The following is a 57671-nucleotide window of genomic DNA, read 5'->3' as shown; positions in this document are numbered from 1 at the left end:
AGTTCTCCGACGAGCTGAACATCCGGCTGGGGGCGCGCAGCCTGGAGGCGTTCGGCCGGTTCGCGGCGGAGGTCGGGCAGGACATCGGGCTGCACCGGGTCGGCTATCTGTTCCTCCTCTCCACGCCCGGACAGGTGGCCGCCTTCGAGGCGGGCGTGCGGCTCCAGAACTCCCTCGGGGTGCCCAGCCGCCTGCTCACCCCCGAGGAGGCCCGCCGCCTCTCCCCGCTGATCCGCACCGACGGCCTGCTGGCCGCCGCGTACTCCCCGGACGACGGCCACTGCACCCCGGAGGCCGTCGTCCACGGCTACGCGACCGCCGCCCGCGCCCACGGCGCCCGCGTCCTGCGCCACACCGAGGTCACCGGCATCGAACTGCGCGGCGACACCATCACCGCGGTCGGCACGACCCTCGGCCGGATCGAGACCGGCACGGTGATCTGCGCGGCCGGCGCCTGGTCCCGCGCGGTCGGCGCCATGGTGGGCGTGGAGCTGCCGGTACGGCCGCTGCGCCGGCAGATCGCCGTCACCGGACCGGTGCCGGGTCTGCCGCCCACGCTGCCCATGACCATCGACTTCACCACCAGCCTGTACTTCCACCGCGAGGGCCCCGGCCTGCTGCTCGGCATGTCCGACCCGGACGAGCGGCCCGGCTTCGCCACCGGTACCCACGACCGGTGGATCCCGCGGCTCGCCGAGGCGATGCGGCAGCGCGCCCCCGCCCTGCTCGACGCACCCCGCACGGGCGGCTGGGCGGGCCTGTACGAGAACACCCCCGACCACAACGCCCTGATCGGCGAGGCCCCGCAAGTGTCCCGGTTCCTGTACGCGACCGGCTTCTCCGGGCACGGCTTCCTCCAGGGCCCGGCCGTCGGCGAGGTGATCCGCGACCTGTACCTCGGCCGCGTACCCTTCCTGGACATCAGCCCCCTGAGCGCCGGCCGGTTCGCGGCCGGCGCCCCGCGCCCGGAGGCCAACCTGGTATGACCGAGCTCCACCTGTGGCTGCGCCACGAGCCCCGTACGACCGAACGGCGCACGCCCGTCGTCCCCGCCGACGCCCGCCGGCTGGTCGACAGCGGGGTCGCACTGACCGTCGAGGAGTCCCCGCAGCGGATCTTCCCCACCGAGGAGTACGAGGCGGCCGGCTGCCGCCGCGCCCCGGCGGGCTCCTGGGTGGCGGCACCGCGCGACACCGTGATCCTCGGCCTGAAGGAACTCCCCGACGAACCGGACGAGTTGATCCACCGGCACATCTTCTTCGGGCACGCCTACAAACAGCAGCCGGGCGCCGCCGGGCTGCTGTGCCGGTTCGCGGCCGGCGGCGGGGCGCTGCTGGACCTGGAGTACCTGGTGGACGACGCGGGCCGCCGGCTCGCCGCCTTCGGTTACTGGGCGGGATACCTGGGCGCCGCGCTCGCCGTGCTCCGGCACCGGGGCCGGCTGACGGCACCGCTGACCCCCACGACGAAGGACGACCTGGACGCCGTACTGCGCCCGGCGCCCGGGGACACCGAGTTCACGGCGCTGGTGATCGGCGCCCTCGGGCGCAGCGGGCGGGGCGCGTCGACGGCCTTTCGCACGGCGGGTGTCGACGCGACCCGCTGGGACCTGGCGGAGACCCGCGACCTGGACCGACGGGCCCTGCTCGGGCACGACGTGATGGTGAACGCGGTCCTCGCCACCACCCTCGTCCCGCCGTTCCTGCGCGAGGAGGACCTGCGCTCCCCGGCCCGCAGGCTGCGCACCCTGTGCGACGTCACCTGTGACGTCGGCTCCCCGTTCAACGTCCTGCCGGTCTACGACCGTACGACGGACTGGGCCGAGCCCGTGCGCCGGCTGCGCGAGGAGCCGCCGCTGGACCTGATCGCCATCGACAACCTGCCGTCGCTGCTGCCCCGGGAGTCCAGCACCGACTTCTCGGCGGCCCTGCTGCCGCAGCTGCTCGCCTTCGGCCCCGGCGGTGCCTGGGGCCGCTGTCTCGACCGGTTCCACCAGACCTGCCGTGAACTCGGCATCGAGGAGGGGGAGTCACGCTCATGACCGACCGTGTCCCGGCGAGCGGAACCGTCCACTGGATCGGCGCCGGACTGTCCACCGGCAGCGGGCTCGCCGGCCTGTGCCGTACGGCCGGCCGGGTCCTGCTGTGGCACCGCACCGAGGACCGCGCGGCCGAGGCGCTGGCCGGCCTCGGCCTGACCGGACGGGTCGAGCCCCGCGCCCTCGCCGCCCCGGCCGCCCTCGCCGCCGCGCTGGAGCCCGGCGACGTCGTGGTGTCGATGCTGCCGGCGCCGGAGCACGCCGGGCTGCTGGCCGTCTGCGTGCGGGCACGGGCGCACTTCGCCTGCTCCAGCTATGTGTCGTCGGAGCTGTCGGCGCACGCGGAGGCGGCGCGGGCGGCGGGCCTGGTCGTGCTCACCGAGACCGGCCTGGACCCGGGTGTCGACCACCTCTTCGCGCACAGCCTCATCGGCCGGGCCCGGGCGCGCGTCGGCGAGCACACCCCGGCCTCCTACCGGCTCACCTCGTACTGCGGCGGCGTCCCGGCCGTGCCGAACGACTTCCGCTACCGCTTCAGCTGGGCGCCGCTCGGCGTGCTGGGCGCCCTGCGCTCGCCCGCGCGGTACCTGGAGGACGGCGCCGAGGTCACGGCCGACCGGCCCTGGGAGGCGACCCGCCCGCTCGTCCTGGACGGCGAGACCTTCGAGGCCTACCCCAACCGCGACAGCGTCCCCTTCGTCGCCCAGTACGGCCTGCCCGCCGCCTGGACCCCGCGCACCTTCGTCCGGGGCACCCTCCGGCTGGACGGCTGGCTGAAGGCGTGGGAGCCGGTCTTCGAGGAGCTGACGACGGGCGACGACGAGCGGATCGCCGCGCTGGCACGGCGGTTGGCGGCGGCCCACCCGACCACGGACGCCGACCGCGACCGGGTGGTGCTCTCCGTCTCCCTCAAGGTCGACCCGGGCGAGGGCCGGCCCTGGACCGGCGCCTACCTGCTCGACCTGACCGGTGACGCCGAGGAGTCCGCGATGGCCCGGTGCGTCTCCCGCCCGCTCGCCCTCGGCGTCCGGCACATCCTGGGCGGCAGCCTGCGGGCCGGACTGCACCGGGCGGCGGGAACCGCCCAGCGCGCGGACCGCTGGCTGGCCGAACTCGCCGACGACGGGCTGGAGTTCGCCCTGACCCTGGGTCAGTAGCCGGCCGCCGGGTCAGTCCGTCACCGCCGCGTGCACCAGCCGCCGCAGCTCGGGGAAGACCTTCAGCTTCTTCGGGCGCACCTGGCTCATGAACTGCACGGTCAGGTCGTGGGCCGGGTCGACCCAGAACGCGGTGGTGGCCACGCCCGTCCAGCCGTACGTGCCCAGGTGGGACGGGGCCAGGGTGCGGGCCGGGTCGGTGACGACGGAGACGTTGAAGCCGAAGCCGAGGCCGTCCATGCTCGGTTCCTGGTGGACCGGGGCGCCGAAGGAGCGGATGGCGGCTCCGCCCGGCAGCTGGTTGCGGGTCATCAGGGCGAGCGTCTCGGGGGCCAGCAGCCGTACGCCGTCCAGCTCGCCGCCCCGGCGCAGCAGCTCCATGAACCGGTGGAAGTCGTACGCGGAGGAGACCAGGCCGCCGCTGCCGGACAGGAACCGCGGCCGGCCGCGCACCGGCAGGCCCGGCACCGGTTCGATCCCGCCCTCGTCGGTCTCGCCGTACAACTCGGCGAGCCGGTCCGCCTGTTCGGGCGAGATGTGGAAGCCGGTGTCGGTCATGCCGAGCGGGCCGAGGATCCGCTCGGCGAAGAACGCGTCCAGCGGCTGCCCCGAGACCACCTCGATCACCCGGCCCAGCACGTTGGAGGCGACCGAGTAGTTCCACTGGGTGCCCGGGTCGAACTGCAACGGCATGCGCGCGTAGACCTCGACGGTCTCCGCGAGGTCCTTGCCCGGCGGCACCGAGTGCTCCAGGCCCGCCTCGCGGTAGAGCGCGTCCACCGGATGGCGGTAGTAGAAGCCGAAGGTCAGGCCCGCGGTGTGGGTGAGCAGATGCCGGATCAGGATCGGACCGGCGGCCGGGCGCGTGCGCACGTCGGCGCCCGAACCCCCCACGTACACACGGGGGTCGGTGAAGGCGGGCAGATGACGGTCCAGCGGGTCGTCCAGGGACAGCCGGCCCTCCTGCGCCAGCAGCAGCACCGCGACCGCGGTGACCGGCTTGGTCATCGAGTAGATCCGCCACAGCGTGTCCGGCTCGACCGGCCGCCCGGCGGCCACGTCCCGCAGGCCGTACGTGGTCAGATGCGCGACCCGGCCGCCGCGGGCCACGGCCACCAGACAGCCGGGCAGGCGTCCCGCGTCGACGTGCTGGGCGAAGTGCCGGTCCAGACGGTCCAGCGCCTCGGCGTCCAGCCCCGCCTCCGCCGGCTCCACGTCCTGTCGCAGCAGTCCCATCGCTCTCCTCCGGTCGCGTCGTCCCCGATGCGTCCCGACTCCCGCGCGGGCCCGCACCCACCTCTCATCGTCGCGCAGGACCCCTGGTCGGGACGGGTCCATCCGGGGTGGGTGTGATCGATTCGACGTCGTGGGTGGGGGTGGGGAGTCGGGGGAGCCGGCCGACGGGCGGGGCGCGCGACGGGGGCGGGGCGCGGGGCCCTTCTCAGGGGTGCGGGGTGTGTGCGATCGAGGGCGTGGTCGCTGCCGGCGGGGTGGGGTGTGCGCGGGCGGGCAGGGCGTGGGCCGCCGGCAGGGCGAGGGCGGTCAGGGCCGCCAGGGCGAGCAGGGTCGGACCGGTGCCCGTACCCAGCAGCGCGGTCGCGCAGGCCACGCCCACGGCGGGACCGACGCTCAGCGCGGTCTGCTGCAACCCGCCCGCGACCCCGGCCACCGTCACCTCCGCCCGCCGCACGATCACCTGCGTGGCCGCCACCATCACCGTGCCGAACCCGGCCCCCAGCAGCGCGAACCCGCACCCGAGCGCGGGCGTGCCGGTGGCCCCGGACAGCACGAGGACGCCGAGCGCGAGCGCCGCCGTAGCCCCCGCCGTCGTCGCCCGCGCACCGTACCGGCGCAGCAGCGCGGGACACAGCGAGGCCGAGACCACCATGAGCACGGCCAGCGGCAGGCTGCGCAGGGCGCTGTCGAACGGGTCGAGGCCGAGGCGGCGCTGGAGGACGTACGTGGCGACGAACAGCGTGCCGAACAGGGACGCGGAGACGGCGACCAGGATGCCGAGCGCCGCCCCCACGGCACGCGAGCCGATCACCTCGGGCGGCAGCAGCGGGCTCGCCGTACGCCGTTCGTGCCGGACGAGCACGGCCGCCGTCACCCCGGACAGGGCGAGGGCCGCCCCGGAGACCGGCCGGGCCGTGACCGCGTACACCAGGCCGGCCAGGGTCACCGCGAGCAGGACGGCCCCGGGCAGGTCCAGCGGGGTCCGGGCGGGTGCCGGGCGCCGCTCCGGGCGGAGCAGGGCGGGCAGGCCGAAGGCGAGCGCGGGCGGCACGTTGACGAAGAACACCGCCCGCCAGCCGAGGCCGGTCACCAGCGCCCCGCCCACCAGCGGTCCCGCTGCCGCCGCCAGCCCGATCGCGGCGGTCCGCACGGCCAGCGGCGACGCGAGCCGGTCCGGCGGGTAGGCGGCCCGCAGCATGCCCAGTGTGGCCGGCTGCGACAACGCCCCGAACACACCCTGCACCGCCCGCAGTCCGATCACCCACCCCGCCCCGGGCGCGAGGCCGATGCCGGCCGAGGCGGCGGCGAAGCCCAGCATGCCGAGCCCGAACACCCGCCGCTGCCCGTACCGGTCACCGAGCCGCCCCGCGAACACCAGCAGGCTCGCGACCGCGACGAGGTACGCGGTGCTGGTCCACTGCACCTCGGCGAACGACGCGTGCAACTCCCGTTGCAGACTGGGCTGCGCGACGGTGAGGACCGTACCGTCCAGCGCGATGACCACCGCGCCCGCCACGCTGCTCGCCAGCGTCCAGGGCCGGTTCACCGGCCGTCGCCGGTCGTGCCCAGGTGCGCGGTGAGGACGGTGTCGAGCAGCGGGCCGAAGTCCTCCTCGCCGAGGGCCAGTTGGAGACTGCGCCAGCGCCACAGCTGCGCCGCTCCGTGCAGGTTCGCCCACAGGGCGCCCGCCACCCGCCGGGCGTCGGCACCGGGGTCCGCGTCGCCGATCAGCCGCGCCAGCAGGGTGAACAGCGGAAGGCTCGTGTCCCGCAGCCCCAGGTGACCGCTCTCCAGCACATCGTGACGGAACATCAGCTCGTACATGCCCGGTCGCTCCAGCGCGAACTCCAGGTACGTCCGCGCCAGCGCCGCCACCTGGGCGCGTGGCCCTCCGGGCTCCTGTTCCAGCGTCGCGTGTGCCCGCTCGCCCAGCTCGGTGAAGCCCCGCCGGGCGATGGCGGAGAGCAGTTCCAGGTGGGTGGGGAAGTAGCGGCGCGGCGCCCCGTGCGACACGCCCGCGCGCCGGGCGATCTCCCGCAGGGTCAGCGCCTGCGGGCCCTCGGAGGCCAGCAGCTCCACGCCCACGTCCACCAGCCGGGCCCGCAGGCCCGCGTCGGAGTCGGTCATGGACAGTGTCTACCAGGCGCGCGTAGACACTGTCTACCGCTCGCCTCCGGCGAGAGGAATGCACGGGGAGCCGCCGCGAGTTGACCCTGGTATGACTCAGGACTCCTCGCAGGACGCGCTGCTCGGTCTCCTCTCCGCAGGACACGCCGGCGTACTGGTCACCCTCAGGCGCGACGGCCGCCCCCAGCTGTCCAACGTCAGTCACGCCTACTACCCCGAGGAGGGGATCATCCGGATCTCGGTCACCGACGACCGCGCCAAGACGCGCAACCTCCGCCGGGACCCCCGCGCCTCGTACCACGTCACCAGCGACGACCGCTGGGCGTACACCGTCGCCGAGGGCACCGCCGAGCTGACGCCGGTCGCCGCCGACCCGCACGACGAGACCGTCGAGGAGCTGATCCGGCTCTACCGGGACATCCTCGGCGAGCACCCGGACTGGGACGACTACCGGGCCGCGATGGTCCGCGACCGCCGCCTGGTGGTGCGGCTGCGCGTCGAGCGGACGTACGGCATCCCGAAGGGCTGACCCGCACCCGGCCGCCCGCTCACGGCGCCGCGACGGGCTGACCCACGGTCGGCCGCCCGCTCACGGCGCCTCGGCGGTCCGTGCCTCGATCGCCCGCAGGACGGCGACCATGTCCTCGCCGCCGTACCCCTGCGCCACCGTCTCCTCGAACAGGGTGTGGCAGACGTCGAGGAGCGGCGAGGCGAGGCGGGCCCTGCGGGCGGCCTCGGCGATCAGCCGGTTGTTCTTGAGCACGTCCAGCGCCGCCGCCTGCACCGCGAAGTCCCGCTCGCGCAGCTTGGGCGCCTTCATCCGGGACACCGCGCTGGCCATCGGGCCCGCGTCCAGGACGTCCAGGAACAACCGGCGGTCCAGGCCCTGCCGCGCGGCGAAGTGGAACGCCTCGGTCAGCCCGGTCACCTGGGTGATCAGGAAGAGGTTCACCGCCAGCTTCATCAGCAGCGCGCCCGGCACCGCCCCGCACGCGAACGCCTCCCGGCACACCGGCGCGAGCAGCGGCCGTACGGCGGCCACGGCGGCCTCCTCCCCGGCGAGCATGGCCACGAGCTGCCCCTGCTCCGCCGGCACCCGGGACCCGGAGACGGGCGCTTCGACGTACCGGCCGCCGGCGGCGCGGATCTCGGTCTCCAGCACGTGGGAGTACTCCGGCGAGGTCGTGCCCATGTGGACGACGGTCCGGCCCGCGACCCGCGCGGCCAGTCCGAGCGTGCCCCGGCCGAGGACCGCGTCCGTCGCCTCCTCGTCGGCGAGCATCAGCAGCACCACCTCGGCCCGCGCGAACACCTCGCCGGCGTCCGCGGCGACCTCGGCGCCGGCCGCGCGCAGCGGCTCCGCCCGCTCCGGGGTCCGGTTCCAGACCACCAGAGGGGTGCCGGCCGACACCAGGCGCAGGGCCATGGGCCGCCCCATCACTCCCAGACCGATGAATCCGACGTGCATGGCTGGCCGCCCTCCGCGCCACGGGTCGACTATGACAGCGGTCATAGTAGCCGCCGCTATGACGCCGGTCATAGAGTGGCGGCGGAGGAACGGAGGTCGACGATGACGCAGGCGCGGCGCGGACCGCGGGAGCGGATGGTGTTCAGCGCGGCCCAGCTCATCCGGCGGCAGGGGGTCACCGCGACCGGCATGCGCGAGGTCGCCGCGCACGCGGACGCACCGCGCGGCTCCCTCCAGCACTACTTCCCCGGGGGCAAGGAGCAACTGGTCAACGAGGCCGTCGCGTGGGCCGGCCGGTACGCGGGCAAACGGGTCGACCGCTTCCTCGCGGGACTGGACCGGCCGACGCCGAGCGGCCTGTTCGCGGCGATGGCCGCGCAGTGGGCCGACGAGTACGCGGCGGACGGCTTCGCGGCGGGATGCCCGGTCGCCGCCGCCACCGTCGACTGCGCCACGTCCGGCGACTCGACCCGGAACGCGGCGGCCACCGCGTTCGCGACCTGGCGGGGCCCGGTCGCCGAGGCGCTGACCGACATGGGCGTCCCCCCGTCCCGCGCCGAGTCCCTGGCCACCCTCATGATCAGCGCGTTGGAGGGGGCGATCCTGATGGCGCGCGCGGAGCGGGACGTGCGGTCTCTCACGACGGTCGTGAAGGAACTGGGCCCCCTGCTCGACGCCGCCACGGGCCCCTGAGCACCTGGCCTGTGGCCGTGGGCATCCGGCCGCCCCGGCGTGCCTTCCGCGCGGCTGTCTCGCCTGGCGTGTGGCCGTGGGCGCCGGGTCCCCCCCGGGGTGCCTCCGGCGCGGCCGTCTCGCCTGGCCTGTGGCCGAGGGCAACCGGCCGCCCCGGCGTGCCTTCCGCGCGGCTGTCTCGCCTGGCGTGTGGCCGTGGGCGCCGGGTCCCCCCCGGGGTGCCTCCGGCGCGGCCGTCTCGCCTGGCCTGTGGCCGTGGGCATCCGGCCGCCCCGGCGTACCTTCCGCGCGGCTGTCTCGCCTGGCGTGTGGCCGTGGGCGCCGGGTCCCCCCCGGGGTGCCTCCGGCGCGGCCGTCTCGCCTGGCCTGTGGCCGAGGGCATCCGGCCGCCCCGGCGTGCCTTCCGCGCGGCTGTCTCGCCTGGCGTGTGGCCGTGGGCGCCGGGTCCCCCCGGGGTGCCTCCGGTGTGGTCGTTTCGCCTGGCCTGTGGCCGTGGGCATCCGGCCGCCCCGGCGTACCTTCCCCGCGGTCCCTTCGCCTGGCCTGTGGCCGTAGGCCGTGGTCACCCCGGAGTGCCTTCGGCGCGGCTCCCTCGCCCGGCAGCCCCGGTGTCAGGCCGGAACCCGCTCCCGGCGGGACGCCTCTCGTGTCGCGCGCTCGCCGAGCAGTTCCGTCGGTACCCGGTGCGTCTCGCGGGCGGTGAGCGCGGCGAGCACCGGCGGGACGCACAGTGCCGCCGTGAACAGGGCCACCGCCGCCCAGTCGTCGCCGCCCGGACCGGCGATCTCGGCGGCGAAGGTGACCGCGAACCCGGCCACGGCGAAACCGGTCTGCGTGCCGATCGCGAGGCCGGACAGCCGGACCCGGGTCGCGAACATCTCGCCGTAGAAGGCGGGCCACACGCCGTTCGCCGCGCTGTAGACGATGCCGAAGGCCACGACGCCGAGCAGCAGCGTCAGCGGATAGGAGCCGGTGGAGATCGCCCACAGATAACCCGTCATCGCCACCGCGCTGCCGACCGCGCCGATCAGGTACACCGGCCGGCGCCCGATCCGGTCCGACAGCGTCGCCCACAACGGGATCGCGCCGAGCGCCACCAGGTTGGCCAGCGCGCCCACCCACAGCATCGCGGTACGGGACATGCCGACCGCGTCGCTCGTGGCGTACGCCAGCGCCCACACCGTGAAGACCGTGCTGACCGACGCGACGAGCGCGCCCGCGATCACCCGGAGTACATCCGCCCAGTGCTCGCGCAGCAGCACCGCGAGCGGCAGCCGGGCGACGCCCCCGTCCGCCGCCTGCCGGGCGAAGGCCGGGGTCTCGTGCAGCCGGCGCCGGATGACCCAGCCGGCGACGGCGACGGCCACGCTCAGCCAGAACGGCACCCGCCAGCCCCACGACAGCAGTTGCTCCTCGGGCAGTTGGGCGACCGGGATGAAGACGAGGGTGGCGATGAGCTGGCCGCCCTGGGTGCCGCTGAGCGTGAAGCTGGTGAAGAAGCCGCGCCGGTCCGGCGGCGCGTGCTCCAGACTCATCGAGCCGGCGCTCGCCTGTTCGCCGGCCGCCGAGACGCCCTGAAGGACGCGGCACAGCACCAGCAGGACGGGCGCGAGCGTGCCGACCTGGGCGCGGGTGGGCAGACAGCCGATCAGGAACGTCGACAGGCCCATCAGCATGAGCGTGAACACCATGATCTTCTTGCGGCCGAGCCGGTCGCCGACGTGCCCGAGGACCAGCGCGCCGAGCGGCCGGGCCGCGTAGGCGACGCCGAAGGTGGCGAGCGAGAGCAGGGTCGCGGTCGCCGGGTCGGAGGCGTCGAAGAACACCTTCGGGAAGATCAGGGCGGCGGCGCTGCCGTAGAGGAAGAAGTCGTAGTACTCGAGCGCGCTGCCGATCCAGGCGGCCGTGGCCGCCTTCCACGGCTGGCCGGGCGGGGCCGCGGGGCCGGGGGCGGGAGCGGGGACGGACACGGCGGTGCTCCTTCGGGGAGGACTCCACCCTGCGCGGAGGAGGGGGAGTGAGCGGGGGGCGAGGGCCGGATCACGGCGGCTAATTAACCCACTGGGTAGTTAGTCGGGGTGGGTGGGATGTTGCGCCCGCGTTTCCCCGCTGTCAAGAGTTCGCGCGTCCCCGGTCCCGGGAGCCCGCCCGCGAAACCGTCGGCCGGCCGCCCGCGAAACCGTCAGTCGGCCGTCCGCTCCGCCGTCAGGTAGGCGATCACCATGTCACCGAGCATGGTCCGGTAGTGCTCCCGCCGCGCCGGGTCCACCAGGTCCCGGCCGAACAGGGCGCCGAACGTGTGCCGGTTGGCGACCCGGAAGAAGCAGAACGAACTGATCATCGCGTGCAGGTCGACCGCGTCCACGTCCGCCGTGAACAGCCCGGACTCCTGCCCGGCGGCGAGGATGCGGCGGATCACGTCCAGGGCCGGGGAGCCGATCCGGCCGAGCTTCTCGGAGGCCGCGATGTGCTCGGCGCCGTGGATGTTCTCGATGCTGACCAGCCGGATGAAGTCCGGGTGCCGCTCGTGGTGGTCGAAGGTCAGCTCGGCCAGCCGCCGGATCGCGGCCACCGGGTCCAGGTGGTCCACGTCCAACTGCTGCTCGGCCTCCCGGATCACCCCGTACGCCCGCTCCAGCACGGTCGTGAACAGCTGCTCCTTGCCGCCGAAGTAGTAGTAGATCATCCGCTTCGTGGTGCGGGTGCGGGCGGCGATCTCGTCCACGCGGGCGCCGTCGTAGCCGGCCCGGGCGAACTCCTGCGTGGCCACGTCGAGGATCTCGGCCTTGGTGCGGGCGGCGTCGCGCACCCGCCCGCCGGGTTGTACCGGTTCGTCGACGCTGGTCATCGCTGTCCTTCGGGCCGTGAGGCGCCGGGGCGGCGCGCTCGTTCGCGTGCCGGTGATTGTAGAAGCAGGGCCGGGGCACGCGGCGGGGGTCTTCCGTGCCACCCGTGCGGCTGATATAGCTAACGTACTGGTTCGTACATTAGCTCCGCCTCAGGAGGTCCCGCGTGGCCAAGGACTCGTATCTCGTCGGGCTGATCGGGGCCGGGATCGGCCCCTCGCTCAGCCCGGCCCTGCACCACCGGGAGGCGGACCGGCAGGGCCTGCGGTACCTGTACCGGCTCCTCGACACCGACGTCCTCGGCGTGCCGCCGGAGGCGGTCGGCGACCTGGTCCGCGCCGCCCGTGACCTCGGCTTCGACGGGCTCAACATCACCCACCCCTGCAAGCAGCTCGTCCTGCCGCACCTGGACGCGCTCGACCCGCGGGCCGAGGCGCTCGGCGCGGTCAACACCGTCGTCTTCGACGGCGGCCGGGCCGTCGGGCACAACACCGACGTCACCGGTTTCGCCGCCTCCTTCGCCCGCGGTCTGCCGGACGCCCCCATGGAACGGGTCGTCCAGCTCGGCGCGGGCGGCGCCGGCGCGGCCGTCGCGCACGCCGTCCTCACCCTCGGCGCCGGCCGGGTCACCGTCGTGGACGCCCTGCCCGACCGGGCCGCGGCCCTGGCGGCCTCCCTCCAGCGGCACTTCGGCCCCGACCGGGCGGCGACGGCGACGGCGGACCGGCTGGGGGCGTCACTGCGCGATGCCGACGGCCTCGTGCACGCCACGCCCACCGGCATGGCCGCCCACCCCGGTCTGCCGTTGCCGGCGGAGTGGCTGAGGCCCGGGCTGTGGGTCGCCGAAGTGGTGTACCGGCCGCTGGAGACGGAGCTGGTGCGGGCCGCCCGGGCGGCCGGCTGCGCCGTGCTGGGCGGCGGCGGGATGGCCGTCTTCCAGGCCGCGGACGCGTTTCGGCTCTTCACCGGGCGGGAGCCGGACAGTGCGCGGATGCTGGCCGACATCGAGGAACTGGCCGGGGTCGAGCGCTCGGGGAGCGCTGCCGGCTGACGGCCGCGGGCCCGTCGTGGCGGTCGCGCCCACGCGACGCGGCCACAGGTGAGGGCCCGCGCCCGTCGCCGGTCCGCCCGCGTGAGCACAGCCCCGCACCCCCCCGGGGAGCGGCACAGGCACCGTGACATCCCAAGGAGTCCCCCCGTGCACACCTCCATCGCCACCGTCTCCCTCAGCGGCCCCCTCACCGAGAAGCTCACCGCCGCCTCCCGTGCCGGGTTCGACGGCGTGGAGATCTTCGAGAACGACCTCCTCGTCAGCCCCCTCTCGCCCGAGGAGGTCCGGGCCCGCTGCGCCGACCTCGGTCTGGCCATCGACCTCTACCAGCCGATGCGGGACATCGAGGCCGTGCCGGACGAGGTCTTCGCGCGCAATCTCCGCCGTGCCCGGCACAAGTTCGAGCTGATGCGGCGGCTCGGCGCCGACACCGTCCTCGTCTGCTCCAGCGTCTCCCCGGACGCCCTGGACGACGACGCCCTCGCCGCCGAGCAGCTGAGCCGACTCGCCGACCTTGCGGACGAGTTCGGCATCCGGGTGGCGTACGAGGCGCTCGCCTGGGGGCGGCACGTCAGTACGTACGACCACGCCTGGCGCGTCGTCGAGGCCGCCGGGCACCCGGCCCTCGGCACCTGCCTGGACAGCTTCCACATCCTGTCCCGGGGCAGCGACCCCAAGGGCATCGAGGACATCCCCGGTGAGAAGATCTTCTTCCTCCAGCTGGCGGACGCCCCGCTGCTCGCCATGGACGTCCTCCAGTGGAGCCGCCACTACCGCTGCTTCCCCGGCCAGGGCGGCTTCGACCTGCCGGGCCTCCTCACCCACGTGCTGCGCACCGGCTACTCCGGTCCGCTCTCCCTGGAGGTCTTCAACGACGTCTTCCGGCAGGCCGACGCCGGTCCCACCGCCGTCGACGCCCACCGCTCCCTGCTGCTCCTCCAGGAGGCCGTCGGCGTGGCCGAGTTGCCCGCGCCCGTCGTCCCGACCGGCGTAGCCTTCGCCGAACTGCTCACCCCGGACGCCGAACCCGTCACCGCCCTGCTCGGCGCCCTCGGCTTCACCCGGGCCGCCCGGCACTGCGGCAAACCCGTCGACCTGTGGCAGCGCGGCACCGCCCGGGTCCTGGTCAACACCGGCCCCGCCGCCCGCCGGGCGGGCACCCGGCTCACCGCGATCGGCCTGGAGTCCCCGGACCCGGCCGGCGCGGCCCGCCGAGCGGAGGACCTGCTGGCCCCGGTGCTGCCCCGGCGCCGTGCCCCCGAGGACGTCCCGCTCGACGCGGTGGCCGCACCCGACGGCACGGAACTCTTCTTCTGCGCCACCGGACACCCCGGACTCCCCGACTGGCGCGCCGACTTCGAGGACCTGGCGGAGGCAGCGGACCCGGTCTCCCGTATCGACCACCTCGCGCTCGCCCAGCCCTGGCACCACTTCGACGAGGCGACGCTCTTCCACCGCAGCGTCCTCGGTCTGCACGCGCAGGAGAGCGTCGACCTCGCCGACCCCTACGGGCTCCTGCGCAGCCGTGCCGTCACCAATGCCGACGGCAGCGTCCGGATCGCCCTCGCGGTCGGCGCGGCCCCCGGTGACGACACCGTGCACGCGGCGCACATCGCGCTCGCCGTGGACGACGTGGTGGCCGCCGCCCGCGCCTTCCGCGCGGCGGGCGGACGGCTGCTGCCGGTACCGGGCAACTACCACGACGACCTCGCCGCCCGGTACGAGTTCCCCGACGGGGAGCTGGAGGCGTACCGCGACCTCGGCATCCTCTACGACCGCGAGGCGGGCGGCGCCTTCCGGCACTGCTACACCGAGACCGTCGGCCGGGTCTTCTTCGAGCTGGTCCAGCGTGATCCGGGCTACCAGGGGTACGGCGCCGTGAACGCGCCGGTGCGGCTGGCGGCCCAGCACGCGGTGCGCGGCTTCACTGGCGGCTGACCGCGCGGGTGACGCCGGCGATCACCGTCGTCGCCAGGATCCAGCCGGTGAGGACGAGGACGTAGGCCAGCACCTGGTAGCCGCCGCGCGGTGCGAACGCGGAGTCCTGCCCGAAGGAGATCACCGGCAGCAGCAGGTCGAGCGTGTAGAACACCGGTTGGAACGGCGGTGCCTCGCCCGTCTTCAGCGGCTGCGGGTGGTGCAGCGCGAAGGTGACGGAACCGACCGCGAGCAGTGACAGCAGCCAGCCGGCGGCGCGCAGCGGGCGGAAGCCGTAGCCGACGGTGACGTCCTGGACCAGGCCCCACAGCCGGCCGTACCAGGGGAGCGTGTGACGGTGCCGGCGCTGCTTGGCGAGCTGCACCAGCCGGGCCGCGTGGTCGTCGCCGACCCGCCGGTAGGCGGTCGTCAGCTGCTCGTACGCGTGCGGGATGTAGCCGTCGCGGTCCCGTTCCAGCATCGGCAGGCGGCGCTCGGCGGGCTCGTGCGGGACGAGGGAGGTGTACGACAGGTGGTTGAGGAGCACCTCGCCGGGCGCCGACTCCGGTTCCAGGAACAGGACGTCGATCTGCGCGCGGCGCAGATTGAGGGCGCCGTCCATGGGCGGCCCCTTGCGCAGCCACAGCTCGCCGATGGTCGTGCTGCTGGCCCGCAGCGCCGAACCCTCCGGATGGGACAGGGAGGTGTACGACAGATCGAGCCGCCCGGCGACGCGGGCGCCGCGCAGGCCCATCGAGCCGCGCACCTGCGCGTACCGCACCAGCAGGTCGCCGCCGACGGTGAAGGTCTCCGCCTCCAGCGCGGCGTGCCCGGGGTTGCCGAGCCGCGCCTCGGTGAGGTTGACCGACCCGGCGACGGTCGCGCCGCTCAGCCGAGTCTGCCCGTCGGCGCGCAGCCCCGGCGCCCACAGGTCGGCGCCGACCGCGGCCTGGTTGAGCTGGAGCACCGGCTCCTCGGCGTCCGGCGCGGCCACCTCGGCGCCCTCCAGGTACAGGCTGCCGGCGATCCGGGCGCCGGCCAGCCGCACGATCCCGGTGCACCGGGCGCGGGTCAGCCGCACGACACCGTCGACCTGCACGGCGTGGGCGACCAGTCCGGGCAGGACGGACTCGCTGAGGTTGAGCTCGCGCAGCCGGGCGGCGTGGCACCGCGGGGCCTCGTCGAAGTGGCAGTGCCGCAGCCGCACCGGATGGTCGATGGTCGCGTACTGCACGTCCAGCCGGCCCGTGATCCGGGCGCCCGCGAGACTGAGCGCGGCCGTCTCCCCGTCCTGCCGCGGGCCGCCGAGGAGCAGTGACCGCAGCACCCGGGCCCGCACGGTCCGTTCGGCGCCCCAGCCGGCCCCGTCGGCGGGGTCCTCGCCGGGCGACTGACGGAAGTCCACAGGCTCCCCGCGCGGAAAGGCCCGCCACACCCGTTCCTCGGCCGCCGTCAGATCGTCGATCTCCACCAGCGGGACTCTCACCCGAGCGGCAGGCACCTGTCAATCCGCCCGGACCACCCAGGCGTTGAACGGGTGCGCCCCCGGTGCGCCGCTGTCGGCGGACCGGGGGCACACGGCTGTGCGGTGCGGCTACGGCCGGACGTTCCACTCCGTGATGACCGGGCGGTCGTGTTCCGTCGACAGACGGCTGACCGTGCCCGTGGCGAGCTGGAACAGCCGGCCCTCGGCGGGCGGCAGACCCAGCCGGCGGGCGGTGAGGACCCGCAGGAAGTGGGCGTGGGCGACGAGGATCACGTCCCCCTCGGCCAGGGCCGGGGACAGCCGGGCCAGGACCCGGTCGGCGCGGGCGCCGATCTCCTCCGGCGACTCGCCCGGGTGTCCCTCGGGGCCGGGCGGCACGCCGTCGGTCCACAGGTCCCAGTCGGGCCGGGCACGGTGGATGTCGACGGTGGTGATGCCCTCGTAGCCACCGTAGTCCCACTCGTGCAGGTCGGGGTCGGGCACGACCCCGGGTATGCCCGCCAGTTCGGCGGTGCGCAGGGCGCGGCTCAGCGGGCTGGCCAGCGCCAGGGCGTAGGTCCGGCCGGTGAGAAGCGGGGCGAGGGACTTGGCCTGTTCCTCGCCGTGCTCCGTGAGGGGCAGGTCGGTCCAGCTGGTGTGCTGTCCCGACAGGCTCCACTCCGTCTCACCGTGGCGGACCAGAAGGAGGTCCCCCACGGCAGGTCAGTCCTTCTTCTCGACCGCGTGGCCGCCGAACTGGTTGCGCAGTGCGGCGATCATCTTCATCTGCGGGGAGTCGTCCTGCCGCGAGGCGAACCGGGCGAACAGCGACGCCGTGATCGCGGGGAGCGGTACGGCGTTGTCGATGGCCGCCTCGACGGTCCAGCGGCCCTCGCCGGAGTCCTCCGCGTAGCCGCGCAGCTTCTGAAGGTGCTCGTCCTCGTCCAGGGCGTTGACCGCGAGGTCCAGCAGCCAGGAACGGATGACCGTGCCCTCCTGCCAGGAGCGGAACACCTCGCGGACGTTCTCCACGGAGTGCACCTTCTCCAGCAGCTCCCAGCCCTCGGCGTAGGCCTGCATCATGGCGTACTCGATGCCGTTGTGGACCATCTTGGAGAAGTGCCCGGCGCCGACCCGGCCCGCGTGGACGTAGCCGTACGGGCCCTCCGGCTTGAGCGCCTCGAAGATCGGCTGGAGCCGGTCCACGTTCTCCTTGTCGCCGCCGACCATGAGCGCGTAGCCGTTCTCCAGGCCCCACACACCGCCGGAGACACCGGCGTCGACGAAGCCGATGCCCTTGATGCCGAGCGCGGCGGCGTGCTTCTCGTCGTCCGTCCAGCGGGAGTTGCCGCCGTCGATCACCGTGTCGCCGGGGGACAGCAGGTCGCCGAGTTCGTCGATGACGGTCTGGGTGGCCGTGCCGGCCGGGACCATCACCCACACGTGGCGGGGCGCGTCGAGCTTCTCGACCAGTTCGGCGAGGCTCTTGACGTCGGAGACCTCAGGGTTGCGGTCGTAGCCGATGACGGTGTGGCCGGCGCGGCGGATCCGCTCGCGCATGTTGCCGCCCATCTTGCCGAGACCGATGAGACCGAGCTGCATGATCAGTTCTCCGATGCGTTCTTGAGAGTGCGGTAGGCGGCGACGAGGGCCGTGGTGGACGGGTCGAGGCCCGGCACGTCCGCGCCTTCGGTGAGGGCCGGTTCGACGCGCTTGGCGAGGACCTTGCCCAGCTCCACGCCCCACTGGTCGAAGGAGTCGATGTTCCACACCGCGCCCTGGACGAACACCTTGTGCTCGTAGAGGGCGATCAGCTGGCCGAGCACCGACGGGGTCAGCTCGCCCGCGAGGATCGTGGTGGTCGGGTGGTCGCCGCGGAAGGTGCGGTGCGCGACCTGCTCCTCGGCCACGCCCTCCGCGCGGACCTCCTCGGCGGTCTTGCCGAAGGCGAGCGCCTGGGTCTGGGCGAAGAAGTTGGCCATCAACAGGTCGTGCTGGGCCTTGAGTTCCTCGCTCAGTTCGCCGATGGGGCGGGCGAAGCCGATGAAGTCGGCCGGGATGAGCTTGGTGCCCTGGTGGATCAACTGGTAGTAGGCGTGCTGCCCGTTGGTGCCGGGCGTGCCCCAGACGACCGGGCCGGTCTGCCACTCCACCGGGTTGCCGTCGCGCTGCACCGACTTGCCGTTGGACTCCATGTCCAGCTGCTGGAGGTACGCGGTGAACTTCGACAGGTAGTGCGAGTACGGCAGCACCGCGTGGGTCTGGGCGTCGAAGAAGTTGTCGTACCAGATGCCCAGCAGGCCCAGCAGCAGCGGCGCGTTGGCCTCGGCGGGCGCGGTGCGGAAGTGGTCGTCGACGATCCGGAAGCCGTCCAGCATCTCGCGGAAGCGGTCCGGGCCGATGGCGATCATCAGGGAGAGGCCGATGGCGGAGTCGTAGGAGTACCGGCCGCCGACCCAGTCCCAGAACTCGAACATGTTGTCCGGGTCGATGCCGAACTCGGTGACCTTCTCCGCGTTCGTGGACAGCGCCACGAAGTGCTTGGCCACGGCCTTCTCGTCGCCCTCGAAGGCCCGCAGCAGCCAGGAGCGGGCGGAGGTGGCGTTGGTGATCGTCTCGATCGTGGTGAACGTCTTGGACGCCACGATGAACAGCGTCTCGGCCGGGTCCAGGTCGCGGGTGGCCTCGTGCAGGTCGGAGCCGTCCACGTTCGACACGAACCGGAACGTCAACTCCCGTGCGGTGTACGGGCGCAGGGCCTCGTAGGCCATCGCGGGGCCGAGGTCGGACCCGCCGATGCCGATGTTGACGACGTTCTTGATGCGCCGGCCGGTGTGGCCGGTCCACTCGCCGGAGCGGACCCGCTCGGCGAAGCCGGCCATCTTGTCGAGCACGGCGTGCACCTTCGGCACGACGTTCTCGCCGTCGACCTCGACCACCGCGTCCCGGGAGGCGCGCAGCGCGGTGTGCAGCACGGCCCGCCGCTCGGTGAGGTTGATCTTCTCGCCGCGGAACATGGCGTCCCGCAGCGCGAACACGCCGGTGGCGGTGGCGAGTTCCTGGAGCAGCGCCAGGGTCTCGTCGGTGATCAGCTGCTTGCTGTAGTCGATGTGCAGGTCGCCGACCCGCACGACGTACCGCTCGGCGCGGCCGGGGTCCGCCGCGAACAGCTCGCGCAGGTGCGGCTGGCCCTGGGCGCGGTGGTCGGCGAGGGCCGTCCACTCGGGCCGGTGGGTGAGCTTCGGGTACTCGGCCATCTCAGGCGTTCTCCTTGGTGCCCTCGCCCTGGAGGGCGATGGCGTACATCTCGTCCGCGTCGAGGCGGCGCAGTTCCTCGGCGATGAGTTCGGAGGTGGGGCGGACCTTCAGGGCGAGGGTGCGCGGCGGCTGGCCCGGCAGGGTCAGCGTGGCCAGCGGGCCCTCGGGGCGGTCGACGACGATCTCGCCGTCCGCGGTGCCGAGCCGTACCGTCGTCACGAACGGGCCGGCGCTGTGCACCCGGTCCACCGGCACGCCCAGGCGGGCCTGGAGCCAGCGGGCGAGCAGCTCGGCGCTGGGGTTGTCGGCCTCGGCCTCGACGGCCGCCGACGTCACCTTCACACGGGCCTGGTCCATGGCCGCGGCCAGCATGGACCGCCACAGGGTCAGCCGGGTCCAGGCGAGGTCGGTGTCACCGGGGGCGTAGGTGCGGGCCCGGGTGTTCAGGACCTCCAGCGGGCGCTCGACGGCGTACAGGTCGGTGATCCGCCGCTGGGCGAGCGCGCCCAGCGCGTCCTTGGACGGTGCGTCGGGCGCGTCCACCGGCCACCACACGACCACCGGGGCGTCCGGCAGCAGCAGCGGCAGCACCACCGAGTCGGCGTGGTCGGACACCTCGCCGTAGGTGCGCAGCACCACCGTCTCGCCGGTGCCGGCCTCGGAGCCGACCCGGACCTCGGCGTCGAGCCGCGAGTGGGTGCGGTCGCGCAGGGTGCGGGCCTGCCTCCGGATGACGACCAGGGTGCGCGAGGGGTGCTCGTGCGAGGCCTCCTCGGCCGCCTTGATCGAGTCGTAGGCGTTCTCCTCGTCCGTGACGATGACCATCGTCAGGACCATGCCCACGGCGGGCGTCCCGATGGCGCGGCGGCCCTGCACCAACGCCTTGTTGATCTTGCTTGCCGTGGTGTCGGTCAGGTCGATCTTCATGGCCTGCGCCAGCTCCGTCCGTCTCGTGCGAGCATCTCGTCGGCTTCACTCGGTCCCCAGCTGCCCGACGCGTACTGCGCCGGCCTGCCGTGCGCCGCCCAGTACTCCTCGATCGGGTCGAGGATCTTCCAGGACTCTTCCACTTCCTGGTGACGGGGGAACAGGTTGGCGTCGCCGAGCAGTACGTCCAGGATGAGCCGCTCGTACGCCTCCGGGCTCGACTCGGTGAACGACTCGCCGTAGGCGAAGTCCATCGACACGTCCCGGATCTCCATCGACGTGCCCGGCACCTTCGAGCCGAACCGCACGGTCATGCCCTCGTCCGGCTGGACGCGGATGACGATCGCGTTCTGCCCCAGTTCCTCGGTGGCGGTGGAGTCGAACGGGGAGTGCGGGGCCCGCTTGAAGACCACCGCGATCTCGGTGACCCGGCGGCCGAGCCGCTTGCCGGTGCGCAGGTAGAAGGGGACGCCCGCCCAGCGGCGGTTGTCGATGCCCAGCTTGATCGCGGCGAAGGTGTCGGTCTTCGACTTGGGGTCGATGCCGTCCTCCTGGAGGTAGCCGACGACCTTCTCGCCGCCCTGCCAGCCGGCCGCGTACTGACCGCGCACGGTGTGCTCGCCCAGGTCCTCCGGCAGCCGCACCGACTTCAGCACCTTCAGCTTCTCGGTGAGCAGCGCCTCCGCGTCGAACGCGATCGGCTCCTCCATGGCGGTCAGCGCCATGAGCTGGAGCAGGTGGTTCTGGATGACGTCCCGGGCGGCGCCGATGCCGTCGTAGTAGCCGGCCCGGCCGCCGATGCCGATGTCCTCCGCCATCGTGATCTGCACGTGGTCGACGTACGACCGGTTCCAGATCGGCTCGTACATCTGGTTGGCGAAGCGCAGCGCCAGGATGTTCTGGACGGTCTCCTTGCCGAGGTAGTGGTCGATGCGGAACACCTGGTCCGGCTCGAACACCTCGTGCACGATCGCGTTCAGCTCACGCGCGCTGTCCAGGTCGTGGCCGAACGGCTTCTCGATGACCGCGCGCCGCCAGGAGCCCTTCGGCGGGCTGGCCAGGCCGTGCTTCTTCAGCTGCTGCACGACCTTCGGGAAGAACTTCGGCGGCACCGAGAGGTAGAAGGCGAAGTTGCCGCCGGTGCCCCGGGAGGAGTCCAGCTCGTCGACGGCGTCCTTGAGCTGTTTGAACGCGGTGTCGTCGTCGAAGTCGCCGGGGATGAACCGCATGCCCTCGGCGAGCTGCTGCCACACCTCCTCGCGGAACGGGGTGCGGGCGTGCTCCTTCACGGCGTCGTGCACGACCTGCGCGAAGTCCTGGTCGGCCCAGTCCCGGCGGGCGAACCCGACGAGGGAGAAGCCCGGCGGCAGCAGACCGCGGTTGGCCAGGTCGTACACGGCCGGCATCAGCTTCTTGCGGGACAGGTCACCGGTCACCCCGAAGATGACCAGGCCCGACGGCCCGGCGATGCGGGGGAGCCGGCGGTCCCGGGCGTCCCGCAGCGGGTTCACCCAGTCGGCGGCCGGGGCCACCGGCACGCGCACCTCCTCGGGTGCGGGCGCCTGGGCGGGGGCGTTCTCGGTCATCGGGCGTCAACTCCCTTGCTCTTCAGGGACTTCGCTACGGCGTCCAGGAGGTCCTGCCAGGCCACCTCGAACTTGGCGACACCCTCGTTCTCCAGTTGCCGGACGACCTCGTCGTAGGCGATGCCGAGCCGCTCGACGGCGGCCAGGTCGGCGCGGGCCTGCGCGTAGCCGCCGGTCACCGTGTCACCGGTGATCTCGCCGTGGTCGGCGACCGCGTTCAGCGTGGCCTCCGGCATGGTGTTGACGGTGCCCGGCGCGACCAGCTCGTCCACGTACAGAGTGTCCTTGTACGCGGGGTCCTTCACACCGGTGGACGCCCACAGCGGGCGCTGCTTGTTCGCCTTGTCCCCGGCGAGCGCCAGCCAGCGGTCGGACGCGAAGGCCTCCTCGTACGCCTCGTAGGCGAGGCGGGCGTTGGCGAGGGCCGCGCGGCCCTTCAGGGCGAGGGCCTCGTCGGTGCCGAGGGCGGTCAGCCGCTTGTCGATCTCGCTGTCCACGCGGGAGACGAAGAAGGACGCCACCGAGTGGATCGTGGAGAGGTCGACGCCCCGCTCGCGGGCCTTCTCCAGGCCGGCCAGGTAGGCGGCCATGACCTCGCGGTAGCGCTCCAGGGAGAAGATCAGGGTCACGTTGACGCTGATGCCGAGGCCGATGACCTCGGTGATCGCCGGCAGGCCCGCCTTGGTCGCCGGTATCTTGATCATCACGTTGGGCCGGTCCACCAGCCAGGCGAGCTGCTTGGCCTCGGCGACCGTGGCCTCGGTCTCGTGCGCGAGGCGCGGGTCGACCTCGATGGAGACCCGGCCGTCACGGCCGCCCGAGGCCTCGTACACGGGACGCAGGATGTCGGCGGCGTCCCGCACGTCCGCGGTCGTCATCATCCGTACGGCCTCGTCGACCGTCACCCCGCGCACGGCGAGGTCGGTCAGCTGCTCCTCGTAGCCCTCACCGGAACCGATGGCGGCCTGGAAGATGGACGGGTTGGTGGTGACACCGACGGCGCTACCGCTCGCCACCAGCTCGGCGAGGCTGCCCGAGGTGATCCGCTTGCGGGACAGGTCGTCCAGCCAGATCGACACGCCCTCGTCGGCGAGGCGCTTGAGGGCTCCCGGGGTCGGGATTGCTTCGGTCACTGTGCTCATCTCTCTTTTTGTGCGTCTTCTGTGCGTCGGTGCGCTTGGTATGCGTCGGTGTGCTTGGTGTGCGCGGTGTCAGGCGCGCGTGGCGGCGAGCGACTCGCGGGCCGCCGCGGCGACGTTCTCGGGGGTGAAGCCGAACTCGGCGAACAGGGTCTTGGCGTCGGCGGAGGCACCGAAGTGTTCGAGCGAGACGATGCGTCCGGCGTCACCGACGAACCGGTACCAGGTCAGGCCGATGCCGGCCTCGACCGCGACCCGGGCCTTCACGGCCGGCGGCAGCACCCGCTCGCGGTACTCGCGCGGCTGCTCCTCGAACCACTCCACGGACGGCATGGACACCACCCGCGTGCCGATCCCCTCGGCCTCCAGCCGCTCCCGCGCGGCCACGGCGAGCTGCACCTCGGAGCCCGTCGCGATGATGATCACCTCCGGGACCTCCGTCGAGGACTCGCGCAGCACGTAGCCGCCCTTGGCCGCGTCCGCGTTCGGCGCGTACACCGGCACGCCCTGGCGGGTGAGCGCGAGCCCGTGCGGGGCGGGGTGCGTGGCGTGCCTCTTCAGGATCTCGGCCCAGACGATCGCGGTCTCGTTGGCGTCCGCCGGGCGGACGACGTTCAGGCCCGGGATCGCGCGCAGGGAGGCCAGGTGCTCGACCGGCTGGTGGGTGGGGCCGTCCTCGCCGAGGCCGATGGAGTCGTGCGTCCACACGTACGTCACCGGCAGCTGCATGAGCGCCGACATCCGGACGGCGTTGCGCATGTAGTCGGAGAACACCAGGAAGGTGCCGCCGTAGATCCGGGTGTTGCCGTGCAGGGCGATGCCGTTCATCTCCGCGGCCATGGAGAACTCGCGGATGCCGAAGTGCACGGTACGGCCGTACGGGTCGGCCCCGGGCAGCGGGTTGCCCTTCGGCAGGAAGGAGCTGGCCTTGTCGATGGTGGTGTTGTTCGAGCCGGCCAGGTCGGCGGAGCCGCCCCACAGCTCGGGGAGCACCGGGCCGAGCGCCTGGAGCACCTTCCCGGAGGCGGCGCGGGTGGCGACCGACTTGCCCTCCTCGAAGACCGGGATGCTCTCCTCCCAGCCCTCGGGCAGCTCGCCCTTGCTGACGCGGTCGAACAGCTCGGCCCGCTCGGGGTTGGCGGCGCGCCACTCGGCGATCCGCTTGTCCCAGGCCGCGTGCGCCTCGGCACCCCGGTCCAGGGCCCGCCGGGTGTGCTTCAGGACCTCGTCGGCCACCTCGAAGGTCTGCTCCGGGTCGAAACCGAGGAGGCGCTTGGTGGCGGCGATCTCCTCCTCGCCCAGCGCGGAGCCGTGCGAGGCCTCGGTGTTCCGGGCGTTCGGGGCCGGCCAGGCGATGATCGTGCGCATGGCGATGATCGAGGGCCGCTCGGTCTCGGCCCGGGCGGCCTCCAGCGCGGCGTGGAGGGCGGGGACGTCGATGTCGCCCTCGGCGGTGGGCGCGACGCGCTGGGTGTGCCAGCCGTAGGCCTCGTACCGCTTCAGCACGTCCTCGGAGAAGGCGGTCGCGGTGTCGCCCTCGATGGAGATGTGGTTGTCGTCGTAGACGAAGACCAGGTTGCCCAGCTTCTGGTGGCCGGCGAGCGAGGAGGCCTCGGCGGAGACGCCCTCCTCCAGGTCGCCGTCGGAGACGATGGCCCAGACGGTGTGGTCGAAGGGGGAGGCGCCGGCCGGGGCCTCCGGGTCGAACAGGCCGCGCTCGTAGCGGGCGGCCATCGCCATGCCGACGGCGTTGGCGACGCCCTGGCCGAGCGGGCCGGTGGTGGTCTCCACACCCGCGGTGTGCCCGTACTCCGGGTGGCCCGGCGTCTTCGAGCCGTGCGTGCGGAAGCCCTTGAGGTCCTCCAGCTCCAGCTCGTAGCCGGCGAGGAACAGCTGCGTGTAGAGGGTCAGCGAGGTGTGGCCGGGGGAGAGGACGAACCGGTCACGGCCGGTCCACTCCGGGTCGGCCGGGTCGTGTCGCATCACCTTTTGAAAGATCGTGTACGCGGCAGGCGCCAGGCTCATCGCGGTGCCCGGGTGTCCGTTGCCCACCTTCTGTACCGCGTCGGCCGCCAGAAGTCGGGCGGTGTCCACGGCACGCCGGTCGAGGTCGGTCCACTCGAAGCTGTCGGAAGTCTGCGTAGTCATCTTCAAGAAGTCCTCGTTTAGTACGGGATGGCTGGCCGGACGCGTTCAAACTTAAAAGTCTGACTTTTTTGAGGAAAGGTCGGGGTGTGTCAGCCTGTGGTGAATCTGGGACAGTGATCACCCGACAGAGATAGGGCGAACCGGGCATGACGGGCATAAGACAGCAAGCTGAGGGTGACGTGATCAGAACGTTCCCCTTCCCGGCCGACCTGTCCGTCGGCGGCGTCGGCATGCAGATCGGCCCGATGGGCACCGACCACCGCTGGCACGTCGACGCCCCCCTCCACCGCGTCCACCGTATCGACTTCCACGTCGTCATGCTCTTCATCGACGGCCCGGTACGGCACATGATCGACTTCGCCGAGTACGAGGCCACGGCCGGCGACCTGCTGTGGATCCGCCCCGGACAGGTCCACCGGTTCTCCCGCGAATCCGAGTACCGCGGAACCGTCCTGACCATGCAGCCCGGCTTCCTGCCCCGCGCCACCGTCGAGGCCGCCGGTCTGTACCGCTACGACCTGCCGCCGCTGCTGCACCCCGACCCGGCGCAGCTGGCCGCACTCCAGGCGGCTTTCGGCCAGCTGCGCCGCGAGTACGAGGACACCGAGACGCTCCCGCTCAGCCTGCACACGGCCGTCCTGCGGCACAGTCTGACCGCGTGCCTGCTGCGCCTCGCCCATCTCGCCGCCAGTTCGGCCGAGACCTCCCGGCAGCAGGCCGACAGCACCTTCACCCGCTTCCGGGACGCCGTCGAGCGGGGCTTCCCCACCAACCACAGTGTCAGCGCCTACGCCGACGCCCTCGGCTACTCCCGCCGCACCCTGGTCCGCGCCGTCCGCGCGGCCACCGGCGAGACGCCCAAGGGCTTCATCGACAAGCGCGTCGTCCTGGAGGCCAAGCGCCTCCTCGCCCACACGGACCTGCCGATCGGTCGCGTCGGGGTGGCCGTGGGCTTCCCCGACGCGGCGAACTTCACCAAGTTCTTCCACCTGCACACCGGCCAGACCCCGGTGGCCTTCCGGGCGGAGCTGCGCTGAGCGCTCGCGGCGCCACCGGACCCGAGCCCGCCGTCCCGCCCGCCGGCCGCGGTCCCCGGCGAACGCCGCCGGCCCGTACCCCCGGTATGAGGCCGCTGCCCTCGCGACAGCGCGGGTCGCGGGCCGCCGTCCCCGTCATGGGGCGAGTTCCCCGGCCGCACGCCGACTTCGCCGACCGCGCCGCCAGTCCCGCCGGCCGCGCCGCACCCGAACACCGGATCGCCGGGCTGGAGGGCGGTCACCTCCGTCGGACCCGCGGGGGCGACGAGTCCATGGCGCGACGGCGGAGGCCGACGTATCCGTGCGCGTCGGCCCCCGGCGTCGCGCGCTTCCCCGGTCAGTGACCGAAGTCGAACCAGTTCACGTTCACGAAGTCGGCCGGCTGGCCGCTGGTGAAGGTGAGGTAGACGTCGTGCGTGCCGGTCACCGCGCCGATGTTGGCCGGGACCGTCCGCCAGGACCGCCGGCCGCCCGTGTTCGCCACGGTGAAACTGCCGACGGGCGCGTTGCCGCGGCTGTCCAGGCGCACCTCGACCAGACCGCTGACCCCGCCGGCCGCACCGCTCGCGACCCGGGCGTAGAACTGCTTCGCCGCCGTGGAACCGAAGTCGACGCCCTTGTACAGCGCCCAGTCGCCGTTCGCGAGGGCCCCGATGTCCTGGCCGCCGCCGGTGTCCGTGGTGCTCTCCGTGACGACGCCGGACTGACTGTCATAGGACTCGGCCTGGACGGGGCTGTAGGCGTCCCGGTCGCCGGTCGGCGGGGGAGTGGTGCCGTCGCCCGAAGACCGCAGGACCTGTACGTAGTCGACGACCATCGGGTGGCCCGGCTCGGTCCCGCTGTCCGGGCCGCCGCCGAACGCGGCCGGGAAGCCGCCGCCCATCGCCGAGAACCGGGAGAGCGCCGGCGCGGGCGAACGCGAGGCCGAGGACCTGTCGGGCGGGTACGAGAGGGTCGCCCTCGCCCTGATGCGGGCCATCGCCCGCGACGAACGCGCCACCCTGATCCTCAACGTCCGCAACCGCTCCACCCTCTCCGCCCTGGACGCCGACGCGGTCATCGAGGTGCCGTGCCTGGTGGACGCGAGCGGGGCCCACCCGTTCGCCGCCGATCCGCTGCCCGGCCACGCCACCGGCCTGGTCTGCGCGGTCAGGGCCGTCGAGCGGGAGGTGCTCGCCGCCGCCGAGTCGGGTTCCCGGGCTTGTGCCGTGACGGCCTTCGCGCCGCATCCGCTGGTCGACTCGGTCACCGTCGCCCGCGGACTGGTCGAGCGCTGCACCGAGGTCCACCCCGGCCTGGCGTACCTCGCATGAGAACGGGGGGCCGCTCCGCCGAGCGGCCCCCCGTGTCACCTCACCGGCGCGTCAGCCGGTGAAGCCGGCCGTGATCGAGGTGAACTGCCAGTTGTTCTGGCTGATCCCGGAGCAGTTCTCGGCGACACCGCCGCCCGGGCAGGGCCGGTCGCGGTTGACCGACCAGAAGGCCAGCCGCGCGATGTGGTGCGAGTTCGCCCAGTCCCGGATCTGCGTCCAGATCGCGGGAGTCGTCGACTCCTGCTGGTCGGACAGGCCGTTCATGCCGGAGATGCCGATGTGCGCGTAGGCGGTGGCGTCGTCCCAGCCGAAGGTGGACTTCAGCTTGTTCTTCAGCCCCTCCGCCGCGTTCACCGTGTTGCCGTACATGTCCGAGCCGCCGCCGAAGTCGAACGGCATGATGGTGAACACGTCGATGTTCGCGCCCAGCGCCTGCGCCTGCTCGATGAGCCGGTTGCCGTAGTACGTCGGCCCGGTGGTGGCCGTGCCGAAGGTCACGATGGTCTTCAGGCCGGGGTTGTTGGCCTTGACCGTCTTCAGCGCGGTGAGGATCTTCGCCTGGACGGCCTCGTTCTCGAACTCGTCGGTGTTCTCGATGTCGAAGTCGATGGCCTTCAGGCCGTAGGCGTCGACCACCTTCTGGATCGCCCCGGCGAGCGCGCTCGCGGAGGAGCAGTTGGCGCCGAGCTTGCTGCCCGACCAGCCGCCGAACGACGGCACGATGTCACCACCGGCGGACCGGATCTGGTTGATCGCCGACTGGTCCACGCCGCCGGTCAGCGGCCGGCTGCCGTCCCAGGCCGGGGTGCAGCCGCCGGAGTCCAGCACGAACGCCATCGTGAACCACTTGGCCCCGGTCGCGTTCATCACCGTGGTCGGGTTCGGCGGGTCGCCCCAGCCCTCGTACAGGTACGGCGCCGCCTGCTTGAAGCCGGTGCCGCCGCCGGTGCCCGCGTCGGTCGTCACGCTGACGGAGTTGGAGGCCGCCGAGGTGTTCCCGGCCGCGTCCCGCGCCTTCACGGTGAAGGTGTAACTCGTGCTCGGCGACAGCCCGCTGACCGTGGCCGACGTACCGGAGACACTCAGGAGCTGGTTGGCCCCGCTGTAGATGTCGTACGCCGTCACGCCCGTGTTGTCCGTGGCCGCGTTCCACTTCAGCGACACGCTCGACGACGTCTTGCCGGTGGAGGTGAGCCCGCTCGGCGCGGTCGGCGCCTGGGTGTCACCGCCGCCCCCGCCGCCCGGGCCGTCCAGGCCGATGTCGTCGGCGTAGTAGGTGCCCTGGCCGTACCAGCCGTGCACATAGATGGTGGCGCTGGTCTGCGAGGCGCCGGTGGTGAAGGAGACGCTGAGCTGGCTGTACGCCGACGGGGACGACGTCCAGGTGGACGCGCCGCCGTCGACGCCCAGGTACACGTAATTGCCGCGCACCCAGCCGCTGAGGCTGTACGTCGTGTTCGGCTGGACGGCGACCGTCTGGCTGCACTGCGCGTTGTCGCTCGACGTCACCGCGCCCTGGAGCGCCTTGGCGCCGCCGTGCACGGGGGAGGAGACGACCGAACCGAGGTTGCCGGTGCAGGTCCAGGGGGAGAGGCCGCCGGACTCGAAGCCGGGGTTGGTGAGGATGTTGGCCGCGTGGGCCGTACCGGGGAGGGCGATGGCCCCGCCGACCGCGAGGGCGGCGGAGCCGAGCAGAGCGAGGAGCCGGCGTCTGGAACGCCCGAGTGTGTCGCGCACGCGATCTCCCTGTCAGGGGTGGGGTGTTCGGGAGTGCTGGGGAGTGCGGAAGCGTTGCGTCAACGAATTTGGTATGGACCAATCCACCCTGTCAAGGAGAAGAGCGGAATTGGTCCATACCGGTTGGGCGCCAGTGTTCCGGAAGGGCGCGGGCAACCGCGTGACGAGCCACGACGCACCCGCGGCCGGCCGGTGACCTAGAGCGGCAGTACCTCGCCCGCCGAAGCCGCCGACGCGGGGGCCGGCGCCACGGGCAGCAGGACCTCGGACTCCACCCGTTGCCGCGGAAGCGTCGCGGGCGCCAGCGGACGCGGCCCCGACACCACCGTGTAGTCCTGCCCCAGGAACGGCGGCTCGATGACTCCGGGGTCCTCGCCCAGCGCCACCCGCACCGCGGCCCATGGCGCGTTCACCCCGCAGAGCGACAGCTGGTGCAGACCACCGGCGGGCCTCGTGTTGACGTCCAGCAGGACCGGCCGGTCGCCGAGCATCCGGAACTGGATGTTGGACAGGTGGTGCAGCCCGAAGCCCTCCGCGATCAGCCGGGCCGGCGCCAGCCACCGCTCGTCCAGGGTGAAGCCCCGGCGGCGGCCGTTCTTGGTGCGGCCCACCGCGAGCCGGACCCGGTTGTCCGGCCCGGTCAGGCAGTCGACGGACACCTCGGGCTGCTCCAGGCGCGGCATCACCAGCCAGTCCACGGGTTCCTCGGCCCGCCGCAGCGCCTCCACGACCAGGTCCAGCTGGACGTACGGGCCCGGGAAGCCGGTGAGGTGCGTGAGCGAGAAGGGGGCCCGGGTGATCATCCGGAAGCCGACCCCGCCCGCGCCGGCCGCCGGCTTGAAGCACGGCCGGTGCCCGTCCGCCTCCAACTCCTCGACCGCGGCCACGAGTTCGTCCGCCGTGCGGACCCGGTGCCACGGCGGCACCGGGACGCCCACCGAGCGGACCGCCGCGTACGCGACCGCCTTGTCCTCGAACACGGCGACCGCCTCGGGCGTCGGTGCCAGCAGCGCCGTACCGGCCGCAGCGAACTCGGCCCGGTGCGCCACGATCGCTGCCTGGTGCAGCCGGGGCACGAACACGTCGATGCCGCGCCGGGCGCACTGGTCGAGGGCGTACTCGACGTACGCGGCCGGGGACAGGCCCTCCGGCTCCAGCTCGGCGGTGTCGGCGGCGGCCAGCACGGGGGAGTCCGGGTCGCCGTGCGTGGCGTGGATCTCGACCGCGCGGTCGCTGGGATTTCTCCGCAGCTGATCCATGAAGAACACGTTCTCCGCGTACGTGCGGTTGAGCCAGACGCGTACGCGAGAGAGCATGCAGGCCGCCTTTCGGGTGTGCGGGCAGGGCGGAGCGGCCCGTGCCCGGGCAGGAGGGAGGAAGGGTCACCAAACAGCCCCGGAACAAGGGGGGTTGAGGGCGCTGGTGTTGGGGCGATCATACGGCTTTCCAGGGGTCCCTCGTGCAACGCGGGTGTTACGGATTCGCGGGCCCTCCGGTCCACGGACGCGCGGGCCGTCCCGTACCGGACGCGCGGCCGTCTCGTCCCGGACGCGCGCGAGGCGGGCCGGGCCCGGATCGCGACACGCGGCGGCGGGAACCTCTTGTCCGGTGCCCGGGGCATGTGTTCTCGTTGTGTCATCGGATGATCGGAAGGGGTGTGCGGGGTGGAGTCGACGGCCGGGGCCGGACAGCTGCTGGCCATCAGCGATCTCCACATCGGTTATCCGGACAACCGCGCCCTGATCGACGGCATGCACCCCGAGAGCGACGACGACTGGCTGATCGTGGCCGGTGACGTCGCGGAGACCGTCGCCGACATCCGCTGGGCCCTCGGCACGCTCGCGAGCCGCTTCAGCAAGGTGCTGTGGGCACCCGGGAACCACGAGCTGTGGACCCATCCGAGCGATCCGGTCACGCTGCGTGGCGTCGCCCGCTACGAGCACCTGGTCGAGATGTGCCGCGAGCTCGGCGTCGTCACCCCCGAGGACCCCTACCCCGTGTGGCGCGGCGCGGGCGGCCCGGCCGTCGTGGCCCCGCTCTTCCTGCTCTACGACTACTCGTACCTGCCGGCCGGCTCCGCCACCAAGGCGGAGGGCCTGGCCTACGCGGAGAGCACCGGCATCGTCTGCAACGACGAGTTCCTGCTGCACCCCGACCCCTACCCGACCCGTGACGCGTGGTGTCGGGCGCGGGTCGCCGAGACCGAGCGCAGGCTGTCCGAGCTGCCCGCGGACCTGCCGACCGTGCTGGCCGGGCACTGGCCGCTGGACCGGCACCCCACGGAGGTCCTGTGGCACCCCGAGTTCGCCATGTGGTGCGGCACCACGCTGACCGCCGACTGGCACCGCCGGTTCCGGGTCGCCACCGCGGTCTACGGCCATCTGCACATCCCCCGCACCACGTGGCACGACGGAGTCCGCTTCATGGAGGTCTCCGTGGGATACCCCCGCGAGTGGCGCAAGCGTCCGGATCCGCCGGGAAAGCTGCGCCGCGTCCTGCCGATGGAGGTCGAAGCAGGTGATCGAGGAGCTGCTCCCGGAGTCGGTCGTGGCCGTGGAGGCGCGCGCTGACGACCCGCTGTGGGACTCCCCGCTCTACCCGGCGGAGGAGGCGCTCGTCGCGCGCTCGGTGGCCAAGCGGCGCCGTGAGTTCGCGGCCGTCCGGGGCTGCGCCCGGCGCGCCATGGAGAAGCTCGGCGTGCCGCCGCAGCCCGTGCTCACCGGTGAGCGGGGGGCCCCGCGCTGGCCGGACGGGCTGCTCGGCAGCATGACCCACTGCGACGGCTACTGCGCCGCCGCGCTGGTCCGCGCCACCGACCTCGCCTCCCTGGGCATCGACGCCGAACCGCACGGGCCGCTGCCGGAAGGGGTGGGCCCCTCCGTCTTCCTGCCCGCCGAGGCCGAGCGCCTCGACCGGCTGGCCGCGCGGTGGCCCGCCGTGCACTGGGACCGGCTGCTGTTCAGCGCCAAGGAGTCCGTCTACAAGGCGTGGTTCCCGCTCACCCGCATGTGGCTGGACTTCTCCGAGGCCGACATCACCGTGCGGCCGGACGCCGACGGCGAACCGTCCGGCGCCCTGCGCGCCGAGCTCCTCGTCCCCGGCCCCGTGATCGGCGGGCACCGGCTCCAGTCCTTCGAGGGCCGGTGGACCGTACGGCACGGCGTGGTGGCCACATCGGTGGTCATACCGCACCCCGCCGCACGCCCCTGACAGCCGGTCCCACCCGGCCCGCACCGCCACCGTCGCCCCGTCGTCCGGGTGACGGCGGCGGCGCCGAGCCGTCACGACGCTCACCCGGGCCGGCACCAGTCGCGCAGGAGCCGGAAGAACTCCGCCTCGTTGCCCGCGAGCCCCGCCCGGGCCAGTGCCTGTTCCGCCTCCGCGAGCACGACGGGCGGGACGACGGCGGGCCGGTCCTCCTCCGGTGGCCCGTCGAAGGCGGCGCGCACCGTGTGCAGCAGACGCAGGTAGGCCTGTACGGCGGTACGCTCGCGGTCGGTCAGTACGGCGGTGGGCATCGGTCGGCTCTCCCCGAGTAGGCGTCACGGTCACGCGCCCTGCGGCGCCGTGCACCGCGTCGTACGGCGCACACTCCCAGCTTGCCGCCCACCACTGACAACGCCGCCCGGCTCCGCGCCGGTTAGCCCGCTTAGCCGAGGCGGAACCGCCCCGATCACCCCGCACGACGTGCCGCCCGGCCCGACGAAACGTTTCTCAACTTCCGCCCGTCACCCATCGCTCCGGCGCGACGCGGCGCGGTGTCCGCTCGCCGCTGTACGGCGCCGAGCGCGCTCGGAGTGCCACAGGGCCGCCCGCCCGGCGACCCCGGTCCGGTTCAGCCCTGCGGACCCGGGTACCCCAGCGACGCCCCGATGCGGCCGGCCACGCCGTCCCGCTGCGCCGGCCCGCGCAACCCCGAACCTGCCAGCCACGTGCGGCACTTGCTGGCCAGCAGCAGTCCGAACGTCTCGGCGTCCCGCTCCTCGGCGACATCGAAGCGGCTGCGGGCCGCGACGCGTTGCACCGCCGCCTGGAGCGCTTCCCGGTCGGTGTGGTCGCTCAGCAGCCGGGTCGCGGTGCCGACGCCGTCCATGTGGAGCCCGCAGTGGTCGGCCTGCATGTGCCACAGCTCGTGGCCCAGGATCACCAACTGGTGCTCGGGGGCGGTGCGTTCCTCCACCACGACGACGTCCCGGTCGGTCAGGTCCAGCCACAGCCCGCTGGCCGTGCCGGGCGGGAAGACGGCCGTACGGAAGTGCACCGGACGCCCGCGCCGGTGGCTCATCGCCTCGCACAGCGCGCGGTACAGCTCATCCGGAGGCGCGGGCACGGACAGCGTGAGCCCGCCCACCAGTTCGTTGCACAGCCGGCGCATGTCCCTGCCGATGCCCACAGTTCTCCCCCGGATCACGACTCGGGTCGCTTGACGCTCTCCAGGAGCATGTCGAGCCACTCAGCGACCTTGTCCCGGTGTTGGTCGGTGGGCAACTGCGCGGCGCGCCAGGCGATTCCGCGCACGCCGTGGTCCTGCAACAGCCGCTCCAGCGGATCCTCCAGGTCCTCGGCGGCGGCCCGCTCCCGGTCCGCGAGCTTCTGCAACAGCTCCTGCTCGGTGCGTTGCAGCGCCCCCGCCAGGGCCTCGGGGTCCTCCGCGGTGAGGAAGCCGGCGTGCACCCGGAAGAAACGCTGGAGGGCGTCGCAGTGCTCCATGGTGGGCCGCCGGTCGCCGTTGATGAGGGCGCCGGCCTGCTGCCGTGACATGCCCGCGCCGTCGGCGATCTCCTGCTGGGTGTACCGGCGTCCGCCCGGCTTCAGCCGGGTACGGCGCAGCAGGTCCAGGCGTTGCAGGAAGCGGGCCTGGACGTCCGGCTCGCCCGCGGGCCGACCGCTGAGCAGGGCCTTGACCACCGGCTCCGGCACCCCGCAGGCGGTCGAGAGCCGCCCCACGTCGAAGACCTCGGCGTGCGGGACGCCGAGGCGGTCGGCGAGCGCGGTGACGCGGGCGACGACGGCCGGCAGCTGGGCGGTCGCCGAGGCGCCCGGATCCTCGTAGCCATCCGTCACCGACAGAACTCCTACGTCTCTAGAGGGCTTCAGATGCGTCCGTGCTTCTCACGAGCGATCGGCGTGAACTTCCCGGAGAGTAGCGGGTGTCTCGAACTCACATCCAGGTGTCGCCACAACTGTGGCGAATTCCAGCCGTCGACCGGCACGAAATGCCACGATAGTTGACATGGCTCTTGCCTGGGCAGCAGGATCGCATGGCCGCGAGAAGGGCCGCAGAGGCAAGAGGGGTGACCTCCCGATGGCATATCAGGCAGGAGGGCAGCGGCCGGCACCGCGGCCCGTCCCCGACACCTGCGAGATCCAGGCGTACCTCCAGGACTACGGAACGCTGCTGGAGTCGCAGTCCTGCCCGTCCCTGGTCGTCGACCACCACTGGAACGTGGTCATGGCCAACAGCGCGTTCGAGACACTTTTCCACGGGGTGCGCCCCCACCCCACGGCCATGCCGGGGGAGAACTTCCTCCGGTTCGTGCTCTTCCACCCCGACGCCGGCGAGGTCCTCGGCGAGCACGAGCCCGGCTGGTGCCTGCCGATGCTGGCCCAGCTCCGCACCGCCCTGGAGACCCACGGGCACGACCACGAACTCCAGGCGGTCCGCCGGGAGATCGCCCAGGACCCGCTCATGGAAGCCGCGTACCGGCAGGGCCTGCCGCACTGGATACGGGCCGTCGGCGAGGCCGCGACCCGCCTCGACGGTGCCGTACGCCTCCTGCACCACCCGGACCCGCGGCGCGGGCGCACCGAGTGCCGCATCGTCGAGGAGATCCCGCAGCCGCTGCGGGAGCTGGGCTACCGGCGTCTGACGATGGTCCTGCGCGATCCCCGCCGGCCCGCCGTGCCGGTGCGCCGCCCGCGCCGCCCGCGGGACGCCGCCTCGCACCTGACGGTCGTGCCGTCCACGGAGGACTGACCCGGCACCGCCGGCGTTCAGGTCGCCGACGGCGCCGGGCCGGCACATGGGCTCCCCGTGAGAGCCGAGCGGTACGACCGTCGCCCACACGCGCACGCCACCGGCTCCTTGTGCCGGCGACTCCGCGCGCACCACCGATTCCCCGCGGGCGCCACCGGTTCCTCGCGGGCGCCACCGATTCCCCGCGGGCGCCACCGGTTCCTCGCACCGACCACCGACTCCGCACGCACCCCCGCGGTTCCTGGCCCGGCCCCCAGCTCTTTGCGCGGACCCCGGCCCCTTCGGCGCACGGCCGACTCCGCACGGCCTCCACGGTTCCTGGCGCGGCCCCGGCTCCTTCGGTGCACGGCCGACTCCGCGCGCATCCCAGGGTTCCTTGCGCGGCCTCCGGTTCTTTGTGCGGTCCCCGGCTCCTTCGGCGCACGGCCGACTCCGCGCGCTCCCCACGGTTCCCGGCGCGGACCCCGGCTCCTTGCGAATCCCCGCGGCTCGCTGTGCGGTTTCCGGCTGCTTCGGCGTGCCGGCGGCTCCGCGCGTACCCCAGGACTCCTGGCGCGGACCCCGCCCCCTTGCGCCCCCACGGCTCGGTGCGCGGTCCCCGACTCGTTCGGCGCGTCACCGCCCCCGGCGCCCCGCCCCGGCTCCTTCCGCGCGCCCCCGACTCCTCTCGCGCACCCCCCGACTCCTCGCATAGATCTCCGGCTCCTTGTGCGCGTCACCGACGCAAGCCGCTTGCATCGTTTGCGCTACTCTTGCGCTCATGACGCGACGACTTGCGGAAGTGGCGAAGAAGGTCGGGGTCAGTGAGGCCACGGTCAGCCGGGTCCTCAACAGCAAGCCCGGAGTCTCCGAGGCCACCCGGCAGGCGGTGCTGACCGCTCTCGACGTCCTCGGCTACGAGCGCCCCACCCAGCTGCGCGGTGAGCGCGCCCGGCTCGTCGGTCTGGTCCTGCCGGAGTTGCAGAACCCCATCTTCCCGGCGTTCGCCGAGGTCATCGGTGGTGCCCTGGCCCAGTTGGGGCTGACCCCGGTGCTGTGCACCCAGACCAAGGGCGGCGTGTCGGAGGCGGACTACGTCGAGCTGCTGCTCCAGCAGCAGGTCTCCGGCGTCGTGTTCGCCGGCGGCCTGTACGCCCAGGCCGACGCGCCGCACGACCACTACCGGCTGCTCGCCGAGCGCAACATCCCGGTCGTGCTGGTCAACGCGGCCATCGAACACCTCGGCTTCCCCGGTGTGTCCTGCGACGACGCCGTCGCCGTCGAGCAGGCCTGGCGCCACCTGGCCTCCCTCGGCCACGAGCGCATCGGGCTGGTGCTCGGCCCCGGCGACCACGTGCCGTCGGCGCGCAAGCTGGCCGCCGCCCGGGCGGTCGCCGGCGGGCTGCCGGACGAGTTCGTCGCGCGGGCGATCTTCTCCATCGAGGGCGGCCACGCCGCCGCCGCACGCCTGATCGACCGGGGCGTCACCGGCATCATCTGCGCCTCGGACCCGCTGGCGCTCGGCGCCGTCCGGGCGGCGCGCCGCAAGGGGTACGACGTCCCGGGCCGGATCTCGGTCGTCGGCTACGACGACTCGGCGTTCATGAACTGCACCGAACCCCCGCTGACCACCGTCCGTCAGCCCATCGAGGCCATGGGGCGCGCGGCCGTGGAGCTGTTGAACGCGCAGATCGGGGGCACCGCCGTACCCGCCGAGGAGCTGCTGTTCGAGCCGGAGCTGGTGGTGCGCGGCTCCACCGCGCAAGCCCCGCGCGACTGAGCTCCGGAAGATCCAGCTCACTGTCGAACAATTGCAGATTCTGCGCGACATCTTGCGGACCGATGTCGGCGGTGCTTGAGTGTGCGACGCCCACCGCTCCTGCCATGAGTGCCATGAGGGGTCCACCGATGAGACACACCGGGTTCCGCCGTGCCGTCCTCGCGATCGGCGTCTGTTCCTCCCTCGCCCTCGCCGCCACCGCCTGCGGGTCCGGTGACGACGGTTCGGCGAGCGGCAAGACCCGCATCACCGTCAACTGCGAACCGCCGAGGAGTGCCAAGCTCGACCGCTCCTTCTTCGAGGCGGACATCGCGGCCTTCGAGGAGGCCAACCCGGACGTCGACGTCGTCGCGCACGACGCCTTCCCCTGCCAGGACCCGAAGACCTTCGACGCCAAGCTCGCCGGCGGCCAGATGGAGGACGTGTTCTACACGTACTTCACGGACGCCCGGCACGTCGTCGACGTCCGCCAGGCCGCCGACCTCACCCCGTACCTCAAGGAGCTCAAGAACTACGACAGCATCCAGAAGCAGCTGCGGGACATCTACACCGTCGACGGGAAGGTCTACGGCATCCCGCGCACCGGGTACTCCATGGGGCTGGTCTACAACCGCGCGCTCTTCCAGAAGGCCGGCCTGGATCCCGACAAGCCCCCGGCGACCTGGGACGAGGTCCGTGCCGCCGCCAAGAGGATCGCCGCCCTCGGCGACGGCACCGTCGGCTACGCCGACTACAGCGCGCAGAACCAGGGCGGCTGGCACTTCACGGCCGAGCTGTACTCCCAGGGCGGCGACGTCGTCAGCGCGGACGGCAAGAAGGCCACCATCGACACCCCCGAGGGCCGCGCCGTCCTGCGGAACCTGCACGACATGCGGTGGACCGACGACTCCATGGGCAGCAAGCAGCTCCTCGTCATCAACGACGCGCAGCAGATGATGGGTTCGGGCAAGCTCGGCATGTATCTCGCCGCCCCCGACAACATCCCGATCCTCGTCAAGGAGAAGGGCGGCAACTACGAGGACCTCGCCCTGGCCCCCATGCCGGGCGGCAAGGGCACCCTCATCGGCGGCGACGGCTACATGTTCAACAAGAAGGCCACGCCTGCCCAGATCCGCGCCGGCCTGAAGTGGCTCGACCACATGTTCCTCACCCCCGGCAAGGGCTTCCTCGGCGACTACGCGCGCGCCAAGAAGCACGACGCCCCCGTCGGCCTGCCCGAGCCGCGCCTGTTCACCGGCGCCGCCGACGCCACCGACCAGCGGGTGAAGAAGGCCAACGCCAACGTCCCGGTGGAGAACTACCAGGCGTTCCTCGACGGCAACCACGAGCTCCAGCTGAAGATCGAGCCGCCGCACGCCCAGCAGATCTACTCCGTCCTCGACGGCACCGTCTCCGCCGTCCTGACCAAGAAGGACGCCGACATCGACCAGCTCCTCAAGGAGGCGTCCGGCAAGATCGACAGCATTCTGGCCCGGAGCTGACCGCCATGACGAAGACGGCCGAGCGACGGCTCCCGGCGCACACCGCCGTCCCCCCGGTCCCGGCGCCGCCCCCGGCAGGGGACCGGAGGCGGCGCCGCCTCGCCGACCAGCTCCGCGCCTACGGCTTCCTCCTCGGCGGACTGCTCTGCTTCGCCCTGTTCTCCTGGTACCCGGCGATCCGCGCGGTCGTCATCGCCTTCCAGAAGTACACCCCGGGCTCCCCGCCCGAGTGGGTCGGCACCGCCAACTTCACCCGGGTCCTGCACGACCCCGAGTTCACGGCCGCCTGGCGCAACACCCTCACGTTCACCCTGCTGGCCCTCCTGATCGGCTTCGCGATCCCCTTCGTCCTCGCCCTCGTGCTCAACGAGCTGCGGCACGCCAAGGCCTTCTTCCGGGTCGTGGTCTATCTGCCGGTGATGATCCCGCCGGTGGTCAGCGCCCTGCTGTGGAAGTGGTTCTACGACCCCGGAGCCGGCCTCGCCAACGAGACGCTGCGCTTCCTGCACCTGCCCACCTCGAACTGGTCCAACGGCACCGACACCGCGCTGATCTCCCTGGTCATCGTCGCCACGTGGGCCAACATGGGCGGCACCGTCCTCATCTACCTGGCCGCCCTCCAGTCCATCCCCGGCGAGCTGTACGAGGCGGCCGAACTGGACGGCGCGAACCTCCTCCAGCGCGTCCGGCACGTCACGGTCCCGCAGACCCGGTTCGTGATCCTGATGCTGATGCTCCTCCAGATCATCGCCACCATGCAGGTGTTCACCGAGCCGTTCGTCATCACCGGCGGCGGCCCCGAGAACGCCACCGTCACCGTGCTGTACCTCATCTACAAGTACGCCTTCCTCTACAACGACTTCGGCGGCGCCTGCGCCCTCAGCGTGATGCTCCTGCTGCTGCTCGGCGCCTTCTCCGCGGTCTATCTGCGGCTCACCCGCTCCGAGGGGGACGCATGACCACCGGCACCCGCACCCTGATCTCCCCGGCCACCCTCGCCCGCCCGCGCGGCAAGGCCCTCTACTGGACGGTGTTCACGGCCGTCGTCGTCCTCTTCGCGCTCGCCTTCCTCTTCCCCGTGTACTGGATGGCGACCGGCGCCCTGAAGTCCCCGGACGAAGTCGCCCGGACCCCGCCGACGCTGCTGCCCGAGCACTGGCGCCTCAGCGGCTACACCGACGCCTGGGACCTCATGGAGCTGCCCCGGCACCTGGGGAACACGCTCGTCCAGGCGGCCGGCGCCTGGGCCTTCCAGCTGGTGTTCTGCACGGCCGCCGCCTACTCCCTGTCCAAGCTGAAGCCCGCCTTCGGCAAGGTGGTCCTCGGCGGCATCCTCGCCACGCTCATGGTCCCGGCGCAGGCGCTGGTCGTCCCGAAGTACCTGACCGTCGCCGACCTGCCGCTGATCCACACCAGCCTGCTCAACGACCCCCTCGCCATCTGGCTGCCGGCCGTCGCCAACGCCTTCAACCTCTACCTGCTCAAACGGTTCTTCGATCAGCTGCCGCGCGATGTCCTGGAGGCCGCCGAGATCGACGGCGCCGGCAAGCTCCGCATCCTGTGGTCCGTCGTCCTGCCCATGTCCCGGCCGGTGCTCGGCGTGGTGTCGATCTTCGCGCTGGTCGCCGTCTGGCAGGACTTCCTGTGGCCGCTGATGGTCTTCTCCGACACCGGCAAGCAGCCGATCAGCGTCGCCCTGGTCCAGCTGTCGCAGAACATCCAGCTCACCGTGCTCATCGCCGCGATGGTGATCGCCAGCATCCCGATGGTGGCGCTGTTCCTCGTCTTCCAGCGGCACATCATCGCCGGGATCAGCGCGGGCAGCACCAAGGGCTGACGCCGCCGCCCCCGTCTACAGAAAGGCAAGCCCAGTGGGACAGCCCAGCCATGCCCGGAAGGACCCTGACTGGTGGCGCTCGGCCGTCATCTACCAGGTGTACGTCCGCAGCTTCGCGGACGGCGACGGCGACGGCACCGGCGACCTCGCGGGCGTCCGCGCCCGGCTGCCGTACCTCGCCGAACTCGGCGTGGACGCCCTGTGGTTCACGCCGTGGTACGTGTCTCCGCTGAAGGACGGCGGCTACGACGTCGCCGACTACCGGGCCATCGACCCGGCCTTCGGCACCCTCGCCGAGGCCGAGAAGCTCATCGCCGAGGCCCGTGAGCTGGGCATCCGGACCATCGTCGACATCGTGCCCAACCACGTCTCCGACCAGCACCCCTGGTTCCGGGCCGCGGTCGCCGCCGGGCCGGGCAGCCCCGAGCGCGAGTTGTTCCACTTCCGGCCCGGACGCGGTGCGCACGGCGAACTCCCCCCGAACGACTGGCCGTCCCAGTTCGTCGGCTCCACCGACCCGGTGTGGACCCGGCTGCCCGACGGCGACTGGTACCTGCACCTGTTCACCCCCGAACAGCCCGACCTCAACTGGGCGCACCCGGCGGTCCGCCAGGAGCACGAGGACATCCTGCGCTTCTGGTTCGAGCGGGGCGTCGCCGGCGTCCGCATCGACTCGGCGGCCCTCCTCGCCAAGGACCCGGGCCTCCCCGACCTCGCCACGCACCCCGAGCCGCACCCGTTCGTCGACCGCGACGAACTCCACGACGTCTACCGCTCCTGGCGCCGGATCGCCGACGAGTACGGGGGTGTGTTCGTCGGCGAGGTCTGGCTCCCCGACCCCGAGCGCTTCGCCCGCTACCTGCGCCCCGACGAACTCCACACCGCCTTCAACTTCTCCTTCCTGTCCTGCCCCTGGGACGCCGGCCGGCTGCGGGCCTCCATCGACACCACCCTCGCCGAGCACGCCCCCGTCGGCGCCCCGGCCACCTGGGTGCTGTGCAACCACGACGTCACCCGCACGGTCACCCGGTACGGCCGCGAGGACACCGCCTTCGACTTCGCCACCAAGGCCTTCGGCACCCCCACCGACCTGGCGCTCGGCACCCGGCGGGCGCGGGCCGCCGCCCTGCTGTCCCTCGCGCTGCCCGGGTCGGTGTACCTCTACCAGGGCGAGGAGCTGGGCCTGCCGGAGGCCGAGATCCCGGCCGACCGCATCCAGGACCCGATGTACTTCCGCTCGCGGGGCGCCGACCCCGGCCGCGACGGCTGCCGGGTGCCGCTGCCCTGGGCCGCCGGCCTGCCGCACGCGGGCTTCGGTTCCCGCGACGAGCCCTGGCTGCCGCAGCCGGCCGACTGGCCCTCGTACGCGGTCGACCGGCAGCAGCGCGACCCCCACTCCCCGCTCACCCTCTACCGCGAGGCCATCACGCTGCGCCCGGAGTTCGGCGACGGCCCCCTGACCTGGCTGCCCGCCCCCGACGGCGTGCTCGCCTTCTCCCGCGCGGACGCGCTGTGCGTGGTCAACCTCGCGGCCACGCCCGCCGACCTGCCCGCGCACTCCCGGCTCCTGCTCAGCAGCGGCCCGCTGGACGACGCGGGCCGGCTGCCGCGGGACACGGCGGCCTGGCTGCGCGCCTGAGCCGCGCCCGTACGCACCTTGCTATCCCACGCACCCCCACCACGAAGGGATCAGCACATGCACAGCAGCACCGTCGGACACCTCCGGCGCATGCCCGCCATCGGGGCGGTCGTCGCCCTCGCCGCCGGCATGCTCGTCAGCATCGCCCCGGCCGCCCACGCCGCCGCGGGCGCCACCCTCCCCTTCACCTCCGTGGAGGCCGAGTCGGCGACCGGTAACGGCACGAAGATCGGCCCGGACTACACGCAGGGCAGCCTCGCCTCGGAGGCCTCCGGCCGGCAGGCCGTCCGGCTGTCCCCCGGGCAGCGGGTGGAGTTCACCGTGCCACGCGCCTCCAACGCGGTGAACATCGCCTACAGCGTGCCGGACGGCCAGTCCGGAGCCCTGAACGTGTACGTCAACGGCACCAGGCTCGCCAAGACCCTCCCGGTGACCTCCAAGTACTCCTACGTCGACACCGGCTGGATCCCCGGCGCCAGGACGCACCACTTCTTCGACAACACCCGGCTGCTGCTCGGGCAGAACGTCCAGGCCGGCGACAAGGTCGCCGTGGAGGCGGCCGGCGTCCAGGTCACCGTCGACGTCGCCGACTTCGAACAGGTCGCCCCGGCCGCCGGTCAGCCCGCCGGTTCGGTGTCCGTCGTCTCCAAGGGCGCCGACCCCAGCGGCAACGGCGACTCCACCCAGGCCTTCCGGGACGCCATCGCCGCCGCCCAGGGCGGCACGGTGTGGATACCGCCGGGCGACTACCGCATCACCTCGTCGCTCAGCGGCGTACAGAACGTGACCCTCCAGGGCGCGGGCAGCTGGTACTCGGTCGTGCACACCTCCCGCTTCATCGACCAGTCCGGCTCGGCGGGCAACGTCCGCATCAAGGACTTCGCGGTCATCGGCGAGGTCACCGAACGCGTCGACTCCAGCCCGGACAACTTCGTCAACGGCTCGCTGGGGCCGGGGAGTTCGGTCTCCGGCATGTGGATCCAGCACCTGAAGGTCGGCCTGTGGCTCACGGGCAACAACGACAACCTGGTGGTGGAGAACAACCGCATCCTCGACACCACCGCCGACGGACTCAACCTCAACGGCACGGCGAAGGGCGTCCGCGTCCGCAACAACTTCCTGCGCAACCAGGGCGACGACTCCCTCGCCATGTGGTCGCTGTACTCCCCGGACACCGACTCCAGCTTCGAGAACAACACGATCTCGCAGCCCAACCTCGCCAACGGCATCGCCATCTACGGCGGCACCGACATCGCCGTACGCGACAACCTGATCTCCGACACCAACGCCCTCGGCAGCGGCATCGCCATCTCCAACCAGAAGTTCCTCGACCCGTTCAACCCCCTCGCCGGCACCATCACGGTCGACGGCAACACGCTGGTGCGCACCGGCGCGATGAACCCCAACTGGAACCACCCCATGGGCGCGTTGCGCGTCGACTCCTACGACAGCGCCATCAACGCGACCGTCAACATCACCAACACGACGATCACCGACAGCCCCTACAGCGCCTTCGAGTTCGTCTCCGGCGGCGGGCAGGGCTACCCGGTGCGGAACGTCAACGTCACCGGCGCGACCGTGCGGAACACCGGCACGGTCGTGGTCCAGGCCGAGGCGCAGGGCGCGGCGACCTTCAAGAACGTCACCGCCACCCAGGTCGGCGCGGCCGGCGTCTACAACTGCCCCTACCCGGCGAACTCCGGCTCCTTCGCCCTCACCGACGGCGGCGGCAACTCCGGCTGGGCCGGCACCTGGTCGGACTGCTCCACCTGGCCGCAGCCGGGGCAGGGCAACCCGGAGCCCGACCCGAACCGCAACCTCGCCAAGGGCCGCCCGGCCACCGCGACCGGCTCCCAGGACGTCTACACCCCCGGCAAGGCGGTCGACGGCGACGCGAACTCGTACTGGGAGTCCACCAACAACGCGTTCCCGCAGTCCCTCACGGTCGACCTCGGCTCGTCCTACGCCGTGCGCCGCCTGGTGCTGAAGCTGCCGCCGTCCTCGGCCTGGGGCGCCCGCACCCAGACCGTCACGGTGCTCGGCAGCACCGACGGCTCCGGGTACTCGACCGTGCTGGGCGCGCAGGGCTACCGCTTCGACCCGGCCACCGGCAACACCGCGACGGTGACCCTGCCGAGCGGCACCAACCTGCGCTACCTGCGCCTGACCGTCACCGCCAACACGGGCTGGCCGGCGGGCCAGTTCAGCGAGGTGGAGGCGTACCAGACGTCCTGACCGGCCCGTCCCCCCAACCGGACCGGGCGCCCCGGCAGCACGACGGGCCGGGGCGCCCGCGCACATCCGCGGAACCGGGAGCCGGGGCGGGCGAGAGGCCGGGCGGCACCCGGCTTCCTTCCGTATCCACGACTTCATGTGGGCGCCACCGCACCCTTCCCTGACGTTTGCTGCTCTTGGAACACTCGCTCCGCGCGGATTCCGTCACCTGGCGGCATCGCGTACGTCAGGATGAGAGGATCCTCACCCATGTCCGAAGTCAACCGGCGGCGCTTCCTCCAGATCGCGGGCGCCACCACGGCGTTCACGGCGCTGTCCAGCAGCATCCAGCGTGCGGCGGCCCTGCCCGCCCACCACCGCACCGGATCGGTGGACGATGTCGAGCACATCGTCGTCCTCATGCAGGAGAACCGTTCCTTCGATCACTACTTCGGTTCGCTGCGAGGAGTCCGCGGCTTCGGTGACCCCCGTCCGGTCACCCAGAACGGCAGGTCCGTCTGGAAGCAGTCCGACGGCACGAAGGACATCCTGCCCTTCCACCCGGACGCCGACGACCTGGGCCTGGCCTTCATCCAGGACCTCCCGCACGGCTGGAACGACGGACACACCGCCTTCAACGGCGGAAAGTACGACAAGTGGATACCCGCCAAGTCCGCCACGACGATGGCGTACCTCACCCGCGACGACATCCCCTTCCACTACGCGCTCGCGGACACCTTCACCGTCTGCGACGCCTACCACTGCTCGTTCATCGGCTCCACGGACCCGAACCGCTACTACATGTGGACGGGCTACACCGGCAACGACGGCAAGGGCGGCGGCCCGGTCCTCGGCAACGACGAGGCGGGCTACGGCTGGACCACGTACCCCGAGCGCCTGGAGCGGGCCGGGGTCTCCTGGAAGATCTACCAGGACGTCGGCGACGGCCTCGACGCGACCGGCGGCTGGGGCTGGATCAACGACGCCTACCGCGGCAACTACGGCGACAACTCGCTGCTGTACTTCAACCAGTACCGCGACGCCAAGCCCGGCGACCCGCTGTACGACAAGGCCCGCACCGGCACCGACGCCCGCAAGGGCGAGGGCTTCTTCGACCAGTTGAAGGCGGACGTCCAGGCCGGCAAGCTGCCCCAGGTCTCCTGGATCGTCGCCCCCGAGGCCTTCACCGAGCACCCGAACTGGCCCGCCAACTACGGCGCCTGGTACGTCTCCCAGGTCCTGGACGCGCTCACCTCCGACCCCGAGGTGTGGGGGAAGACCGCGCTGTTCATCACCTACGACGAGAACGACGGCTTCTTCGACCACGTCATCCCGCCCTACCCGCCGGCCTCGGCCGCCCAGGGCAAGTCGACGGTCGACCCCGCGCCGGACCTGTTCAAGGGCGACGCCGGCCATGCCGCCGGCCCCTACGGGCTCGGCCAGCGGGTGCCGATGCTGGTGGTCTCCCCCTGGAGCAAGGGCGGGTACGTCTGCTCGGAGACCCTCGACCACACCTCGATCATCCGGTTCATCGAGCGACGTTTCGGTGTCCAGGAGCCGAACATCTCGCCCTGGCGGCGGGCCGTGTGCGGCGACCTGACGAGCGCCTTCGACTTCTCCCGCAAGGACACCGCGCGGGTCGTGCTGCCCTCCACGGCCGGCTACCAGCCCAAGGACCACGACCGCCACCCCGACTACGTGCCCAAGCCTCCCGCGAACGGCACCCTTCCCCGGCAGGAGCGGGGCAGCCGGCCCACCCGCCCGCTGAAGTACGCCCCGGTGGTCGACGGCTCGGTGGACACCGCGGCCGGCAAGTTCACGCTCACGTTCGCCTCGGGGGCACACGCGGGGGCGGTCTTCCTCGTCACGTCCAACAGCCGTACCGACGGCCCCTGGACGTATACCACGGAGGCCGGCAAGACCCTCTCGGATACCTGGAACTCGGCGTACTCCGGCGGCGACTACGACCTCGCCGTGCACGGCCCCAACGGCTTCCTGCGCGTCTTCAAGGGCCGCAACAAGGCCGCAGGCCCCGAGGTCACCGCCCGGCACAAGGGTGACGACGTCGAGCTCACCTTCACCAACAAGGGCTCCGGCACGGCGAAGCTGAAGCTGGTCAACGGCTACGGCGGCAAGCCGGTCACGGTGACGGTCCGGCCCGGCGCGACCGTGCGGCACACCGTCGCGCTCGGGGCCAGCAAGCGCTGGTACGACCTGACCGTGACCTCCGACGCCGATCCGGCCTTCCTGCGCGGCTTCACCGGGCACGTGGAGAACGGGCGGCCCGGCGTCAGCGACCCGGCGATCGTCACGGGGTGAACGGGCGATGAACACCGCTCCGTGCGGACTGGTCGGGTACCGGTCACATCAGGGTAGTGTGCCCCGGTGACCACGCAATCGAACACTCCTGCTGGCTGGTACCCGGATCCGCACGGAGCGGCGCAGACGCTCCGCTACTGGGACGGCACGCAGTGGACCGAGCACACCAACCCGGCCCAGCAGCAGGCCGGGCAGGTCCCGCCGCAGCAGGCAGCCTTCCCGCAGCAGCAGGCCGGTGACGCCAGGGTGCAGCGTCAGGTGCAGCAGCAGGCCGGCGTCGCGGCCGGCGGCCCCGGCGGGGGCACCCTCTTCACCGAGCCCGTCCTGGTCGTGAACCAGAAGGCCAAGCTGATCGAGCTGACCAACGAGTACAAGGTCATGGATCAGAACGGCCGGGAGATCGGCTCGGTCACCCAGGTCGGCCAGGGCGTGCTGCGCAAGATCCTGCGCTTCGTCTCCAGCCTGGACCAGTTCCTCACCCACAAGCTGGAGATCCGGGACGCCTACGGCCAGCCGCAGCTGCTGCTGACCCGGCCCGCGAAGATCTTCAAGTCACGGGTGATCGTGACCCGCCCGGACGGCTCGCCGGTCGGTGAGATCGTTCAGAAGAACATGATCGGGAAGATCAACTTCGCGATGACGGCGAACGGCCAGCAGGTCGGCGCGATCAAGGCGGAGAACTGGCGGGCCTGGAACTTCGCGATCGTCGACCACGCCGACAACGAGGTCGCCCGGATCACCAAGACCTGGGAAGGCCTCGCCAAGACGCTGTTCACGACGGCGGACAACTACGTCCTGCAAATCCACTACCAGCTGCCCGAACCGCTGCTGAGCCTCGTGGTGGCCACCGCGCTGACGGTGGACACCGCGCTCAAGCAGGACGCGCGCGGCTGGGGCTGACCGGCACGCGGGACAGCAGGAAGCAGCACGGCGACGGCGGCCGGTGCCCGCGGAGCGCGCGCACCGGCCGCCGCCGTGTGCCCGGGTGGTCACAGTGCCGTGAGGTGCCCCGGCTGTTCCGGCTGCCGGGGCAGCAGCACCGGCTCCGCGGTCGCCGTACCCGGCTCCAGAGCCAGCACGGCCGCCACCGGGTGCTCGTCGTCGTCGCCGGCCTCCTCATGGCCGGCGGGCGCGGGGGCCGCCCGGGTCAGCAGCACCACGCCCCAGGAGGCCAGCCCCGCGCCGGCCAGGGCCAGCAGCACCCCGGCGGCACCGCCCTGGAGGCCCTGCCCCAGCAGCGTCAGGCCGATCACCGCGGCGGTCACCGGGTTGGTGAGGGTGACCACGGCCAGCGGGGCGCCGAGGCCGCCGCGGTAGGCCGTCTGGGACAGCAGCAGTCCGCCGACGGCGAACGCGGCGACGAGCACGGCGACCACGATCACCTCGGTGCTCAGCACCGGGCCCGAGCGGTCCGTCGCCGCCACGGTCACCGTCTGGGTGAGCGCGGAGGCGACCCCGGAGGCGAAGCCGGACGCGGTGGCGTGCCTGAGGCCCGGCCGGGCGCCGGGCCGGGACAGCAGGCCGATCGCGGCGGCGGTCGTACCCGCGACCGCCAGGGCCTCGGTCAGCGACAGCACCCGGGCGGGCGCCGGGCCGGAGGCGGTGACCAGCAGCGCGGCGAGCCCCAGCAGCGTGAGCGCCGTACCGCGCCACTCCACCGCGCTCACCCGCCGGCCGGCCGCGCGCGCACCCAGGGGCACGGCGGCGACCAGGGTCAGCGCGCCCAGCGGCTGTACGACGGTCAGCGGACCGTACTTCAGGGCGACGACGTGCAGCAGCGCGGCGGCGGCGTTCAGTCCGACCGCCGACCACCAGGCGCCGGTGCCCAGCAGCCGCAGCAGACCGGTGCCGGCGCTGCGCGAGGCGAGCCGTTCCTGGGCGACGGCGGCGAGCGCGTAGGCGACGGCCGACACCAGCGACAGGCCGAGGGCGGCCAGGGCGGCGGCGCTCATCGGCCCGCTCCCGCCAGGACGGTCTCGCGCGGCTTCAGCAGGCCGGCGCCGCGCCCCGCCGTGGTGGCCGTGCGCCGCGGCGGAGGGACGACCGCGAGGGCGAGGCCGAGCATGGCCGTGGCGACGATCGCGTCGAGCCAGTAGTGGTTCGCCGTGCCCACGATCACCAGCAGGGTGATCAGCGGGTGCAGCAGCCACAGCCCGCGCCGGCGGGACCGGGTGGCGGCCATCAGGCCGATCGCCACCATCAGCGCCCAGCCGAAGTGCAGCGAGGGCATCGCCGCGAACTGGTTGGAGAGGTGGTCGCTGGACGGCGGGCCGTACACGGAGGGGCCGTAGATCCGGGCGGTGTCGACCAGACCCGTCCCGGTCAGCATGCGCGGCGGGGCCAGCGGGAACGTGAACGGCAGCACGAGGGCGGCCGTGGTGAGGACCGCGAGGACGCGGCGGGCCCAGACGTAGTGCGCGGGCCGCCGCAGGTAGAGCCAGACCAGGAAGGCGAGCGTGGCCGGGAAGTGGACGGTCGCGTAGTAGGTGTTCGCCAGGTGGACCAGGGGGTCGCCGTGCAGCAGTGCGGACTGCACGTCGGTCTCGTGGGGGAGGTGGACGCTCCGCTCCAGGTGCCAGACGTGCCGGGCGTTGCGGAAGGCGTCCGCGGTGTGGCCGGTGGCCAGTTGGCGGCCCAGTTTGTAGACCAGGAAGAGCCCGGCGACCAGCAGGAACTCACGTATCAGAGACGGACGGGCCGGAGTCCCCGGTTCCGCCTCCGTCTCCGCAGGCTCGGTTCGGGCGTTCATCCCCCGGCCCCCTCGCTGACGGTGGTGCGTGTCGTGGTGCGGACGAGTCCCGGTCCGCACCGGAACTCATCGATACGTTGCCGTACCGATACGCCAGTGTACCGATACGGTCCGGTACCGGTACACTTGCGTATCGATTGATGTGCGCCACACTGGAACCACGCACGGGCACCAGGCACCGCGCGGTCACGGGAAACAAGCACGAGTGAGGGGAAGCACCGCATGACGTCGCAGGCCGCGGACGCACCGGACACGGTCGTCGCCTCGCGCCGCTCCAAGATCACGCCGGAGCGTGAGCGGGAGTTCTTCGACGCCGTGCTGGAACAGATCCGGGAGTGCGGCTACGACTCCGTCACCATGGAGGGCATCGCCGCCAGCACCCGGTGCAGCAAGTCCACGCTCTACCGGCAGTGGAAGACCAAGCCGCAGTTCGTCGCGGCGGCGCTGCGCGCCAACCGCCGGGTGAAGTTCGCCGGCATCGACACCGGATCGCTCGCCGAGGACCTGCGCCAGGCCGCGCGGGCCGCCGGCGACTGGTCCGGCAAGGACACCCGGCTGCTCCAGGCGCTGGGGCACGCGGTGACGGCGGACCAGGAACTGGCCCAGGCGCTGCGCGAGGCGCTGGTGCACCCGGAGATCGCCGCGCTGGAGGAGATCCTGGCCCGGGGCGTGGCCCGGGGAGAGGTCCGGGCGGGCCACCCGGCGCTGGAGTACATCCCGGCCATGATGTTCGGCGTCCTGCGCGTGCGACCGGTGCTCGACGGCCACTACGCCGACTCCGACTACCTCGTCCGCTTCGTGGAGGCCGCCGTGCTGCCCTCGCTCGGACTGACATGAGACCCAGGCCGCCGTTCACGGGATGACTGGACGGTGACCTGCCCGCGCCGCACCGTGGGGACGGGGGCGGCGCGCACCCCCGGCCGGGTGGGGTTCCCCTTGAGCGGAGGGGAATCCCACCCGGCCGATCCGTCTCTCAGACGTCCTGGCCGCTCCCGCCGCCGGACGAGACCTTGATCCCCTTGAGAATCTCGTCGATGACCGACAGCTTCTGCCCGACGTCCACGCCGAAGCGGACCACCACGATCTGCCGGGCGTCGTTGGGGGAGGGGAAGGCGACCGACTCGACATAGCCGTCGGACCCCTTGCTGGTGACCGCCTTCCAGCGCACCAGGTAGCCCTTCTGTCCGGCCACCGTCACCGCCTCGGAGGCCAGCACCTCGTGCGAGGTGATGCTGCCGTAGGTGGTGCCGCCGTACGACTGCTTGGCGTTGGCGGCGATGTCCGCCTTCGCGACCTCCTCCGCCGTGTCGTCCTCGATGCCCAGCGCCACCGCCGGGGCCGTGTAGGCGCCGCCCGCGGTGCACGTCTGGGCCGAGTTGCCCGGGCACTTGTAGGCGTCGTCGGAGGTCACCTGCGCCCCGACGCTGATCGTCTGTCCGGTCCAGCCCTTCGGCACCGGCAGGCTGATGCCGTTGACCGGGTCCGGCACCGAGCCGCCGCCCTTGACCTTCGGCGCCTCCGACTGACCCGGGGACGGCGAGGCCCCGCCGGAGCCGCCACTCCCGCCGGAGCCGCCGCCGGGGCCGCCGAACGGCCCGCCCTGGCCGCCGTCCTGCCCGCCGCCCGGCCCCTGCCGCGACCCGGCGCGGTCGTCGCCGCCCCCGCCGTCCTTGGTGAGGGCGTACACGCCGACCCCGATGCTCGCCAGTACCGCGGCCGTCACCGCGACGGCTATGCCCGTGCGCAGCCGGCGCCGGGAGGGAGCGGGCGGCGGGGCGGGATACGCCGGATATCCCGGCTGCGCCGGATAGCCTGGCTGCGCCGGATACTCCTGCCGGCCCGGATACCCCTGCTGTTCCGGATACCCCGGGTGGGCGCCGAACCCGGCGGGGGCCGAGGGCGCCGGACCCGCCGGCTGGGCCGGCCGCGGTCCGCCGTCCGGCACCGGCCCGCCCGGGGGACCCCACGCGGCGGCCGTTCCGGCGGGGCGGGTCTGGTCCGTCCAGGCCTTGCCGTCCCACCAGCGCTCGGTGGGCGGACCGTCGTTCGTCTGCCCGGGATCGGGGTACCACCCGGGAGGAGTCACCTGCGTCATGCCCCCACCGTATGAGGCGACCGTGAAAGCGGGATGAGAGGATCCGCCGCCAAGGGGGCAAAGCGGAATATTTTTCCCCGGATTTTTCGGTGCCGCCCTCCGTCGGACGTCGTTGACACTCCGTCCGCTGGTCGTGCGGGCGGTCGTGTCGCCCGCCCGCCCCCTGTTTCACCCGGCCGGGCAACAGCTGCCACGAGCGGCCACCGAAGGCCGCGCCCGGCGGCTACGCTCGGGTTCCGTACGTCGTTCGGGCGACCTGGGGAGGTAACGGGATGACGGAGGGACGGCCGTCGGCGGCCGGCTCGGCTCCCCTGTGGGAGCGGGACGCCGAGCTCGCCACCGTCGCGCGGGCGCTCGACGTCCTGTGCGCGGACCAGTCGTCCGCGGGCAGCCTGCTGGTCATCCGGGGTGAGGCGGGACTGGGCAAGACCGCGCTGCTGGCCGAGATCCGGCGCATCGCCGAACGCCGCGGCTGCGCCGTCTGGTCCGCACGCGGCGCCGAGACGCTGAGATCCGTCCCGTTCCACGTCGTACGGCAGCTGCTCCAGCCCGCGCTGCTGTCCTTACTGCCCGAGGAGGCCCGCGAGTACCTCGGCGACTGGTACGACATCGCCGGTCCCGCCCTCGGCATAGCGGAACCGCGGGCCGACAAGGCCGACCCGCAGTACGTCTGCGACGGACTCGTCGCCGCCGTGCGCCGGCTCTCCCGCCGCCAGTGGCCGCTGGTCCTGCTCGTCGACGACGCGCACTGGGCCGACCAGGAGACCCTGCGCTGGCTCGCCGCCTTCGCCGAGCGCCTGGACGACCTGTCCGTCCTCGTCGTGGTCGCCCGCCGGCCCGGGGAGGTCAGCGGGGACGGCGCCCGCCTGCTCGACGCGGTGGCCGCCGCCGGCCGCCCCGTCCACAACCTCAGCGCCCTCACCCCGGACGCCACCGCCGGACTCACCCGCGCCACCGTCGGCCGGCACGCCGACGACCCCTTCTGCCGCGAGGTCTGGGCCGTCACCGGCGGCAACCCCTACGACACCGTCGAACTCCTCGCCAAGGTCCGGGACAGCGAACTCCCGCCCGTCGAGGCGCAGGCGGGAGAGCTGCGCGCCCTCAACCGCGCCGCCCGCGACGGCGGACTGGTCGACCGGCTCAAGGGCCTCGGCCTGGAGGCCACCCGGTTCGCCTGGGCCGCCGCCATCCTCGGCACCGGCATCACCGTCGACATGGTCGCCCAACTCGCCACCATGAACGACGAACTGGCCCGCACGTGCGCCGAACTCCTCTGCGACGCCCGCATCCTCACCGCGCCCGAACCGTCCGCCGGCACCCAACGCACGGACGGCGAGCTGGAGTTCGTCCACCCCCTCATCGCCACCGCCGTCTACAACTCCATCCCGTCCGGCGTGTGCACCGCCATGCACGGCGTCGCCGCGCAGATGATCACCGAGCGAGGCCGCGGCGCCGCCGAGGCCGCCCGCCACCTGCTGAAGGTGCACCCGGACGACGACGAGGAACTGGTCGAGCAGCTGCGCGAGGCCGCCCGCGAACACCTCGCCGTCGGCGCGCCCGACGCGGCCCGCCGCTGCCTGGAACGCGCCCTGGCGGAGCCGCCCCTCCCCGAGGTGCACGCGCACGTCCTCTACGAACTCGGCTGCGCCACCCTGCTGACCAACCCCGCGGTCACCATCGACCACCTCCGGAGCGCCCTCGGCATGCCCGGCCTCGACGACGACCGGGTCGACGCCGTCGTCCGCCTCTCCCAGGCGCTGCTCCACAACGACCAGCTGGAGGAGGCCGTCCGCACGGTCGAGGCCGAGGCCGCCCGGCACGAGGCGGGCCCCGTCCGGATGCGGTTGCGGGCCTTCCAGTTCATGTGGGAGGGCATCCACGGCGAGACCGTCTCCCCGGCCCGCTCCCGGCGCCTGGCCGAGCTGGCGAGCACCTGCGCGGGCCGCGACAACGCCGAACGCGTCCTGCTGATCCTGCGCGCCTTCGACGCGATGACCCACGGCGAGAGCGCCGACGAGGTCATCGACCTGTGCGACCGCGCCCTGGTCAACGGCCGCCTCGCGCCCGGCCTCGGCTGGACCGACACCGAGTGGGGCATGGAACTGCTGATGATGCTCGGCAGCGCCTACACCTACGCCGACCGGCTCGACCGCGCCGAGAGCCTGTTCGCCGAGAAGCCCGGCGTGTCTACACCACGGCCGGCTGGCACGGCGTCCACCTCTCCCTGGCCAACGCCTTCCTCGGGCTCGCCTACCGCAGACAGGGCCGGCTGCGCGACGCCGAGTCCACCCTGCGCGAGGCCGTGGTTCTCGCCGAACACGTCGGCCGCCGCCTGCCGCTGTACTGGTCGGCCACCTGCGGTCTGGTCGACACCCTGCTGGCCCGGGGCCGGGTCACGGAGGCCTGGTCGGTCGCCGAACGGTACGGTTTCGCGCCGCCGTACCCGTCCACCATCGTGCTGCCCGACATCCGCTCCGTGCGCGGCCGGCTGCTGCTCGCCGTCGGCCGCACCGAGGACGGCATCAACGAACTGGAGGCCGCCGAGAAGACCGCCGCCTCCCGCGGCGGCCACAACCCGGTCCTCGCGCCCTGGTCCGTCGACCTCGCCAGGGCGCTCGCCGGGCAGGACCCGGACCGCGCCGCCCAGCTCGCGGCCGACGCCCGCCGGCAGGCCGAGCGGTTCGGCACGGACACCGCCATCGGCGAGGCCCTGCGCTGCGCCGCCGCCCTGGCGACGGGGCAGCGGGCGGTCCAGCTCGCCGCCCGGGCCGTCACCTACCTGGAGGCCTCACCCTGCCAGTACGAGCACGCGGCGGCCCGTGTCGAGTACGGCATCGCCGCCCGCTCGGCCGCGGAACTGGGCCGGGGCCTGGACCTGGCCCGGTCGTGCGGCGCCGAGCACCTGGTGGCCCGGGCACGGGAGGTGCTGGAGACGGGGCGGGGGCTGCGCTGAGCCGTGCCGGAGACAGCGCGGGGCTTGCACCGACCCGGCGTCCTCCGGCGTCCCCCCCCGGCGTTTCCCGGGGTCACATGCCCAGCAGCTGCTCCGTCACCGCCGCCAGCCGCGTGCGCACGTCAGCGTCGTACGCCGCCTCGTGCGCCCGCGCCGGCCGGGTCCCGTCGTAGTACCCGCCACTGCCCGTCTCCCGGGTGGCCAGGGCGAGTACGCCCGGTGCCCCGTCGGCGACGGAGTTCCACGGGGTGATCCCGCCCTCGCGGACCATCGCCGTGTCCATGTAGGTGGCGGGGTGCAGCACGTTCACCGACACGCCGCTGCCCGCCAGCTCCTCGGCCAGGGTGAACGTGTACGCGGCGAGCGCGAACTTGCTGCGGCAGTAGGCCGAGATCCCACTGTAGCCGCGGGTGAGTTCGGGATCGGCGGCATCGACGGGCTCCTGGCCGCCCGAGCCGACGTTGACGATCCGGGCCGGCGGATTCGCCCGCAGCACCGGCAGCAGGGCGCGGGTCAGCACCACGGGCGCGAGGTAGTTCACGGCGAGCCGCAGCTCATGCCCGTCAGCGCTCAGCTCGCGCCCGGAGCCGGGTGTCCCGCCGCCCACGCCCGCGTTGTTGACCAGCACGTCGAGGCCGGGATGCGCCTCGGTCACCCGCGCGCCCAGCTCCCGCACCTCGGCCAGCCGGGCCAGATCGGCGACGAACCCCTCGGCCGTGCCCTCCGTGCGCAGCTCCTCGACCAGCCGCTCGGTGCGCGCCCGGTCGCGGCCGTGGGCCAGGACGAGGTGACCGGAGCGGACCGGTTCGAAGGCGACGTACCGGCCGAGCCCCGAGGTGGCGCCGGTGATCAGAACAGTGGACATACCGCCGGCCTAGGCACGCCCGAGCGCCGGGAGCGAGCCGCTGCCGGGAGTACGACCAGCAGGGTCACCCTCGCCCCTCAGTCCGTCTCCTCCTCGGCGAGGACCCGCTGGGCCGTCGCGAACGCCGAGTTGGCGGCCGGCACCCCGCAGTACACGGCGGTCTGCAACAGCACCGCGCCGATCTCCTGCGGCGTCAGCCCGTTGCGCCGCGCCGCCCGGACGTGCATCGCCAGCTCGTCGTGGTGGCCGTGCGCGACCAGCGCGGTCAGCGTGATCATGCTGCGCTCGCGGCGGGACAGCGTCGGGTCGGTCCAGACCTCCCCCCAGGCGTAGCGGGAGATGAAGTCCTGGAAGCGGGCCGTGAACGGGGTCTGCCGGGCCTGCGCGCGATCCACATGGGCGTCGCCCAGCACCTCCCGGCGCACCGCCATGCCGCTCGCCGCCGGTCCGTCGAGGTGGGTGCGCAGCGCGCTCAGCACGGCCCGCGGGCACTGCGCCGGCGCCAGGTGGGAGGCCCTGGGCAGCTCCACCAGCGTCGCCGCCGGCACCGCGTCGGCGATCTCCCGCAGATGGGCGGGCGGGGTCGCGGGATCCTGCCGGCCCGCCACCAGCAGCGTCGGTACGGTGATCTCACCGAGCCGGTCGCGCAGATCGAACGCGGCGAGCGCGTCGCAGCAGGCGGCGTACGCCTGCGGATCGGCCTCCCGGTGGTCGCGCACCAGCCCCGGCACACTGAACCCGGGCGTGAACCAGCGCGCCTCGGCGCTGTCCGCCAGCCCGCCCAGGCCCTCGCGGCGCACCCGCTCGGCCCGCTCCCGCCAGGGCGCCTCCCCGCCGAAGTGGGCGGAGGAGCACAGCACCGCCAGCGAGGACAGCCGCTCGGGGTGGTGGACGGCCAGGTGCAGGCCGACGGCGCCGCCCAGGGACACGCCCGCGTACGCGAACCGGTCGATGCCGAGGGTGTCGGCCAGCTCCAGCACCAGCGCGGCCAGGTCGCCGACACTCGCGCCCGGCCCGATCAGGCCCGCCGCCGAGCCCCCGTGCCCGGGCAGGTCCCAGCGGACGACCCGGTGGGCGGCGGACAGTTCGGGCGCGACCTGGTCCCACAGGGCCAGCGAGGTGCCGAGCGAGGGGCCGAGCAGCAGCGGGGGAGCGGAGGCCGGGCCTTCTTCCAGGTGGTTGAGGAGTCTCGCGGTCAAGGTCGCTCCAGGGCACGGTCGGTGAGGGAACCGGCGAAGCCGGTGTAGTGGGCGGGGTCGAGCAGGTCGTCGAGGCCGACGTCCTGCAACTCGTCGATCTCCGACAGCAGTCCGGACAGCGGGCGGTCCTCGGCGTGGGCGCGGCGGGCCAGTTCGGTCAGCAGCTGCTTGGCGCGCGCCCGACCGAGGACGGGCGCGAGGGCGGCCGACAGCCGCTCGGAGACGATCAGACCCCGGGTGATGCCGAGGTTCCGGCGCATCGCGGCCGGGTGCACCCGCAGCCCCCCGGCCAGCTCCGCGGCGTGGCAGGCCGCGCCCCCCACCAGCCGGAGCAGGTCGCGCAGCGGCTCCCACTCGGCGTGCCAGGCGCCGGCCGGCCGTTCGTCCTCGGCGGCGAGGCAGCCGTACAGCGTGGCCGCGAGCTGCGGGGCGCGCCGGGCGGCGGCTGCCAGGAGCGTGGCGCGCACCGGGTTCGCCTTGTGCGGCATGGCCGACGAGCCGCCACCGCTGCCCTCGCTCACCTCGCCGGTCTCGGTGCGCGACAGCGCCAGGACGTCCACGGCGAACTTGCCCAGCGCCCCCGCCGTGAACGCCAGGCACCCCGCCAGGTCCGCGACGGGGGTGCGCAGGGTGTGCCAGGGCAACGCCGGGGCGGCGAGGCCGGCTTCGCGGGCGTACGCCCGCGTCAGAGCGGTCTCGTCCTCGGTGCCGTACGCCCGGAAGGCGGCCAGGGTCCCGGCGGCGCCGCCGAGTTGGGCGGGGAGCGAGTCCCGGACGAGGGTGACGCGGTCGCGCGCGTCCAGGACCAGCGAGCGCCAGCCGGCCGCCTTCAGCCCGAAGGTCGTCGGTACGGCGTGCTGGGTGAGCGTCCGGCCCGGCAGCACCGTGTCCCGGTGTGCGGCGGCGAGGCGGGCCAGCGCCTGTTCGGTGCGGCCGAGGTCGGCCAGGACCACGGCGAGGGCGCGCGTGGCGACCAGCATGGTCGCGGTGTCCATGATGTCCTGGCTGGTGGCGCCGCGGTGGACGTAGGGGCCGTACTCCGCGCCGACCGCGGCGGTCAGGTCGGCGACCAGCGGGATCACCGGGTTGCCGCCGTCCGCGGCCCGTGCCGCCAGGGAGCGGATGCCGAACCGGTCCGGGACGGCCGCCTCGGTCACCGCCGCCGCGGCCCCGGCCGGGGCGAGGCCCAGCGCGGCCTGCGCCCGGGTCAGCGCGGCCTCCGCGTCGAGCAGGGCCCGCAGATACGCGTGGTCGCTCGTCTCGGAGGCGGCGCCCGAGAGCGCCCACTCCGGGGCGAGCAGGCCGGTGTCGGCGTAGGGAGGGGAAGCGGATGTCACTCGAACTCCAGGAAGACCGTCTCGCCTTCGCCCTGAAGGCGGATGTCGAAACGGTAGGCGCCGCCCGCCTCCTCGCTCGCGATCAGCGTGTCGCGTCGGCCGCC

Annotated in this window: 46 protein-coding genes and 3 pseudogenes (2 of these 49 cut by a window edge); 22 read left to right on the top strand and 27 right to left on the bottom strand. The window is 73.0% G+C overall.

Annotated features, from left to right (window positions below; all coding sequences use genetic code 11):
* The 3 genes in view from IE273_RS15780 to IE273_RS15770 are tightly spaced (each overlapping or abutting the next) and all read left to right on the top strand, a layout consistent with a single transcriptional unit that may run on beyond the window.
* Nucleotides 1-986 carry the 3' portion of an NAD(P)/FAD-dependent oxidoreductase gene (locus IE273_RS15780; RefSeq protein ID WP_189815807.1) on the top strand. The gene continues 160 nt to the left of window position 1, outside the view, so only the last 986 of its 1146 coding nucleotides appear in the window; its start codon lies beyond the left edge, outside the window; its stop codon occupies nucleotides 984-986.
* The gene (locus tag IE273_RS15775) at nucleotides 983-2041 is read left to right on the top strand and encodes a saccharopine dehydrogenase (RefSeq protein ID WP_189815806.1); all 1059 of its coding nucleotides are present in this window, start codon (nucleotides 983-985) and stop codon (nucleotides 2039-2041) included. Before IE273_RS15780 ends, IE273_RS15775 begins: the two co-directional genes overlap by 4 nt.
* A complete protein-coding gene (locus IE273_RS15770) occupies nucleotides 2038-3195 on the top strand; it encodes a saccharopine dehydrogenase C-terminal domain-containing protein (protein WP_189815805.1) in 1158 nt (385 codons plus the stop codon). The genes IE273_RS15775 and IE273_RS15770 overlap by 4 nt, the downstream gene beginning before the upstream one ends.
* A 12-nt stretch (nucleotides 3196-3207) precedes the next feature.
* Here the strand turns inward: IE273_RS15770 and IE273_RS15765 are convergent, their stop codons facing one another.
* The 3 genes from IE273_RS15765 to IE273_RS15755 form a co-directional block, all read right to left on the bottom strand.
* On the bottom strand, nucleotides 3208-4431 hold the full coding sequence (locus IE273_RS15765) for a serine hydrolase domain-containing protein (protein ID WP_189815804.1): 1224 nt from the start codon (nucleotides 4429-4431) through the stop codon (nucleotides 3208-3210).
* A gap of 205 nt (nucleotides 4432-4636) precedes the next feature.
* The gene (locus IE273_RS15760; RefSeq protein WP_229887240.1) at nucleotides 4637-5977 is read right to left on the bottom strand and encodes an MFS transporter; all 1341 of its coding nucleotides are present in this window, start codon (nucleotides 5975-5977) and stop codon (nucleotides 4637-4639) included.
* The gene (locus tag IE273_RS15755; RefSeq protein ID WP_189815803.1) at nucleotides 5974-6558 is read right to left on the bottom strand and encodes a TetR/AcrR family transcriptional regulator; all 585 of its coding nucleotides are present in this window, start codon (nucleotides 6556-6558) and stop codon (nucleotides 5974-5976) included. Before IE273_RS15755 ends, IE273_RS15760 begins: the two co-directional genes overlap by 4 nt.
* Before the next feature lie 91 nt (nucleotides 6559-6649).
* Between IE273_RS15755 and IE273_RS15750 the strand changes: the two genes are divergently transcribed.
* Entirely contained in the window at nucleotides 6650-7087 is a 438-nt protein-coding gene (locus tag IE273_RS15750; RefSeq protein WP_189815802.1) for a PPOX class F420-dependent oxidoreductase, read from the top strand.
* A gap of 60 nt (nucleotides 7088-7147) precedes the next feature.
* Here the strand turns inward: IE273_RS15750 and IE273_RS15745 are convergent, their stop codons facing one another.
* Nucleotides 7148-8026 carry an NAD(P)-dependent oxidoreductase gene (locus tag IE273_RS15745; protein ID WP_189815801.1) on the bottom strand — a complete coding sequence of 293 codons (879 nt, stop codon included), beginning with the start codon at nucleotides 8024-8026 and terminating at the stop codon, nucleotides 7148-7150.
* Nucleotides 8027-8128: 102 nt separating this feature from the next.
* Here IE273_RS15745 and IE273_RS15740 point away from each other — a divergent pair, with 102 nt between their 5' ends.
* On the top strand, nucleotides 8129-8719 hold the full coding sequence (locus IE273_RS15740) for a TetR/AcrR family transcriptional regulator (RefSeq protein ID WP_189815800.1): 591 nt from the start codon (nucleotides 8129-8131) through the stop codon (nucleotides 8717-8719).
* A 611-nt stretch (nucleotides 8720-9330) separates the two neighbouring features.
* Here IE273_RS15740 and IE273_RS15735 read toward each other — a convergent pair.
* A complete protein-coding gene (locus IE273_RS15735) occupies nucleotides 9331-10689 on the bottom strand; it encodes an MFS transporter (RefSeq protein WP_189815799.1) in 1359 nt (452 codons plus the stop codon).
* 212 nt (nucleotides 10690-10901) lie between these two features.
* Complete coding sequence (locus IE273_RS15730) at nucleotides 10902-11567, bottom strand: TetR/AcrR family transcriptional regulator (RefSeq protein WP_189815798.1); 666 nt, start codon at nucleotides 11565-11567, stop codon at nucleotides 10902-10904.
* A 164-nt stretch (nucleotides 11568-11731) separates the two neighbouring features.
* Between IE273_RS15730 and IE273_RS15725 the strand changes: the two genes are divergently transcribed.
* On the top strand, nucleotides 11732-12616 hold the full coding sequence (locus tag IE273_RS15725) for a shikimate dehydrogenase (RefSeq protein ID WP_189815797.1): 885 nt from the start codon (nucleotides 11732-11734) through the stop codon (nucleotides 12614-12616).
* Nucleotides 12617-12763: 147 nt separating this feature from the next.
* The gene (locus IE273_RS15720; RefSeq protein WP_189815796.1) at nucleotides 12764-14554 is read left to right on the top strand and encodes a bifunctional sugar phosphate isomerase/epimerase/4-hydroxyphenylpyruvate dioxygenase family protein; all 1791 of its coding nucleotides are present in this window, start codon (nucleotides 12764-12766) and stop codon (nucleotides 14552-14554) included.
* Here the strand turns inward: IE273_RS15720 and IE273_RS15715 are convergent.
* The 8 genes from IE273_RS15715 to tkt form a co-directional block, all read right to left on the bottom strand.
* Nucleotides 14541-16004 (bottom strand): membrane-associated oxidoreductase, encoded by a 1464-nt coding sequence (locus IE273_RS15715; RefSeq protein ID WP_189815795.1) that lies wholly within the window; start codon nucleotides 16002-16004, stop codon nucleotides 14541-14543. The genes IE273_RS15720 and IE273_RS15715 overlap by 14 nt on opposite strands.
* Nucleotides 16005-16127: 123 nt before the next feature.
* Nucleotides 16128-16715 (bottom strand): histidine phosphatase family protein, encoded by a 588-nt coding sequence (locus tag IE273_RS15710; RefSeq protein WP_189815794.1) that lies wholly within the window; start codon nucleotides 16713-16715, stop codon nucleotides 16128-16130.
* Between the two features lie 6 nt (nucleotides 16716-16721).
* On the bottom strand, nucleotides 16722-17600 hold the full coding sequence (gene gnd, locus IE273_RS15705) for a phosphogluconate dehydrogenase (NAD(+)-dependent, decarboxylating) (RefSeq protein ID WP_189815793.1): 879 nt from the start codon (nucleotides 17598-17600) through the stop codon (nucleotides 16722-16724).
* Nucleotides 17601-17602: 2 nt separating this feature from the next.
* Entirely contained in the window at nucleotides 17603-19255 is a 1653-nt protein-coding gene (gene pgi, locus IE273_RS15700; protein WP_189815792.1) for a glucose-6-phosphate isomerase, read from the bottom strand.
* Nucleotide 19256: 1 nt separating this feature from the next.
* Nucleotides 19257-20183, bottom strand: coding sequence for a glucose-6-phosphate dehydrogenase assembly protein OpcA (gene opcA, locus IE273_RS15695; protein WP_189815791.1), 927 nt, complete (start codon nucleotides 20181-20183; stop codon nucleotides 19257-19259).
* Complete coding sequence (gene zwf, locus IE273_RS15690; protein WP_189815790.1) at nucleotides 20180-21769, bottom strand: glucose-6-phosphate dehydrogenase; 1590 nt, start codon at nucleotides 21767-21769, stop codon at nucleotides 20180-20182. The genes opcA and zwf overlap by 4 nt, the downstream gene beginning before the upstream one ends.
* Nucleotides 21766-22911, bottom strand: a complete 1146-nt coding sequence (gene tal, locus IE273_RS15685) for a transaldolase (RefSeq protein WP_189815789.1) — start codon at nucleotides 22909-22911, stop codon at nucleotides 21766-21768. Before tal ends, zwf begins: the two co-directional genes overlap by 4 nt.
* Nucleotides 22912-22980: 69 nt before the next feature.
* Nucleotides 22981-25056 (bottom strand): transketolase, encoded by a 2076-nt coding sequence (tkt, locus tag IE273_RS15680; RefSeq protein ID WP_189815788.1) that lies wholly within the window; start codon nucleotides 25054-25056, stop codon nucleotides 22981-22983.
* A 146-nt stretch (nucleotides 25057-25202) separates the two neighbouring features.
* Between tkt and IE273_RS15675 the strand changes: the two genes are divergently transcribed.
* On the top strand, nucleotides 25203-26093 hold the full coding sequence (locus IE273_RS15675) for a helix-turn-helix domain-containing protein (protein ID WP_189815787.1): 891 nt from the start codon (nucleotides 25203-25205) through the stop codon (nucleotides 26091-26093).
* Between the two features lie 337 nt (nucleotides 26094-26430).
* Here the strand turns inward: IE273_RS15675 and IE273_RS15670 are convergent.
* Nucleotides 26431-26979, bottom strand: a pseudogene (locus tag IE273_RS15670) (carbohydrate-binding protein); the annotation flags it as partial.
* Between IE273_RS15670 and IE273_RS15665 the strand changes: the two are divergent.
* A pseudogene (locus IE273_RS15665) lies at nucleotides 26975-27406 on the top strand (family 4 glycosyl hydrolase); the annotation flags it as partial. The pseudogenes IE273_RS15670 and IE273_RS15665 overlap by 5 nt on opposite strands.
* A 51-nt stretch (nucleotides 27407-27457) precedes the next feature.
* On the opposite strand, the gene IE273_RS15660 reads toward IE273_RS15665, so the two are convergent.
* Nucleotides 27458-29143: a carbohydrate binding domain-containing protein gene (locus IE273_RS15660; RefSeq protein WP_189815786.1), complete on the bottom strand. Its 1686-nt coding sequence runs from the start codon at nucleotides 29141-29143 to the stop codon at nucleotides 27458-27460.
* A 197-nt stretch (nucleotides 29144-29340) separates the two neighbouring features.
* Nucleotides 29341-30459 (bottom strand): ATP-grasp domain-containing protein, encoded by a 1119-nt coding sequence (locus IE273_RS15655; protein WP_189815785.1) that lies wholly within the window; start codon nucleotides 30457-30459, stop codon nucleotides 29341-29343.
* A gap of 348 nt (nucleotides 30460-30807) precedes the next feature.
* Here IE273_RS15655 and IE273_RS15650 point away from each other — a divergent pair, with 348 nt between their 5' ends.
* A complete protein-coding gene (locus IE273_RS15650; protein WP_189815784.1) occupies nucleotides 30808-31713 on the top strand; it encodes a metallophosphoesterase family protein in 906 nt (301 codons plus the stop codon).
* A complete protein-coding gene (locus tag IE273_RS15645; protein WP_189815783.1) occupies nucleotides 31661-32353 on the top strand; it encodes a 4'-phosphopantetheinyl transferase family protein in 693 nt (230 codons plus the stop codon). Before IE273_RS15650 ends, IE273_RS15645 begins: the two co-directional genes overlap by 53 nt.
* A gap of 80 nt (nucleotides 32354-32433) precedes the next feature.
* On the opposite strand, the gene IE273_RS15640 is transcribed toward IE273_RS15645, so the two are convergent.
* The 3 genes from IE273_RS15640 to IE273_RS15630 form a co-directional block, all read right to left on the bottom strand.
* Nucleotides 32434-32661: a hypothetical protein gene (locus IE273_RS15640; RefSeq protein WP_189815782.1), complete on the bottom strand. Its 228-nt coding sequence runs from the start codon at nucleotides 32659-32661 to the stop codon at nucleotides 32434-32436.
* 317 nt (nucleotides 32662-32978) lie between these two features.
* On the bottom strand, nucleotides 32979-33536 hold the full coding sequence (locus tag IE273_RS15635; protein WP_189815781.1) for a toxin-antitoxin system, toxin component: 558 nt from the start codon (nucleotides 33534-33536) through the stop codon (nucleotides 32979-32981).
* Between the two features lie 14 nt (nucleotides 33537-33550).
* Nucleotides 33551-34207, bottom strand: coding sequence for a helix-turn-helix domain-containing protein (locus IE273_RS15630; RefSeq protein WP_189815780.1), 657 nt, complete (start codon nucleotides 34205-34207; stop codon nucleotides 33551-33553).
* 241 nt (nucleotides 34208-34448) lie between these two features.
* Between IE273_RS15630 and IE273_RS15625 the strand changes: the two genes are divergently transcribed.
* From IE273_RS15625 to IE273_RS15585, 9 genes are all read left to right on the top strand, one after another.
* Nucleotides 34449-35120: an MmyB family transcriptional regulator gene (locus IE273_RS15625; protein ID WP_189815779.1), complete on the top strand. Its 672-nt coding sequence runs from the start codon at nucleotides 34449-34451 to the stop codon at nucleotides 35118-35120.
* A 760-nt stretch (nucleotides 35121-35880) separates the two neighbouring features.
* The gene (locus IE273_RS15620; RefSeq protein WP_189815778.1) at nucleotides 35881-36879 is read left to right on the top strand and encodes a LacI family DNA-binding transcriptional regulator; all 999 of its coding nucleotides are present in this window, start codon (nucleotides 35881-35883) and stop codon (nucleotides 36877-36879) included.
* 128 nt (nucleotides 36880-37007) lie between these two features.
* Nucleotides 37008-38360 (top strand): ABC transporter substrate-binding protein, encoded by a 1353-nt coding sequence (locus IE273_RS15615; RefSeq protein ID WP_189815777.1) that lies wholly within the window; start codon nucleotides 37008-37010, stop codon nucleotides 38358-38360.
* Between the two features lie 5 nt (nucleotides 38361-38365).
* On the top strand, nucleotides 38366-39319 hold the full coding sequence (locus IE273_RS15610; RefSeq protein ID WP_189815776.1) for a carbohydrate ABC transporter permease: 954 nt from the start codon (nucleotides 38366-38368) through the stop codon (nucleotides 39317-39319).
* Nucleotides 39316-40197: a carbohydrate ABC transporter permease gene (locus tag IE273_RS15605; protein ID WP_189815775.1), complete on the top strand. Its 882-nt coding sequence runs from the start codon at nucleotides 39316-39318 to the stop codon at nucleotides 40195-40197. The genes IE273_RS15610 and IE273_RS15605 overlap by 4 nt, the downstream gene beginning before the upstream one ends.
* Before the next feature lie 34 nt (nucleotides 40198-40231).
* Entirely contained in the window at nucleotides 40232-41836 is a 1605-nt protein-coding gene (locus IE273_RS15600) for a glycoside hydrolase family 13 protein (RefSeq protein WP_189815774.1), read from the top strand.
* A 57-nt stretch (nucleotides 41837-41893) separates the two neighbouring features.
* A complete protein-coding gene (locus tag IE273_RS15595) occupies nucleotides 41894-44071 on the top strand; it encodes a discoidin domain-containing protein (protein ID WP_189815773.1) in 2178 nt (725 codons plus the stop codon).
* A 249-nt stretch (nucleotides 44072-44320) separates the two neighbouring features.
* Nucleotides 44321-46369, top strand: coding sequence for a phosphocholine-specific phospholipase C (locus IE273_RS15590; RefSeq protein WP_189815772.1), 2049 nt, complete (start codon nucleotides 44321-44323; stop codon nucleotides 46367-46369).
* 66 nt (nucleotides 46370-46435) lie between these two features.
* Nucleotides 46436-47269: an LURP-one-related family protein gene (locus IE273_RS15585; protein ID WP_189815771.1), complete on the top strand. Its 834-nt coding sequence runs from the start codon at nucleotides 46436-46438 to the stop codon at nucleotides 47267-47269.
* A gap of 89 nt (nucleotides 47270-47358) precedes the next feature.
* On the opposite strand, the gene IE273_RS15580 is transcribed toward IE273_RS15585, so the two are convergent.
* Together IE273_RS15580 and IE273_RS15575 are read right to left on the bottom strand one after the other, a co-directional pair.
* Nucleotides 47359-48321, bottom strand: a complete 963-nt coding sequence (locus tag IE273_RS15580) for a hypothetical protein (protein ID WP_189815770.1) — start codon at nucleotides 48319-48321, stop codon at nucleotides 47359-47361.
* Nucleotides 48318-49118, bottom strand: a complete 801-nt coding sequence (locus tag IE273_RS15575; RefSeq protein WP_189815769.1) for a phosphatase PAP2 family protein — start codon at nucleotides 49116-49118, stop codon at nucleotides 48318-48320. Before IE273_RS15575 ends, IE273_RS15580 begins: the two co-directional genes overlap by 4 nt.
* A gap of 222 nt (nucleotides 49119-49340) precedes the next feature.
* On the opposite strand from IE273_RS15575, the gene IE273_RS15570 reads away from it, so the two are divergent.
* Nucleotides 49341-49955 carry a TetR/AcrR family transcriptional regulator gene (locus tag IE273_RS15570; protein ID WP_189815768.1) on the top strand — a complete coding sequence of 205 codons (615 nt, stop codon included), beginning with the start codon at nucleotides 49341-49343 and terminating at the stop codon, nucleotides 49953-49955.
* Nucleotides 49956-50091: 136 nt separating this feature from the next.
* On the opposite strand, the gene IE273_RS15565 is transcribed toward IE273_RS15570, so the two are convergent.
* Nucleotides 50092-51213 (bottom strand): DUF2510 domain-containing protein, encoded by a 1122-nt coding sequence (locus IE273_RS15565; protein ID WP_189815767.1) that lies wholly within the window; start codon nucleotides 51211-51213, stop codon nucleotides 50092-50094.
* A gap of 272 nt (nucleotides 51214-51485) precedes the next feature.
* On the opposite strand from IE273_RS15565, the pseudogene IE273_RS15560 reads away from it, so the two are divergent.
* Nucleotides 51486-54166: pseudogene (locus tag IE273_RS15560) on the top strand (ATP-binding protein).
* Between the two features lie 73 nt (nucleotides 54167-54239).
* Here IE273_RS15560 and IE273_RS15555 read toward each other — a convergent pair.
* From IE273_RS15555 to pcaG, 4 genes are all read right to left on the bottom strand, one after another.
* Entirely contained in the window at nucleotides 54240-55031 is a 792-nt protein-coding gene (locus IE273_RS15555; RefSeq protein WP_189815766.1) for an SDR family NAD(P)-dependent oxidoreductase, read from the bottom strand.
* A 77-nt stretch (nucleotides 55032-55108) separates the two neighbouring features.
* A complete protein-coding gene (pcaDC, locus tag IE273_RS15550) occupies nucleotides 55109-56230 on the bottom strand; it encodes a bifunctional 3-oxoadipate enol-lactonase/4-carboxymuconolactone decarboxylase PcaDC (RefSeq protein ID WP_189815765.1) in 1122 nt (373 codons plus the stop codon).
* On the bottom strand, nucleotides 56227-57567 hold the full coding sequence (gene pcaB / locus IE273_RS15545; protein WP_189815764.1) for a 3-carboxy-cis,cis-muconate cycloisomerase: 1341 nt from the start codon (nucleotides 57565-57567) through the stop codon (nucleotides 56227-56229). The genes pcaDC and pcaB overlap by 4 nt, the downstream gene beginning before the upstream one ends.
* On the bottom strand, nucleotides 57564-57671 hold the final stretch of the coding sequence (pcaG, locus tag IE273_RS15540; protein WP_189815763.1) for a protocatechuate 3,4-dioxygenase subunit alpha. 495 nt of this gene lie beyond the right edge of the window; 108 of the gene's 603 nt are visible here — the last part of the coding sequence; its start codon lies beyond the right edge, outside the window; its stop codon occupies nucleotides 57564-57566. Before pcaG ends, pcaB begins: the two co-directional genes overlap by 4 nt.

Origin of the sequence: Streptomyces olivaceoviridis (assembly GCF_014650115.1) — a bacterium.
Classification (GTDB): domain Bacteria; phylum Actinomycetota; class Actinomycetes; order Streptomycetales; family Streptomycetaceae; genus Streptomyces; species Streptomyces olivaceoviridis.
Note: the sequence above shows the minus strand (reverse complement) of the source record. Positions and strands in the feature narration are given on the sequence as shown.

What these genes read in the sequence shown, in the direction of transcription:
- IE273_RS15580 (WP_189815770.1), bottom strand. Translation starts at nt 48,321, where the DNA reads ATGAGCGCCGCCGCCCTGGCCGCCCTCGGCCTGTCGCTGGTGTCGGCC.
- zwf (WP_189815790.1), bottom strand. Translation starts at nt 21,769, where the DNA reads ATGACCGAGAACGCCCCCGCCCAGGCGCCCGCACCCGAGGAGGTGCGC.
- IE273_RS15590 (WP_189815772.1), top strand. Translation starts at nt 44,321, where the DNA reads ATGTCCGAAGTCAACCGGCGGCGCTTCCTCCAGATCGCGGGCGCCACC.
- IE273_RS15770 (WP_189815805.1), top strand. Translation starts at nt 2,038, where the DNA reads ATGACCGACCGTGTCCCGGCGAGCGGAACCGTCCACTGGATCGGCGCC.
- IE273_RS15555 (WP_189815766.1), bottom strand. Translation starts at nt 55,031, where the DNA reads ATGTCCACTGTTCTGATCACCGGCGCCACCTCGGGGCTCGGCCGGTAC.
- opcA (WP_189815791.1), bottom strand. Translation starts at nt 20,183, where the DNA reads ATGAAGATCGACCTGACCGACACCACGGCAAGCAAGATCAACAAGGCG.
- IE273_RS15765 (WP_189815804.1), bottom strand. Translation starts at nt 4,431, where the DNA reads ATGGGACTGCTGCGACAGGACGTGGAGCCGGCGGAGGCGGGGCTGGAC.
- IE273_RS15750 (WP_189815802.1), top strand. Translation starts at nt 6,650, where the DNA reads ATGACTCAGGACTCCTCGCAGGACGCGCTGCTCGGTCTCCTCTCCGCA.
- IE273_RS15610 (WP_189815776.1), top strand. Translation starts at nt 38,366, where the DNA reads ATGACGAAGACGGCCGAGCGACGGCTCCCGGCGCACACCGCCGTCCCC.
- IE273_RS15640 (WP_189815782.1), bottom strand. Translation starts at nt 32,661, where the DNA reads ATGCCCACCGCCGTACTGACCGACCGCGAGCGTACCGCCGTACAGGCC.
- IE273_RS15605 (WP_189815775.1), top strand. Translation starts at nt 39,316, where the DNA reads ATGACCACCGGCACCCGCACCCTGATCTCCCCGGCCACCCTCGCCCGC.
- IE273_RS15740 (WP_189815800.1), top strand. Translation starts at nt 8,129, where the DNA reads ATGACGCAGGCGCGGCGCGGACCGCGGGAGCGGATGGTGTTCAGCGCG.
- tkt (WP_189815788.1), bottom strand. Translation starts at nt 25,056, where the DNA reads ATGACTACGCAGACTTCCGACAGCTTCGAGTGGACCGACCTCGACCGG.
- IE273_RS15755 (WP_189815803.1), bottom strand. Translation starts at nt 6,558, where the DNA reads ATGACCGACTCCGACGCGGGCCTGCGGGCCCGGCTGGTGGACGTGGGC.
- pgi (WP_189815792.1), bottom strand. Translation starts at nt 19,255, where the DNA reads ATGGCCGAGTACCCGAAGCTCACCCACCGGCCCGAGTGGACGGCCCTC.
- IE273_RS15575 (WP_189815769.1), bottom strand. Translation starts at nt 49,118, where the DNA reads ATGAACGCCCGAACCGAGCCTGCGGAGACGGAGGCGGAACCGGGGACT.
- IE273_RS15745 (WP_189815801.1), bottom strand. Translation starts at nt 8,026, where the DNA reads ATGCACGTCGGATTCATCGGTCTGGGAGTGATGGGGCGGCCCATGGCC.
- IE273_RS15625 (WP_189815779.1), top strand. Translation starts at nt 34,449, where the DNA reads ATGGCATATCAGGCAGGAGGGCAGCGGCCGGCACCGCGGCCCGTCCCC.
- IE273_RS15570 (WP_189815768.1), top strand. Translation starts at nt 49,341, where the DNA reads ATGACGTCGCAGGCCGCGGACGCACCGGACACGGTCGTCGCCTCGCGC.
- IE273_RS15615 (WP_189815777.1), top strand. Translation starts at nt 37,008, where the DNA reads ATGAGACACACCGGGTTCCGCCGTGCCGTCCTCGCGATCGGCGTCTGT.
- IE273_RS15775 (WP_189815806.1), top strand. Translation starts at nt 983, where the DNA reads ATGACCGAGCTCCACCTGTGGCTGCGCCACGAGCCCCGTACGACCGAA.
- IE273_RS15595 (WP_189815773.1), top strand. Translation starts at nt 41,894, where the DNA reads ATGCACAGCAGCACCGTCGGACACCTCCGGCGCATGCCCGCCATCGGG.
- IE273_RS15655 (WP_189815785.1), bottom strand. Translation starts at nt 30,459, where the DNA reads ATGCTCTCTCGCGTACGCGTCTGGCTCAACCGCACGTACGCGGAGAAC.
- IE273_RS15565 (WP_189815767.1), bottom strand. Translation starts at nt 51,213, where the DNA reads ATGACGCAGGTGACTCCTCCCGGGTGGTACCCCGATCCCGGGCAGACG.
- tal (WP_189815789.1), bottom strand. Translation starts at nt 22,911, where the DNA reads ATGAGCACAGTGACCGAAGCAATCCCGACCCCGGGAGCCCTCAAGCGC.
- IE273_RS15620 (WP_189815778.1), top strand. Translation starts at nt 35,881, where the DNA reads ATGACGCGACGACTTGCGGAAGTGGCGAAGAAGGTCGGGGTCAGTGAG.
- gnd (WP_189815793.1), bottom strand. Translation starts at nt 17,600, where the DNA reads ATGCAGCTCGGTCTCATCGGTCTCGGCAAGATGGGCGGCAACATGCGC.
- IE273_RS15730 (WP_189815798.1), bottom strand. Translation starts at nt 11,567, where the DNA reads ATGACCAGCGTCGACGAACCGGTACAACCCGGCGGGCGGGTGCGCGAC.
- IE273_RS15675 (WP_189815787.1), top strand. Translation starts at nt 25,203, where the DNA reads ATGACGGGCATAAGACAGCAAGCTGAGGGTGACGTGATCAGAACGTTC.